Origin of the sequence: Paraburkholderia caffeinitolerans (assembly GCF_902859945.1) — a bacterium.
Classification (GTDB): domain Bacteria; phylum Pseudomonadota; class Gammaproteobacteria; order Burkholderiales; family Burkholderiaceae; genus Paraburkholderia; species Paraburkholderia caffeinitolerans.
The window spans coordinates 284,807-339,271 of the sequence record NZ_CADIKL010000001.1; the positions used below are offsets into that span (position 1 = coordinate 284,807).

At 65.8% G+C, this 54,465-nt stretch carries 57 protein-coding genes, 1 other RNA gene and 1 pseudogene; 28 read left to right on the forward strand and 31 right to left on the reverse strand.

What is annotated here, in order from left to right:
* The first annotated feature begins 110 nt into the window (after nucleotides 1-110).
* From HV773_RS01200 to HV773_RS01220, 5 genes are all read left to right on the forward strand, one after another.
* Nucleotides 111-479 carry a CidA/LrgA family protein gene (locus HV773_RS01200; protein WP_175194133.1) on the forward strand — a complete coding sequence of 123 codons (369 nt, stop codon included), beginning with the start codon at nucleotides 111-113 and terminating at the stop codon, nucleotides 477-479.
* On the forward strand, nucleotides 479-1,222 hold the full coding sequence (locus HV773_RS01205; protein WP_175194167.1) for an LrgB family protein: 744 nt from the start codon (nucleotides 479-481) through the stop codon (nucleotides 1,220-1,222). The genes HV773_RS01200 and HV773_RS01205 overlap by 1 nt, the downstream gene beginning before the upstream one ends.
* A gap of 228 nt (nucleotides 1,223-1,450) precedes the next feature.
* Nucleotides 1,451-2,464, forward strand: coding sequence for a VirK/YbjX family protein (locus HV773_RS01210; RefSeq protein WP_175194134.1), 1,014 nt, complete (start codon nucleotides 1,451-1,453; stop codon nucleotides 2,462-2,464).
* Nucleotides 2,465-3,591: 1,127 nt separating this feature from the next.
* Nucleotides 3,592-4,347 (forward strand): SDR family NAD(P)-dependent oxidoreductase, encoded by a 756-nt coding sequence (locus tag HV773_RS01215; RefSeq protein ID WP_175194136.1) that lies wholly within the window; start codon nucleotides 3,592-3,594, stop codon nucleotides 4,345-4,347.
* Nucleotides 4,348-4,429: 82 nt separating this feature from the next.
* Nucleotides 4,430-5,206, forward strand: coding sequence for a glucose 1-dehydrogenase (locus HV773_RS01220; RefSeq protein ID WP_175194138.1), 777 nt, complete (start codon nucleotides 4,430-4,432; stop codon nucleotides 5,204-5,206).
* Between the two features lie 118 nt (nucleotides 5,207-5,324).
* Here HV773_RS01220 and HV773_RS01225 read toward each other — a convergent pair whose 3' ends face one another.
* A complete protein-coding gene (locus HV773_RS01225) occupies nucleotides 5,325-6,164 on the reverse strand; it encodes a glycosyltransferase (protein ID WP_175194140.1) in 840 nt (279 codons plus the stop codon).
* Entirely contained in the window at nucleotides 6,161-7,423 is a 1,263-nt protein-coding gene (locus tag HV773_RS01230) for an oligosaccharide flippase family protein (protein WP_129561402.1), read from the reverse strand. Before HV773_RS01230 ends, HV773_RS01225 begins: the two co-directional genes overlap by 4 nt.
* 321 nt (nucleotides 7,424-7,744) lie before the next feature.
* Between HV773_RS01230 and HV773_RS01235 the strand changes: the two genes are divergently transcribed.
* The 4 genes from HV773_RS01235 to waaA all read left to right on the forward strand — a co-directional run bounded on the left by HV773_RS01235 (nucleotide 7,745) and on the right by waaA (nucleotide 12,865).
* Entirely contained in the window at nucleotides 7,745-9,139 is a 1,395-nt protein-coding gene (locus HV773_RS01235) for a phosphomannomutase/phosphoglucomutase (RefSeq protein ID WP_129561403.1), read from the forward strand.
* 244 nt (nucleotides 9,140-9,383) lie between these two features.
* A complete protein-coding gene (waaC, locus tag HV773_RS01240; RefSeq protein ID WP_175194142.1) occupies nucleotides 9,384-10,385 on the forward strand; it encodes a lipopolysaccharide heptosyltransferase I in 1,002 nt (333 codons plus the stop codon).
* Between the two features lie 163 nt (nucleotides 10,386-10,548).
* On the forward strand, nucleotides 10,549-11,433 hold the full coding sequence (gene kdoO / locus HV773_RS01245) for a Kdo hydroxylase KdoO (RefSeq protein WP_129561405.1): 885 nt from the start codon (nucleotides 10,549-10,551) through the stop codon (nucleotides 11,431-11,433).
* Between the two features lie 73 nt (nucleotides 11,434-11,506).
* Nucleotides 11,507-12,865 carry a lipid IV(A) 3-deoxy-D-manno-octulosonic acid transferase gene (gene waaA, locus HV773_RS01250; RefSeq protein ID WP_175194143.1) on the forward strand — a complete coding sequence of 453 codons (1,359 nt, stop codon included), beginning with the start codon at nucleotides 11,507-11,509 and terminating at the stop codon, nucleotides 12,863-12,865.
* A gap of 53 nt (nucleotides 12,866-12,918) precedes the next feature.
* Here waaA and ureG read toward each other — a convergent pair whose 3' ends face one another.
* From ureG to HV773_RS01295, 9 genes are all read right to left on the reverse strand, one after another.
* On the reverse strand, nucleotides 12,919-13,554 hold the full coding sequence (gene ureG / locus HV773_RS01255; RefSeq protein ID WP_129561407.1) for an urease accessory protein UreG: 636 nt from the start codon (nucleotides 13,552-13,554) through the stop codon (nucleotides 12,919-12,921).
* Between the two features lie 18 nt (nucleotides 13,555-13,572).
* Nucleotides 13,573-14,253, reverse strand: coding sequence for an urease accessory protein UreF (locus HV773_RS01260; protein ID WP_175194145.1), 681 nt, complete (start codon nucleotides 14,251-14,253; stop codon nucleotides 13,573-13,575).
* A complete protein-coding gene (gene ureE / locus HV773_RS01265; protein ID WP_129561409.1) occupies nucleotides 14,240-14,878 on the reverse strand; it encodes an urease accessory protein UreE in 639 nt (212 codons plus the stop codon). Before ureE ends, HV773_RS01260 begins: the two co-directional genes overlap by 14 nt.
* A gap of 21 nt (nucleotides 14,879-14,899) precedes the next feature.
* Complete coding sequence (ureC, locus tag HV773_RS01270; protein ID WP_129561410.1) at nucleotides 14,900-16,606, reverse strand: urease subunit alpha; 1,707 nt, start codon at nucleotides 16,604-16,606, stop codon at nucleotides 14,900-14,902.
* A gap of 40 nt (nucleotides 16,607-16,646) precedes the next feature.
* A complete protein-coding gene (locus tag HV773_RS01275) occupies nucleotides 16,647-16,952 on the reverse strand; it encodes an urease subunit beta (protein ID WP_129561411.1) in 306 nt (101 codons plus the stop codon).
* 11 nt (nucleotides 16,953-16,963) lie between these two features.
* Entirely contained in the window at nucleotides 16,964-17,266 is a 303-nt protein-coding gene (gene ureA, locus HV773_RS01280) for an urease subunit gamma (protein WP_017773123.1), read from the reverse strand.
* 265 nt (nucleotides 17,267-17,531) lie between these two features.
* Nucleotides 17,532-18,434: an urease accessory protein UreD gene (locus HV773_RS01285; RefSeq protein ID WP_129561412.1), complete on the reverse strand. Its 903-nt coding sequence runs from the start codon at nucleotides 18,432-18,434 to the stop codon at nucleotides 17,532-17,534.
* A gap of 99 nt (nucleotides 18,435-18,533) precedes the next feature.
* Nucleotides 18,534-18,857: a rhodanese-like domain-containing protein gene (locus HV773_RS01290; protein WP_129561413.1), complete on the reverse strand. Its 324-nt coding sequence runs from the start codon at nucleotides 18,855-18,857 to the stop codon at nucleotides 18,534-18,536.
* A gap of 87 nt (nucleotides 18,858-18,944) precedes the next feature.
* Nucleotides 18,945-19,598 carry a protein-L-isoaspartate O-methyltransferase family protein gene (locus HV773_RS01295; protein ID WP_129561414.1) on the reverse strand — a complete coding sequence of 218 codons (654 nt, stop codon included), beginning with the start codon at nucleotides 19,596-19,598 and terminating at the stop codon, nucleotides 18,945-18,947.
* A gap of 334 nt (nucleotides 19,599-19,932) precedes the next feature.
* On the opposite strand from HV773_RS01295, the pseudogene HV773_RS37355 reads away from it, so the two are divergent.
* A pseudogene (locus HV773_RS37355) lies at nucleotides 19,933-20,223 on the forward strand (type II toxin-antitoxin system RelB/DinJ family antitoxin); the annotation flags it as partial.
* Between the two features lie 154 nt (nucleotides 20,224-20,377).
* On the opposite strand, the gene HV773_RS01305 reads toward HV773_RS37355, so the two are convergent.
* Entirely contained in the window at nucleotides 20,378-21,580 is a 1,203-nt protein-coding gene (locus HV773_RS01305) for an ABC transporter substrate-binding protein (RefSeq protein WP_129561416.1), read from the reverse strand.
* A gap of 84 nt (nucleotides 21,581-21,664) precedes the next feature.
* Entirely contained in the window at nucleotides 21,665-22,606 is a 942-nt protein-coding gene (locus tag HV773_RS01310; RefSeq protein WP_035527474.1) for a CysB family HTH-type transcriptional regulator, read from the reverse strand.
* A 225-nt stretch (nucleotides 22,607-22,831) separates the two neighbouring features.
* On the opposite strand from HV773_RS01310, the gene HV773_RS01315 reads away from it, so the two are divergent.
* The 6 genes from HV773_RS01315 (at nucleotide 22,832) to cobA (ending at nucleotide 29,108) form a co-directional block, all read left to right on the forward strand.
* Nucleotides 22,832-24,511 carry a nitrite/sulfite reductase gene (locus tag HV773_RS01315; protein ID WP_129561417.1) on the forward strand — a complete coding sequence of 560 codons (1,680 nt, stop codon included), beginning with the start codon at nucleotides 22,832-22,834 and terminating at the stop codon, nucleotides 24,509-24,511.
* Nucleotides 24,512-24,538: 27 nt separating this feature from the next.
* A complete protein-coding gene (locus HV773_RS01320; protein ID WP_129561418.1) occupies nucleotides 24,539-25,084 on the forward strand; it encodes a DUF934 domain-containing protein in 546 nt (181 codons plus the stop codon).
* On the forward strand, nucleotides 25,081-25,848 hold the full coding sequence (locus HV773_RS01325) for a phosphoadenylyl-sulfate reductase (RefSeq protein WP_129561419.1): 768 nt from the start codon (nucleotides 25,081-25,083) through the stop codon (nucleotides 25,846-25,848). Before HV773_RS01320 ends, HV773_RS01325 begins: the two co-directional genes overlap by 4 nt.
* A gap of 105 nt (nucleotides 25,849-25,953) precedes the next feature.
* Nucleotides 25,954-26,916 (forward strand): sulfate adenylyltransferase subunit CysD, encoded by a 963-nt coding sequence (gene cysD / locus HV773_RS01330; RefSeq protein WP_129561420.1) that lies wholly within the window; start codon nucleotides 25,954-25,956, stop codon nucleotides 26,914-26,916.
* 25 nt (nucleotides 26,917-26,941) lie between these two features.
* A complete protein-coding gene (locus tag HV773_RS01335; protein WP_129561421.1) occupies nucleotides 26,942-28,258 on the forward strand; it encodes a sulfate adenylyltransferase subunit 1 in 1,317 nt (438 codons plus the stop codon).
* Nucleotides 28,259-28,334: 76 nt separating this feature from the next.
* On the forward strand, nucleotides 28,335-29,108 hold the full coding sequence (gene cobA / locus HV773_RS01340) for a uroporphyrinogen-III C-methyltransferase (RefSeq protein ID WP_129561422.1): 774 nt from the start codon (nucleotides 28,335-28,337) through the stop codon (nucleotides 29,106-29,108).
* Between the two features lie 134 nt (nucleotides 29,109-29,242).
* On the opposite strand, the gene HV773_RS01345 is transcribed toward cobA, so the two are convergent.
* The 3 genes from HV773_RS01345 to lptF are packed head-to-tail and all read right to left on the reverse strand — an operon-like array spanning nucleotide 29,243 to nucleotide 31,926.
* On the reverse strand, nucleotides 29,243-29,620 hold the full coding sequence (locus HV773_RS01345) for a sirohydrochlorin chelatase (protein WP_129561423.1): 378 nt from the start codon (nucleotides 29,618-29,620) through the stop codon (nucleotides 29,243-29,245).
* Nucleotides 29,621-29,673: 53 nt separating this feature from the next.
* Nucleotides 29,674-30,822, reverse strand: a complete 1,149-nt coding sequence (gene lptG, locus HV773_RS01350) for an LPS export ABC transporter permease LptG (protein WP_129561424.1) — start codon at nucleotides 30,820-30,822, stop codon at nucleotides 29,674-29,676.
* A gap of 3 nt (nucleotides 30,823-30,825) precedes the next feature.
* On the reverse strand, nucleotides 30,826-31,926 hold the full coding sequence (lptF, locus tag HV773_RS01355) for an LPS export ABC transporter permease LptF (RefSeq protein WP_129561425.1): 1,101 nt from the start codon (nucleotides 31,924-31,926) through the stop codon (nucleotides 30,826-30,828).
* A 134-nt stretch (nucleotides 31,927-32,060) separates the two neighbouring features.
* Here lptF and HV773_RS01360 point away from each other — a divergent pair, with 134 nt between their 5' ends.
* From HV773_RS01360 to HV773_RS01370, 3 genes are all read left to right on the forward strand, one after another.
* The gene (locus tag HV773_RS01360; protein WP_129561426.1) at nucleotides 32,061-33,587 is read left to right on the forward strand and encodes a leucyl aminopeptidase; all 1,527 of its coding nucleotides are present in this window, start codon (nucleotides 32,061-32,063) and stop codon (nucleotides 33,585-33,587) included.
* A complete protein-coding gene (locus HV773_RS01365) occupies nucleotides 33,584-34,000 on the forward strand; it encodes a DNA polymerase III subunit chi (RefSeq protein WP_129561427.1) in 417 nt (138 codons plus the stop codon). The genes HV773_RS01360 and HV773_RS01365 overlap by 4 nt, the downstream gene beginning before the upstream one ends.
* A gap of 62 nt (nucleotides 34,001-34,062) precedes the next feature.
* Nucleotides 34,063-34,485 carry a DUF2486 family protein gene (locus tag HV773_RS01370; protein ID WP_227875363.1) on the forward strand — a complete coding sequence of 141 codons (423 nt, stop codon included), beginning with the start codon at nucleotides 34,063-34,065 and terminating at the stop codon, nucleotides 34,483-34,485.
* Nucleotides 34,486-34,539: 54 nt separating this feature from the next.
* On the opposite strand, the gene HV773_RS01375 is transcribed toward HV773_RS01370, so the two are convergent.
* A complete protein-coding gene (locus HV773_RS01375; RefSeq protein ID WP_377731427.1) occupies nucleotides 34,540-34,893 on the reverse strand; it encodes a c-type cytochrome in 354 nt (117 codons plus the stop codon).
* 147 nt (nucleotides 34,894-35,040) lie between these two features.
* Nucleotides 35,041-36,714, reverse strand: coding sequence for a dihydroxy-acid dehydratase (ilvD, locus tag HV773_RS01380; protein ID WP_129561430.1), 1,674 nt, complete (start codon nucleotides 36,712-36,714; stop codon nucleotides 35,041-35,043).
* A gap of 204 nt (nucleotides 36,715-36,918) precedes the next feature.
* On the opposite strand from ilvD, the gene HV773_RS01385 reads away from it, so the two are divergent.
* On the forward strand, nucleotides 36,919-37,932 hold the full coding sequence (locus HV773_RS01385; protein ID WP_129561431.1) for a LysR family transcriptional regulator: 1,014 nt from the start codon (nucleotides 36,919-36,921) through the stop codon (nucleotides 37,930-37,932).
* A gap of 184 nt (nucleotides 37,933-38,116) precedes the next feature.
* Complete coding sequence (gene lgt / locus HV773_RS01390) at nucleotides 38,117-39,031, forward strand: prolipoprotein diacylglyceryl transferase (RefSeq protein ID WP_129561432.1); 915 nt, start codon at nucleotides 38,117-38,119, stop codon at nucleotides 39,029-39,031.
* Nucleotides 39,032-39,124: 93 nt separating this feature from the next.
* Here lgt and HV773_RS01395 read toward each other — a convergent pair whose 3' ends face one another.
* The 5 genes from HV773_RS01395 to HV773_RS01415 form a co-directional block, all read right to left on the reverse strand.
* Complete coding sequence (locus HV773_RS01395) at nucleotides 39,125-39,850, reverse strand: SIMPL domain-containing protein (protein WP_129561433.1); 726 nt, start codon at nucleotides 39,848-39,850, stop codon at nucleotides 39,125-39,127.
* Nucleotides 39,851-40,007: 157 nt separating this feature from the next.
* Nucleotides 40,008-40,466 carry an EVE domain-containing protein gene (locus tag HV773_RS01400; protein WP_129561434.1) on the reverse strand — a complete coding sequence of 153 codons (459 nt, stop codon included), beginning with the start codon at nucleotides 40,464-40,466 and terminating at the stop codon, nucleotides 40,008-40,010.
* Nucleotides 40,467-40,576: 110 nt separating this feature from the next.
* Nucleotides 40,577-40,757, reverse strand: a non-coding RNA gene (ssrS, locus tag HV773_RS01405) — 6S RNA.
* A 97-nt stretch (nucleotides 40,758-40,854) separates the two neighbouring features.
* Nucleotides 40,855-41,169, reverse strand: a complete 315-nt coding sequence (locus HV773_RS01410) for a cell division protein ZapA (RefSeq protein ID WP_129561435.1) — start codon at nucleotides 41,167-41,169, stop codon at nucleotides 40,855-40,857.
* The gene (locus HV773_RS01415) at nucleotides 41,166-41,519 is read right to left on the reverse strand and encodes an ATPase (protein WP_129561436.1); all 354 of its coding nucleotides are present in this window, start codon (nucleotides 41,517-41,519) and stop codon (nucleotides 41,166-41,168) included. The genes HV773_RS01410 and HV773_RS01415 overlap by 4 nt, the downstream gene beginning before the upstream one ends.
* A gap of 316 nt (nucleotides 41,520-41,835) precedes the next feature.
* Between HV773_RS01415 and HV773_RS01420 the strand changes: the two genes are divergently transcribed.
* Genes HV773_RS01420 through cobC form a run of 5 tightly spaced genes read left to right on the forward strand, consistent with a single transcriptional unit; the run spans nucleotide 41,836 to nucleotide 46,278 of the window.
* Complete coding sequence (locus HV773_RS01420; RefSeq protein WP_129561437.1) at nucleotides 41,836-42,945, forward strand: FecCD family ABC transporter permease; 1,110 nt, start codon at nucleotides 41,836-41,838, stop codon at nucleotides 42,943-42,945.
* Complete coding sequence (locus HV773_RS01425; RefSeq protein ID WP_129561438.1) at nucleotides 42,942-43,775, forward strand: ABC transporter ATP-binding protein; 834 nt, start codon at nucleotides 42,942-42,944, stop codon at nucleotides 43,773-43,775. The genes HV773_RS01420 and HV773_RS01425 overlap by 4 nt, the downstream gene beginning before the upstream one ends.
* Nucleotides 43,776-43,832: 57 nt before the next feature.
* A complete protein-coding gene (gene cobT / locus HV773_RS01430) occupies nucleotides 43,833-44,939 on the forward strand; it encodes a nicotinate-nucleotide--dimethylbenzimidazole phosphoribosyltransferase (protein ID WP_129561439.1) in 1,107 nt (368 codons plus the stop codon).
* On the forward strand, nucleotides 44,936-45,703 hold the full coding sequence (locus HV773_RS01435; RefSeq protein ID WP_129561440.1) for an adenosylcobinamide-GDP ribazoletransferase: 768 nt from the start codon (nucleotides 44,936-44,938) through the stop codon (nucleotides 45,701-45,703). Before cobT ends, HV773_RS01435 begins: the two co-directional genes overlap by 4 nt.
* Nucleotides 45,688-46,278 (forward strand): alpha-ribazole phosphatase, encoded by a 591-nt coding sequence (cobC, locus tag HV773_RS01440; RefSeq protein WP_129561441.1) that lies wholly within the window; start codon nucleotides 45,688-45,690, stop codon nucleotides 46,276-46,278. Before HV773_RS01435 ends, cobC begins: the two co-directional genes overlap by 16 nt.
* Before the next feature lie 30 nt (nucleotides 46,279-46,308).
* Here the strand turns inward: cobC and HV773_RS01445 are convergent, their stop codons facing one another.
* The 4 genes from HV773_RS01445 to cobU are packed head-to-tail and all read right to left on the reverse strand — an operon-like array spanning nucleotide 46,309 to nucleotide 49,826.
* Nucleotides 46,309-47,265 (reverse strand): cobalamin-binding protein, encoded by a 957-nt coding sequence (locus HV773_RS01445; protein WP_227875364.1) that lies wholly within the window; start codon nucleotides 47,263-47,265, stop codon nucleotides 46,309-46,311.
* The gene (gene cobD / locus HV773_RS01450) at nucleotides 47,262-48,323 is read right to left on the reverse strand and encodes a threonine-phosphate decarboxylase CobD (protein ID WP_129561442.1); all 1,062 of its coding nucleotides are present in this window, start codon (nucleotides 48,321-48,323) and stop codon (nucleotides 47,262-47,264) included. The genes HV773_RS01445 and cobD overlap by 4 nt, the downstream gene beginning before the upstream one ends.
* Nucleotides 48,316-49,257, reverse strand: a complete 942-nt coding sequence (locus HV773_RS01455; RefSeq protein WP_129563283.1) for a CobD/CbiB family cobalamin biosynthesis protein — start codon at nucleotides 49,255-49,257, stop codon at nucleotides 48,316-48,318. Before HV773_RS01455 ends, cobD begins: the two co-directional genes overlap by 8 nt.
* On the reverse strand, nucleotides 49,254-49,826 hold the full coding sequence (cobU, locus tag HV773_RS01460) for a bifunctional adenosylcobinamide kinase/adenosylcobinamide-phosphate guanylyltransferase (RefSeq protein WP_129563284.1): 573 nt from the start codon (nucleotides 49,824-49,826) through the stop codon (nucleotides 49,254-49,256). The genes HV773_RS01455 and cobU overlap by 4 nt, the downstream gene beginning before the upstream one ends.
* Nucleotides 49,827-49,996: 170 nt before the next feature.
* On the opposite strand from cobU, the gene HV773_RS01465 reads away from it, so the two are divergent.
* Entirely contained in the window at nucleotides 49,997-51,550 is a 1,554-nt protein-coding gene (locus HV773_RS01465; RefSeq protein ID WP_174220039.1) for a cobyric acid synthase, read from the forward strand.
* Nucleotides 51,551-51,564: 14 nt separating this feature from the next.
* On the opposite strand, the gene HV773_RS01470 is transcribed toward HV773_RS01465, so the two are convergent.
* Both HV773_RS01470 and HV773_RS01475 read right to left on the reverse strand, forming a co-directional pair.
* Nucleotides 51,565-51,984 carry a PaaI family thioesterase gene (locus HV773_RS01470; RefSeq protein ID WP_129561443.1) on the reverse strand — a complete coding sequence of 140 codons (420 nt, stop codon included), beginning with the start codon at nucleotides 51,982-51,984 and terminating at the stop codon, nucleotides 51,565-51,567.
* A complete protein-coding gene (locus tag HV773_RS01475) occupies nucleotides 51,981-52,283 on the reverse strand; it encodes a hypothetical protein (RefSeq protein ID WP_129561444.1) in 303 nt (100 codons plus the stop codon). Before HV773_RS01475 ends, HV773_RS01470 begins: the two co-directional genes overlap by 4 nt.
* Here HV773_RS01475 and HV773_RS01480 point away from each other — a divergent pair.
* On the forward strand, nucleotides 52,282-52,908 hold the full coding sequence (locus HV773_RS01480) for a ParA family protein (RefSeq protein ID WP_129561445.1): 627 nt from the start codon (nucleotides 52,282-52,284) through the stop codon (nucleotides 52,906-52,908). The two genes, HV773_RS01475 and HV773_RS01480, sit on opposite strands and share 2 nt — an antisense overlap.
* 76 nt (nucleotides 52,909-52,984) lie before the next feature.
* On the opposite strand, the gene panD is transcribed toward HV773_RS01480, so the two are convergent.
* Nucleotides 52,985-53,371, reverse strand: a complete 387-nt coding sequence (gene panD / locus HV773_RS01485; protein ID WP_028221186.1) for an aspartate 1-decarboxylase — start codon at nucleotides 53,369-53,371, stop codon at nucleotides 52,985-52,987.
* Between the two features lie 97 nt (nucleotides 53,372-53,468).
* Nucleotides 53,469-54,311, reverse strand: a complete 843-nt coding sequence (gene panC, locus HV773_RS01490) for a pantoate--beta-alanine ligase (RefSeq protein WP_129561446.1) — start codon at nucleotides 54,309-54,311, stop codon at nucleotides 53,469-53,471.
* Nucleotides 54,312-54,465: the final 154 nt, after the last annotated feature.

The following is a 54,465-nucleotide window of genomic DNA, read 5'->3' on the forward strand; positions in this document are numbered from 1 at the left end:
TCTCCACACTGTTAATCCGCTACCCTCAAGGCATTCCGCTCATCGGTTCCTGCCGCGCAGGGTAGGAGCGCAGCCGCAACGTGCCTCGGGTCTTGCGCACCTGTGCGTCCATGCTCCGTTCCCTAGCCGCTCTCCTGATCTTCCAGTGTCTCGGCGAGAGCGTTTCCTACGTCTTCTCGCTGCCCGTTCCCGGTCCTGTGATCGGCATGTTGCTGCTGTTCGCGTTCGCGATGTTCCGGCCTAATGCGGCCGAAGCGATCGAGCCCACTGCGCTTGAATTGCTGCGCCATCTTTCGCTGCTCTTCATTCCCGCGGGTGTGGGCATCATGGTCTCCGCGCAGGCCGTGCGCGGCGAGGCGATTGCCGTGATTGCGAGCCTCGTCGTGAGCACGACGCTTGGCATCGCTGTCACCGCGCTCGTCACGCGTGCGCTGTTGCGGAGTCAGGGTGGCCGCGCAAACGCAGGGGAGGGCGCATGATGAATTCGCACCTGCCGTTCGCGAAGCTCGACGCCATCTGGGTCTATCTCGCCGCCTCGCCGCTGCTCGGCCTCACGGTCACGCTCGTCGCGTACCTGATCGCGCTGAACATCTACGCGCGCGCGAAGCACAACCCGCTCGCCAACCCGGTGCTGATCGCGGTGGCGATCGTTGTCGCCGCGCTGAAGATCACCGATACGCCGTATCGCACCTATTTCGAAGGCGCGCAGTTTGTCCACTTCCTGCTCGGACCCGCAACGGTCGCGCTCGCGCTACCGCTGTACCGGCAATGGGACAAGCTCAAGCGGGGTGCGCTGCCGCTTCTTGGCGGGCTGATGGCCGGTTCGCTTACCGCGATTATTTCGGCGGTCGGCATCGCCAAGCTGTTTGGCGCTTCGCATCAAACGCTTGCGTCGCTTGCGCCGAAGTCGGTCACGACGCCCATCGCCATGGCCGTCGCCGAGAAGGTGGGCGGCATCCCCTCGCTGACCGCGGTGCTCGTGATCTCGACGGGCGTGTTCGGCGCCGTGAGCGCGCGCTGGATCCTCGATGCCGTGCGGGTGCGCGAGCCCGAGGTGCGCGGTTTTGCGATTGGCGTGGCGTCGCACGGCATCGGCACTGCGCGGGCGTTTCAGGTCAGCGAGGAGATGGGCGCGTTCTCGGGTCTCGGCATGGGGCTGAACGGTGTGTTCACGGCGTTCGTCGTGCCTGTTCTGCTGCCGGTAATTCTGCGGTGGTTGTAGGGCATTTGCGATGTTCCGGCAGGTAGGGGGCGTCCAACGGGACGCCTCGTAATATTTGATTACATTGGGAAATATCGTGTAATAATGCGAGGCCAACGCGTTTTCGGACGAGCGTTCGCTTAGCTTTCTAAATGACAGGTGCGTGATGCCAATGTGAAAGGTAATTGTCGAATATTAGCAAGACGTCCTGTGAAATTGATAAGGACTGCATTGCATTTGAGTATGGGGATGGAAAACAGGTCGTGGCTTACGATGTCGATTTCTAAAATTTACCAACTGCTTTCCAGGTCTATTCCTGGGCGAACACCCAATGACCTCTTCCGGCGGGGCCGCGTGCTGATGTATGCACTGCTCAATCCGGCTGCAGCCCGAATCTGGTTGAAGGCTCTAACGACGAACCCGCTGCTTGCCGATATGGCTGTCCGCAACCGGCGCTTTCTCGAACGTCCCTTTCATTGCTTTGCCCAAGCTGATATGCCTGCATATCAGCGTGCCGAGTTGCTGGGCGGTCATTTTCGAGTTGTCCGGGAGCTGTTTGGCGAAGGCATTGTTCGCAGGCTCTATCTGAATTCGGAATACGTGACGTTGGCATCGAGTGGACGGTATGCACTCGTTGTAAGCGAGCCAGTGCGTTGTTGGCGAGAAGGACTGCTTACTGTCGCCTGGCGCGACGCGTTGGAGAATGTCGATCTTGCGTGGGCGACCATCAGCTTCGAAAGGCATGCCGAATCCGGCAAACGAGGTGTGCTGATCGGAGGCCTGCAAGGGCCGGCCGGTGCAGACCGGGAGCGGGTGCGCGAAGCGACACGCGCATGCCATGGCTTGCGACCGAAAGCCGCTGTGATGGAAGCCATTGGCGAATTTTGCAGGTTGGCACGGGTGAACATACTCACCGGAGTGACAAAGCAGACGCATGTTTCCGCCGCAACGGACGTTCAGTTCAGTGCGGACTATGACGGCTTCTGGCGTGAACTCGGCGGGGTTGAAGTCGATGGGCGCTTCGTGCTGCCGCTTTGTCCGTATCACCGCGACGTCAGCGAGGTTCCGTCAAAGCGGCGCGCTGAATTTCGCAGGCGGCAGACACTGATTGCGGATTTGCTGGAGCAGATCGACCGGGCGGTCCACGAGGGTCTGACTGCGGATGTAATGTCGCCTCAACCGAGTCGTGCAAAGGCCGACGACCATCTGCCGGAATTTGCTGTCGCTCTGGCAGCAAATTATGGTGATCCGGAGCCTGCCTGACAGCCGTGTCATGGCGCCACGAACAGCACGATGTTCTGGTAATCAGATCGCAGGCGAGTGGTACGTCCAGGACTTCCACAGCCGATCACTTTCATGAGCCTTCGACCGCAGGTCGAAGGCTGAACTACCGGGAAAACTCGCCCGGAGTTAAATCGCTAAGCGCCACGTAAGGCCGGGTCTCAATGTCGTCCCGCCGCGAGCCTCGCCGATCTGCGGTACATTTCGATGAAGAGCGTCTCAAGCAGGCCACGCTCGCCCTGGACGCGTGTCCTGTGTCGTGCCTCTCCTCACTATCGGGGGGGGGCGATGTGCGCGCAGACAGGCACTCCTTAATCATCTGATGAAACCCCAGTCCGCTGCATTGTTGGCAAGTCGCGCGCCCGCGAATCGAAGTCGGCGGTTGCCCTTGAGAGCGGGATGCGCACCCGTTTAGCTTCCGTGAACCAACGTATCCATCCTCCATTGCCACCCCCATGGCCCTTTCCGCCAAGTCGCGATGTCACGGGGCGCACCTTTGGCGATCTTGTCGCACTTCAATATCGCGGCGCTGGCGTGTGGCTTTGGCGATGTCGCTGTGGCGACCATGTGACTGCCGGGCTGGATGCGGTGGAAGGCGGCCGAACGCGGGATTGCGGCTGTCGTGAGCAGCGTCGTGTATGGCGGTCCCGACCAGGCTCCCCTGCGCTGCGGGGCGGCGAGGTGTTCGGCCAGTTGACGACCGAGCGGTACGCCGGCGATGGTTTGTGGGTTTGCCGGTGCGACTGCGGAGGTGAAGTCGCAGTGAGTGCCGGACGCCTGCGATTAGGCCAGGCGCGTTCGTGCGGCCGCTGTTCTGGCACTTCAATCGACTGAGCGGCCCAGCCCGCGCGATCGGGGCGTGGCATAAGGCAATCTGCCGCCTTCGGTGCAACTCCGGTCCGGTACATCGTCCGATTGGACGATGGGCTTGCGCATCGGCGCCTGTACCGTAGCGCTCAAGCATCCGGAATTGAAAAAGCGAGTACGTACGGCGCGAAGAAAGTGAGCGTCGACAAGTTCGCGAAAGCCATGCCGGTGAATCCGCGCCCACTCGATATCGCGTAAGCACGTCGTTGCCCGGGCCAGCTGTTTTCGAACAGGAAGGATGAATGGGACTGCTTAATAATAAGGTCGCGCTGGTCACCGGCGCGGGGCAGGGCGTCGGTCAAGGCGTGGCGTTCGCGTTGGCCCGCGAAGGCGCGAAGATTGCCGTGGTCGGCCGCACATTGGACAAGCTGCTCGCGTCCTGCGAAACCATTCGTCATCGGGGCGGCGTGGCCGAACCGTTCGTCTGCGACGTGATGGACGGCGCACAGATTTCGCGCTGTGTGGAGGCGGTCGTGGCGCGCCTCGGTGGCGTGCAGATTCTGGTCAATAACGCGCAAGTCGTACCGCTGGGGCGCTTGCTCGACGTGAGCGACGAAGCCTTTGTGGCGGGCTTCGATTCGGGGCCGCTCGCGACCTTGCGCATGATGCGGGCTTGCTATCCCTGGCTAAAGGGCGACGGCGTGATCGTGAATTTCGCGTCGTCCGCGGCGGTGCGTTGGGACGCTTCCGGTTATGGCGCGTATGCGGCGACCAAGGAGGCGATACGTTCGTTGACGCGCGCGGCGGCCTGCGAATGGGGTGTGGACGGGATCCGCGTGAACGCGGTGGCGCCGCATGCCTTGTCGCCGGGCCTGCAGGGATGGGTGGACACGCATCCGCAAGAGGCCGCCGAGTTCTTCAAGACGATTCCGCTCCGACGCATCGGCGACTGCGAGCGCGATATCGGGCGGGCGGTCGTGCTGCTCGCGAGCGCGGACGCCGGCTATCTGACCGGCGCGACGCTGCCGCTCGATGGCGGCCAGGCTTTTTGGGGTTGACGGCGTGCGCTTGCTGGCGGCGTGGCCTGGGTGAACAGCAGGTGGCGGCTTGCGCCACGTTATTGAAGGAGGAATGCGCGAAATGGCTCGACTGGCTGGAAAAATTGCCATTGTGACTGGAGGCGCGCGCGGTATGGGCGCCGCGACTTGCCGGTTGTTCGTGGACGAAGGCGCGCGCGTCGTGATTGCGGACGTGCTTGAAGAGGAAGGGCAGGCATTGGCCCGCGAACTGGGCGACGCGGCGCGCTTCATACGTCTTGACGTGACGGACGAGGCAAATTGGGAGCGTGTAGCGGCGTTCACGGTCGAAGTATTCGGACGTGTCGACGTGCTAGTGAACAACGCCGCAGTGTTGAAGTTCGCTGGTATCACGGAGTGGTCGAAGCAGGATTTCGAGCGCATTCTGTCGATCAATCTGGTGGGCACGTTCGTCGGTATCCGTACGATCGCGCCGCTCATGAAGGCGCAAGGCGCGGGTTCGATCGTGAATATTTCGTCGGTGGACGGGCTGCGCGGCGTCAACGCGCTAGCGGGCTACGTGGCGAGCAAATGGGGCGTGCGCGGGCTCACCAAGGTCGCTGCTCTAGAACTCGGGCATCAAGGCGTGCGTGTCAATTCGGTTCATCCGGGAGGCGTGAATACGGCCATGACTAACCCGACGGGGGCGCCGTTAGACGAGATCAACAAGCATTACACGAACGTGCCGCTACAACGTGTCGGGCTTCCGGAAGAGGTTGCGCGCGCAACGCTATTTCTCGCGAGCGACGAGGCGTCGTACTGCAACGGCACGGAGCTAGCAGTCGACGGCGGCATGGTTGCCGGCGCGTATTACCCGGGCCTGCCTGGCGCTCCGGCCTGATCGACCGCGGGGCATGCGCCGGCGTCACGATTGGGCGCTGGCGTGGTCATGAAATACGTCGCGCGAGCGCTGTGCGTTGGACGAATTCCGGCCACAGACGCATCGCGCGGCGTCCTTCTCACGTTCCCCGCGCGAACAACGCCCGCTTCATCCGCTGCAACGCGCCATACGGCGTCACGAAGTGCAGCAGACTCTTCCCGATCCCCGCCCAGTCACGCCAGTTCAGCACGTTCAGATACCGCGCCTGCAAACGCAGCGTGGAGGTAATCTGCCGCCGCCGCTTCGTCGCGCTGATGCCGCCTTCATTGAGCTCGTAGTAAAGCCCGAGTTCAGGCAGATTCGCGCAGTCATAACGCTCCATCAGACGCAAGAACAGATCGAGATCCTCAGCCGCCGGATACTGCACGCGATAATTTCCCACTGCCAACACCGCGTCAATTCTTAGCATCACTGAAGGATGCACGAGCGGCGAGCGCAGCATGCGCGTGCGGCGCAGCGTGCGCGCGTCGGCGGCGGGGCGCAGCATGAAGAGCGGTGCGCCGGCGCGGTTCACCACTTGCGTCCACGTGCCGAGCGCGGCGAGCCGCGGCTCCGCTTCCATTCGCGCGCGCTGCTTCGCAAGGCGCTGTGGCGCGGCGAGGTCGCCCGAATCGATGCGCGCCGCGTAGCGAAATCCACGTGCCGCAAGCGCTTGCACACCCGCTTCGAGCGCCCGCTCGATCCCGCCGTTTTGCGCCATGCGCAGCATCTCGATCCGCATGCCCGGCACGCTGGGCGTGACGATCGGCGGCGTGCTGCCGTCGTCGACGATGAGCGCGTAGACCGGCGCATCTTCCTCGAACGAGGCGAGCGTGCGCTCGACGTCGGCCTGACCATTGAAGGCGGGCATCAGCACGGCCACGTCGGCGAGTGCGCCGATGCGTGCGTCGGCGGGCGCGGCAGCGGGGAAGTTCGTCATGAGGCCAATTTGAAGCGGATGTAATAGAAGTTCACGCAGGCCGCCGCAAGATAGCCGCACGCGAGCCCTACCAGCGCGCCGTAGGCGCCGAGGCGCGGGATCGCCACGAGGTTCACGGCGAATGCCACCGCGAGCGCGAGCAGCCATTTGGCGAGCAGCACGAACTTCGCCTGATATTTGAGCACGACGAGATTGCCGATCGCCTCGATCCCGGCTGGCAGAGAAAGCCACACGGCCCAGCGGAAAATGCCGATCGCCTCCGCATAATCCGGTCCGAACACATGGCCGATGATGAAGCCCGCGAGCGCGTCGAGCACGATTGCGCCCGCAACCATCAGCGCGGCCGTCATGGCGAAGAGGCGCACGAGGTTGCGGCGCAGTTGCGCGGTCTGCTGCACGCGATAGACGAAGGCGGGCGCGATCGTCTGCGAGAGCATGAGCGCGAGCGTGATCCAGTTTTCGTTGAGCTGCTGCGCGGCCGAGTAGCGGCCGAGGTCGGCGAACGAGATGGTGCGCTCGAGCATGAGCCGGTCGAGCTTCAGGAACAGGTACATGCAGATGAGCCCGAGCCAGAACACGGTGCCCGCGGTCGCGAAATGCTTGAGGAGTGCGCGGTCCACGTGCCAGCCGAGCTTGCCACCGTGCTGGCGCCGGTAGTAGAGCATGAGCGCCGCGCCGATGGCCGCCGATTCGAGCGCCCAGAGCCAGCCGAAGCTGGCGGGCGCGAAGGCCGCGCGCGCGAGCAGGAACACGAGCAGCGCCTTGACCACGGCGGTGCTCATGCTCGCGAGCAACTGCGGCTTGCTGTACGTCATGCTCTGCAGCCACGCGTTGATCACGCCGACGAACGGCTCGCGAAACAGCATGGTGACGGCGAGCCCGGCGAGCATTGCGCCCACGAGCGGATCGGTCACACCCAGCGCGATGCCGCCCCAGGTGACGAGCAGCGCAGCCGCCGAGACGCCGATGCGCAGCGCGAAGGCGCTCCCAAGCACCGTGCCCAGTTCCTCGCGAGGTTTGTTCACGATGGTCGGCACGAGAATTTCGGCGCCGCAGACCCAGGTGATGGGCGCGAGCACGAGCAGCAGCGTGTTGGCGTACTGCCACTTGCCGAACACGTCCGGCCCGAAATAGCGCGCGAGCACGCCGCTGATGACGATGGCCACGGCGATCTGCGTGACGCGCTCGAGGCCGAGCCACACGATGTTGGCGACCGCGCGCATGACGTCGGGGTTCGCGTAGCGTTTGAAGCTCAGCATCGTGGGGAAGCACCTGTGGCGCGGTAGGCGCGCTGCACGCCCGGGCATGGGGCCGGGTCCGCCGGGGCCAGCGTGGCTTTTGTCGTCTGGAGGAAACAGCGAGGCATTAAAATAGGTGCGTAACCAGCGAGTAGCCGCAGCGGGTAGCCGATGCGTAGCGAATAAGTGACCAACGAGTAACCAACGAGTGACCAACGGCCGACGCCGGAAAACCGCAATTATAGTTGTAACGATTCCGACTTTTCGTAACCCTGGTCTCGCCAACTAGGTGAACCGTGTTACGAATACACCCCGACTTTCTATCGCACTGTGAGCCTCACCATGATTTCTCAATCGATTTTCAAGGCCTATGACATTCGCGGCGTTATCGGCAAGACGCTCGACACCGATACCGCACGCGCGATCGGTCAGGCGTTCGGCAGCGAAGTCCGTGCGCAGGGCGGCGACGCGGTCGTGATTGCACGCGATGGCCGTCTTTCGGGGCCTGATCTCTCGGCGGCGCTTGCCGATGGCCTGCGCGCCGCGGGCGTGGACGTCGTCAACGTGGGCATGGTGCCCACCCCGGTCGGCTATTTCGCGGCCAGCGTGCCGCTCAAGCTCGCTTCGGGCGAGCGCAGCATCGACTCGTGCATCGTGGTCACGGGCAGCCACAATCCGCCCGACTACAACGGCTTCAAGATGGTCCTGCGCGGCAAGGCCATCTACGGCGAGCAGATCCAGGCGCTGTATCAGCGCATCGTCGACAAGCGTTTTGAGTCGGGCTCGGGCACCTATGCCGACTACGACATCGCCGATGAATACATCGCGCGCATCGTGGGCGACGTGAAGCTCGCGCGCCCGATGAAGATCGTCGTGGATACCGGCAACGGCGTGGCCGGCGCGCTCGCGCCGCGCCTGTTCAAGGCGCTCGGCTGCGAACTGGTCGAGCTCTTTACGGAAGTCGACGGTACCTTCCCGAATCACCATCCGGACCCGGCGCACCCCGAGAACCTTCAGGACGTGATTCGCGCGCTCAAGGAAACCGATGCCGAAGTGGGCTTCGCGTTCGACGGCGACGGCGACCGCCTCGGCGTAGTCACGAAGGACGGCGAGATCATCTATCCGGATCGCCAGCTCATGCTGTTCGCCGAGGAAGTGCTCTCGCGCAATCCGGGCAAGCAGATCATTTACGACGTGAAGTGCACGCGCAATCTCGCGAAGTGGGTGAAGGCGAAGGGCGGCGAGCCGCTCATGTGGAAGACGGGCCACTCGCTCGTGAAGGCGAAGCTGCGCGAAACCGGCGCGCCGCTGGCGGGCGAAATGAGCGGCCACGTGTTCTTCAAGGACCGCTGGTACGGTTTCGACGACGGCCTGTACACGGGCGCGCGCCTGCTCGAGATCCTGACGCGCGTGGCTGACCCGAGCAAGCTGCTCAATGACCTGCCGAATTCGCACTCGACGCCGGAGCTGCAGCTCAAGCTCGAAGAGGGCGAGAACTTCGCGCTGATCGCGAAGCTCCAGCAAAACGCGAAGTTCACGGGCGCCGACGACGTCATCACGATCGACGGCCTGCGCGTGGAATATCCGGATGGCTTCGGCCTCGCGCGCTCGTCGAATACCACGCCGGTCGTGGTCATGCGTTTCGAAGCCGACAACGATGTGGCGCTCGCACGCATCCAGGCCGATTTCAAGCGCGTGATTCTGGCTGAAAAGCCGGATGCGAAGCTGCCGTTCTAAAGCTTCGGCACTTCGCTGACGTTTGATCTCTTTAACGTCCGCCTGATTCTGCGCTGACGCGCAAATTCAGAGCCCAAGCGGCGCCGCGCGGTACTCCCGCGCGGCGCCGCGTTGTTTTCGGCACGGGCTGTCAGGGTGCGGACTCCCGCGCCCATATCCGCACTTTCTTCGCGCTTTTTCGCTTAACTTCGTGCGGCGCGCTAAAATTGCGGACCTTTTATTAACCTGTCCGTCTATTTCTGCCTTGAGCGTGCAAAAGATCCTCATCGTGCGCGTGTCGTCGCTTGGCGACGTCGTCCACAATATGCCCGCCATCGCCGATATCCGGCGGCGGTATCCCCACGCGCAAATCGACTGGCTCGTCGAAGAAAGCTTCCAGTCGCTCGTCGAGCTCGTGCACGGCGTGCGCCGCGCGATTCCGTTTTCGCTGCGCCGCTGGCGCAAGGGGCTCTTCTCGGCGGCCAACTGGCGCGAGATCGGCGCGTTCCGCCGCGCGCTCGCGGCCGAGAAGTACGACCTCGTGATCGACTGCCAGGGGCTCATCAAGACCGCCTGGGTGGCGAGCTGGGCGCGCGGGCCGCTCGTCGGCCTCGGCAATCGCACCGACGGCGCGGGCTACGAATGGCCGGTGCGCCTGTTCTACAAGCGCTCCATCCGCATCGAGCCGCGCACGCACGTAGTCGAGCGCACGCGCCAACTGGTTGCGGGCGCACTGGAGCTGCCGCCGCCGCAGCCCACCGACGACATCGATTTCGGACTGGACACCTACCGCGCGGCGCAGGCGCTCGCGGCGGTCGGCCTGAATCTGCCGGTGCCCTATGTGGTGTTCGTGCACGCGACCTCGCGCGCCGACAAGCAGTGGCCCGATTCGCACTGGATCGAGCTGGGCCAGGCGCTTGTGCGCCGCGGCGCGTCGATCGTGCTGCCGTGGGGCAGCGAGGCCGAGCGCGCGACGAGCGAGCGCCTCGCGCGCGAGTTCGGCGAGGCGGCCATCGTGCCGCCCAGGCTCTCGCTGCCGGCCGTGGTCGGCTTGATCGACGGCGCGGCGGCCACCGTGGGCGTGGACACCGGCCTCGTGCATATTGCGGCGGCGCTCAAGCGCCCGACGGTCGAGTTGTACAATTTCGCGACCGCCTGGCGCACCGGCGGCTATTGGTCGCCGAAGGTCGTCAATCTCGGCACGGCGGGGCAGCCGCCCACGCTCGCGCAGGTGAAGGGCACGCTGGCGGGCTTCGGTCTGCTCTGATCAGGCCGCGGCGCCTGAAGTCACATTAGGTCACATTAGGTCACGTTAAGTCGCATCAGGTCGCATTAAGGCACGTCAAGGCGCGCCACGCGGCGTGCGCGGTATAAGGGTCGGCGCCCGGCATCCCGCCGGGCAACCCGATCCATCGCTTCCAGGGGCGACCATGAACGAATCCCAGATCATCGAAATCACTTCCGCCGACTGGCACGGCCAATATCTTTCGCAGCCGCGCGAGACGCTGCTCGATGCCGTCGAGCAGGGCAAGGTCCTGTACTTCCCGAAGCTCGAGTTTCCGGTCGAAGGCGGTGAGCGCGCGTTGCTCGATCCGGCGATCGCCGATCCCAAGCGCAAGAACATCAGTCTCGACCCGAACGGCGGCGCGCTGCGCGGCGTGCTGGGCGACATGGTCACGCAGTCGGCGGTGCGCGCGATGGTCGCGCGCTATCAGACCTGCGCGCGCACGCTCGTCGACGGACTCTTTCCCGAGTACACCGGCAAGCTGCGGGTCGCGCCCACGAGCCTGCGCCTGCATCAGGTGGAAACGCGCCAGACCTCGTGGCGCAAGGACGATTCGCGCCTGCACGTGGACGCGTTTCCGTCGCGGCCGAACTATGGCGAGCGCATCCTGCGCGTGTTCACCAACGTGAACCCCAACGGCACGCCGCGCGTGTGGCGCGTGGGCGAGCCGTTCGAGGACATGGCGCGGCGCTTCCTGCCGAACATCAAGCCGCAGATGCCGGGCTCGGCCTGGCTGCAGAACCTGCTGCACATCACCAAGTCGCCGCGCAGCGAGTACGACCATCTGATGCTCAATCTGCACGACAGCATGAAGGCCGATCTCGACTATCAGAAGACGGCTCCGCAGGAGACCATCAACTTTCCGCCGGGCTGCGTGTGGGTGTGCTTCTCCGACCACGCGTCGCATGCGGTCATGTCCGGCCAGTTCATGATGGAGCAGACCTTCTTCCTGCCCGCGAAAGACATGGTGCACCCGGAGTGGGCGCCGCTCGGCATTCTTCAGCGCATCAAGGGCAAGGAGCTCGTTTGAAGCCGGGCTTGAATCTCATCGCGGGTACGATCTATCCGATGGCGCGCATGGCGTCTTGCGTCGCGGAGGCCCGATGCTGAGGGCCGTTTATCGCACGGTCTGGTGGCTGATTGCGCCGCTCGCGGTGCTGCGTCTTTTCATTCGCTCGCGGCGCGAGCGCGGCTATCGCGAGCATATCGGCGAGCGTTTCGGTTTTGGCATCGGGCGCGTGCCCGAGGACGACGCGCCGCTCATCTGGGTGCATGCGGTATCCGTGGGCGAGACGCGCGCGGCGCAGCCGCTTGTCGACGCGCTGCTGGCGGCGCGTCCTGACGCGCGCATCCTGCTCACGCACATGACGCCCGGCGGGCGCGCGGCGGGCGAGCAACTGTTCGGCAATCGCGTGCTGCGCTGCTATGTGCCGTACGACATGCCGCATGCCGTGCGGCGCTTTCTGCGTGCATGGCGTCCGTCGCTCGGTCTCGTGATGGAGACCGAGGTGTGGCCGACGCTCATCGACGAATGCAAGCACGCCGACGTGCCGCTCGTGCTCACGAACGCGCGCATGTCCGCGCGCTCGTTCAAGCGCGCGGCGAAGTTCGGCGCGCATGCGCGCGAGGTGTTTGGCGGCTTTACGCGTGTGCTCGCGCAAAGCCCATCGGATGCCGAGCGCCTGAGCGCGCTGGGCGCACGCAACGTGAGCGTGCTCGGCAATCTGAAGTTCGATATGGCGAGCCCTGCCGCGGTGGTGGCGCGCGGGCGCGACTGGCGCCGCGCGATCGGCGCGCGGCCCGTGTGGGTGGCGGCGAGCACGCGCGAAGGCGAAGAGGAATTGGTGCTGCAGGCGTTCGCGGCGCTTAACGGGGAAAATGCGGTGGAAGACGCATTGCTGATTCTCGTGCCGCGCCATCCGCAGCGCTTCGACGAGGTGGCCGAGCTTGTCGCGCGCAAAAATCTCAAGCTGGAGCGTCGTTCGCGGTGGGCTCCAACCCCGACGCCGACTGCCTCGAACGTGGGCTCCGCCGCGCCGCATGAAGGCGTGCGCGCGTTGCCGCAGGACGTGAACGTGCTGCTCGGCGATTCGATGGGCGAGATGGGCGCGTACTACGCCGCCGCCGATCTCGCGTTCATCGGCGGGAGTCTTTTGCCGCTGGGCGGCCAGAATCTGATCGAGGCGTGCGCGGTGGGCGTGCCCGTGCTGATCGGTCCGCACGTGTTCAACTTCACCCAGGCCACCGCCGATGCCGTGGCGGCCGGCGCTGCGTTGCAGGTCCAGGATCCCGCCGATCTCGCGCGCACGCTGCGCGAGCTCTTCAACGACAAGCCACGCCGCGTGTCCATGGCCGCCGCGGCCGCGGCGTTCGCGGCGCGCCATCGCGGCGCCACTGCGCGCACGGTCGATGTGCTCGCGACGCTGTTGCCCGAGCACGCATCGGCGTCGCTCGATCTCTGAGCTTGCTGCGCGCGGAAGCGGTTAGCGCGTCCGCCCGCGTTTGCTCAAGAGGTTCAACTCGTCAGCAGTCCCTGCTTTTCAATAAACGCGATCACCTGATCGAGGCCTTCGAGCGCTTTCAGGTTGCACATCACGAACGGCCGCTCGCCGCGCATTTTCTTCGCATCCGAGGCCATCACGTCGAGATTCGCGCCCACGAACGGCGCGAGATCGGTCTTGTTGATGACGAGCAGGTCCGACTTCGTGATGCCCGGGCCGCCCTTGCGCGGAATCTTCTCGCCGCCCGCCACATCGATCACGTAGATCGTGAGGTCCGAAAGCTCGGGGCTGAAGGTGGCCGCCAGGTTGTCGCCGCCCGACTCGATAAAGACGATGTCCGCGTCGGGAAAACGCGTGAGCATCTGGTCGACGGCTTCGAGGTTGATCGACGCATCTTCGCGGATCGCCGTGTGCGGGCAGCCGCCCGTCTCCACGCCCATGATGCGCTCGGCGGGCAGGGCGCCCGCTACCGTCAGCAGGCGCTGATCTTCCTTCGTGTAGATGTCGTTGGTGATGGCGACGAGGTCGTAGCGCTCGCGCATCGCCTTGCAGAGCATTTCGAGCAGCGTGGTTTTGCCGGAGCCCACCGGGCCGCCTACGCCGACGCGCAGCGGCGGCAGCTTCTTCGTGCGTTTGGAGTGCGAATTCATGGTTCGTGCGATACAAAACTAGGAACGGAACAGCCGCGAGTACTGCGATTCGTGTCTCGCGGAAAGAATGCCGAGCTGCGGCGCGAAGGTGTTGAGCGAATCAGGCGGTGTGGCGCGCGCGCGCGCGACTGCGCTTTCGATGGCCGGCCGTAGCGCGACCACGATGCGTTGCCCCGCGACTTGCCCGAGCGGCACCGCCTTGAGCGCGGCGGCAACCTGGTTTTCGACCCAGCTGAACGCATAGGCCGCAAGCGTGGCGTCGGCGGAGGCGTCGTGCGCGAAGGCCGCGAATGCAAACGCGGTGGGCTGCGCGATGGGCGTCATGCATTCGAGCGTCTCGCGGCGCGCGGCGTCGCCCCATTCGAGCTGGGCGCAAAGCTGGCGCAGCGACCAGCCCATTTGCGACGTCTCACGGCGCAACTCCGCCGATTCGCGGCTCGCGACGAATTCCTCGTTCGCTTCGATCAGCGCGTGGGCGTCGTGCGTGCGCCAGCGTTCGAGCTGATGCGCGATGAACGGCAGCTCGCCTGGCGCGAGCACGTTCGCGAGGCCGCCCGCGATCCAGTGCGCGGCGTCATCGGCGTTGGCGACGAGCCCGGCGTCGATGGCTGCTTCGAGCCCCTGCGAATAGCTGAACGCGCCGATCGGCAGCGCCGGCGAAGCGAGATGCAGCAGCGCGGTGAGTTCAGCGATGTTCATGGCTGTGGTCGTGCGCGTGGCCGTCGCAATGACCGTGATCGTGGCCGCAGTCCGCGTCGTGCGCGTGGTCGCCATGGTCGTGAGAGCGTGCATGCCCGTGGTTATGCGCATGCCCGTGATGTTCGTCGAACACGCTTTGCGCGAGCGCGTAATCTTCAGCAAAGGTTTCGTCGTGGCCATGACGATGACCGCCGCCATAAGCGCCGGCTTCGGGCTGGAACGGCAACTCTGCGCGCTCGACCTGCGCGCCGAGGCGCTTGAGCATGTCTTCGAGCACCGGGTCGGCCTCGAGCTTGAGTTCGTCGATGCCCACTTCCACGGGCGTATGGCGGTTGCCGAGGTGATACGCGGCGCGCGTGAGCGTGAGGCGCTCGGGCGCGCGCACGAGCAGCACGCTTTGCGGCGCGGCGATCACGCGCACGAGGCCGCCATCGTCGGCAACCAGCATGTCGCCGTCGCGCAGCACGGTGCCGCGCGGCAGCACCACGCCCACTTCCTCGCCCGAATCGAGCGTGGCCGCGAAGCGGCTCTTGCAACGCGCGTCGTACGCCAGGGTGAGCGTGGGCGCGCGCTGGATCAGCACGGGCGCGAGCTTGGCGCTGAGTCGTTTGTCTATCGTGCGCATGTCGGCTTATCGTTTCAGGCTTCAGAACAGGAAATAGCGCTGCGCCATCGGCAGCACCGTGGCAGGCTCGCAGGTCAGCAACTGGCCATCGGCGATCACCTGATAGGTTTCGGGATCGACGCTGATCGAAGGCCGCCACGCGTTGTGGATCATGTCCGCTTTCGTGACGTTGCGGCAATTGCGTACCGCCACTATGCGCTTTTGCAGGCCGTAGCGCTCGGGCATGCCGCGATCGAGCGCAAGCTGCGAGACGAACGTGAGCGAGGTCTGCGTGAGCGCGCGCCCGCGCGTGCCGAACATCTCGCGATAATGCACCGGCTGCGGCGTGGGAATCGACGCGTTCGGGTCGCCCATCTGCGCCATCGCGATCATGCCGCCTTTGAGGATCATCGCCGGTTTGACGCCGAAGAACGCGGGGTCCCAGAACACCAGGTCGGCCCACTTGCCTGGCTCGACCGAGCCGAGTTCGTGCGCGATGCCATGCGTGAGCGCCGGGTTGATCGTGTACTTCGCGACATAGCGCTTTACGCGGAAGTTATCGTTTCGAGCATTGTCTTCAGGTAGCGCGCCGCGCTGCACTTTCATCTTGTGCGCGGTCTGCCACGTGCGGATGATGACCTCGCCCACGCGGCCCATTGCCTGGGAATCCGAAGAAAGCATCGAGAGCGCGCCGAGGTCGTGCAGGATGTCCTCGGCAGCAATGGTCTCGCGGCGGATGCGCGACTCGGCGAACGCGATGTCCTCGGCAATCGACGGGTCGAGGTGATGGCACACCATCAGCATGTCGAGGTGCTCGTCGAGCGTGTTGATCGTGTACGGGCGCGTGGGATTGGTCGACGAGGGCAACACGTTGGCCTCGCCGCACACCTTGATGATGTCGGGCGCGTGGCCGCCGCCCGCGCCTTCGGTGTGGTACGTGTGGATCGTGCGGCCCTTGAACGCGTTCACCGTCGCTTCGACGAAGCCACCCTCGTTGAGCGTGTCGGTGTGAATAGCCACCTGGGTGTCGGTCGCGTCGGCCACGGTCAGGCAGTTGTCGATGGCCGCGGGCGTCGAGCCCCAGTCCTCGTGCAGCTTCAGGCCGATCGCGCCCGCCGCGATCTGTTCTTCGGCGGGCTTGGGCAGGCTTACGTTGCCCTTGCCGAGAAAGCCGAGGTTGATCGGCCAGCCGTCGGCGGCCTGCAGCATGCGCTCCATGTGCCACGGGCCCGGCGTGCAGGTCGTGGCGTTGGTGCCGGTGGCGGGGCCGGTGCCGCCGCCGATCATCGTCGTGACGCCCGAGGCGAGCGCCTCGTCGATCTGTTGCGGGCTGATGAAGTGAATGTGCGTGTCGATGCCGCCCGCCGTCACAATCTGGCCTTCGCCGGCGATCACTTCCGTCGAGGCGCCGATGGGGATCGTCACGCCCGGTTGCACGTCGGGGTTGCCGGCCTTGCCGATGCGCCAGACACGACCGTCCTTGATGCCGATGTCGGCTTTCACGATGCCCCAGTGGTCGACGATCACGGCGTTGGTGACGACCGTGTCGGCCACTTCGGCCGCGAGTCGCTGCGACTGGCCCATGCCGTCGCGAATCACCTTGCCGCCGCCGAACTTCACCTCGTCGCCGTAGACCGTGTAGTCGCGTTCGATTTCGATTAGCAGGGCGGTGTCGGCGAGACGCACGCGGTCGCCGGTCGTGGGGCCGAACATTTCCGCGTAGGCGCGGCGGCCGATCTTCAGTGTCATATCGGAATCCTGATGAATTCGGAGGCGGGCAAGGCGCTGCTCAGAGCGGACCCATCACCTTGCCGTTGAAGCCGTAGACGGCGCGCTCGCCCGCGAACGCGACCAGTTCGACGGTGCGCTCCTGGCCAGGCTCGAAGCGCACGGCGGTGCCCGCCGCAATGTTCAGGCGAAAACCGCGCGCGGCTTCGCGCTCGAACGAGAGCGCTTCGTTGACTTCGTAGAAGTGATAGTGCGAACCGACCTGAACGGGGCGGTCGCCGGTGTTCGCGACGGTCACGGTCACGGTTGTGCGGCCCGCGTTGAGCTCGATTTCGCCGTCGTCGATCAGCATTTCGCCGGGGATCATGGGCGGCACTCTCAGGGAATCGGATGGTGGACGGTCACGAGCTTCGTGCCGTCGGGGAAGGTGGCCTCGACCTGAATGTCGGGGATCATCTCGGGCACGCCTTCCATCACATCGTCGCGCGTGAGCAGCGTGGTGCCGTAGTGCATGACCTCGGCGACGGTCTTGCCGTCGCGGGCGGCTTCCATCAGCGCGGCGCTGATGAAGGCGACCGCTTCCGGATAGTTGAGCTTGAGACCGCGTGCGCGACGCCGTTCGGCGAGCAGCGCAGCGGTGAAGATCAGGAGCTTGTCTTTCTCGCGTGGCGTGAGCTTCATCGTTTTTTGTGAGTTGGCTAACCGTCGGCCAACCATCGGCCGGCACGATCGTGCGGCGTCAGCTTACGGGAGCGAGGTTACGTGCAGCTTGCAGTTGCCGGGAATCGCGCGGACATGGCGACGCAGGCATCACGCAAGGTGCATGCCAATGAAGGGGAGGCCGAATGCACCGTCGCGCGGAACGTGGGCACCTTGCGGAAGCATCGATGCGCTTCGATGGCGCATGTGCGCGCCGATATGGTGCGTGAGAGGGGGTCGGACGGGTTCAGGTCGTCCAGAGGCGCAGCGGTGCGGCCGTTACACCGTGCACGATCGGGCGCAACTGTGTCCAGCATTGCGCGAGGGTTTGCTGCAGCGGCTCCATCGAGCGCGCAATGATGCGCACCAGCAGCACGCCTGGCGCGACGCAGGTTGCGCCGGCGCGCAGGGCGTCGTCGAAGGGGAGTGTCGCCGCGAGGTCTTGCGCGAGCGCCTCATTGCAGGCCGGGCCAACGGCCCACAGCACGCCGAATGCCGGATAGCCCGCGAGACCTTGCGGCGCGTCGCGCAGCGGGTCGGCGGCGTCCATCAGGGCGCGCTCGAACCAGAGGAGTTGTTCGTCCGCGCCGGGTGAGGCGGCGCGCACGACCCGGGTGAGCGAGCGCAGCATGCCTGCCGACCAGCGTTCGCCAGCCGCCTGGCGGCCGAGTTGCACCGCATCCCAGCCGATGGCCGTCGCGCTTTCGGCGAGCGTGAGCGAGAAGTCGAGTTCGGCGTGCGCGTGATCGAAGACGAGATTGTTCTGCGGCAGCCAGTCGAGCCTGGCGTTGTCGCCCACGCGCAGCTTGATGCGCTGGCGCGCCACGCGGCCGTTGGACTTGTACCACTTGGTGGCGCCCGGCGTGGTGAGCACGGCGTGGGCGCCGTCGCCGACCTTCACGTCGATGTCGAGCCGGTCGCCGCCCGCGATGCCCGCCGGCGGATGCACGATCACCGCGTGGCAGATCGCATCGCCTTCGGGATAGAGCGGCCGTTGCACGCGCAACGGTCCCGTGTGCAGCCGGTGCGCGAGCGTCGTGCGCTCGCCGCGAAGCTCGAAGCCGAGTTCGAGTTTCGCGGCCCATTCGTGGTGAGTTGTGTTGCGCGAGGCGGGGCTGGCGGGCGCGGCGAGATCTTCGTGAAGCGACATGCTGACAATGTGGGGCGGGTGCGGGCGATGACGTGACGCCCAAGGCGGCGCAGGGCCACGCATCTCGCGCCGGCCATGCCTTGCGCGATCAGTGGCTGATCAGTAGGTGGGAACCTTCGGGTCGACCTGGCGCGACCATGCGTCGATGCCGCCTTGCAGGTTGAACACCTTCGTGAAGCCGCGCGACTCGAGGAACATCGCGACCTGGGCGCTGCGCGCGCCGTGGTGGCAGACGCAGACGATTTGCGCTTCGTCGTCCAGTTCTTCGCTGCGGGCCGGAATCTGGGCCATCGGGATCGAGACGCTGCCGGCGATGCTGGCGGTCTGGATTTCCCACGGCTCGCGCACGTCGAGAAGCACGGGGGCGCTGCGCGAGGTGTCGGCGAGCCATTCGGCGAGGGCGGGGGCGGTCAGATTCTGCATGTGAGACTCGGTCGTAGAAATAGGACGAGCCGCTTGTGCGGCCCGCCGGGAATACCAGGGACTAAAACCCGCGACTAAAACCGGGGGTTAAAACTTGAAGCGCGAGGGCTGCGCCGCATTTTCGAGCGGCTCGACGTAGGTTTCGAACACGGTTGCGATGCGGTATTGCTTCTCGTCCATGCGCGTGATGATCTGCGCCTCCATGACCGGCGCGTCGCCGACGAAAACAGCCAGACGCCCGCCCACCTTCAGTTGTTCGAGCAATTCCTGCGGCACGACCGGCAGGCCGCCCGAGACGCAGATCACATCGTAGGGCGCATTCGCGGCCCAGCCGCGCGAGCCGTCGCCCTGCGCGACTTCGGCGTTCAGCACGCCGTTCTTCACGAAGTTGGCGCGTGCGAACTCGGCGAGCTCCGTGTCGATCTCCACGGTTAGCACCTTTTGCGCGCGATGCGCGAGCAGCGCCGCCATGTAGCCCGAACCCGCGCCGATCTCCAGCACGCTCTCGTGCTTTTTCAACGCGACCTCCTGCAGCACGCGCGCTTCGACGCGCGGCGCCATCATGTGCTGGCCGTTGGGCAGAGGCAGTTCGAGGTCGGCGAACGCGAGATCGACATAGGCCGCGGGGACGAAATGTTCTCGCTTGACGATCGAAAGCAGGTTCAGGACGTCCTGGTCGAGCACATCCCAGGGGCGAATCTGCTGTTCGATCATGTTGAAACGCGCTTGTTCGATGTTCATGGTGACTCGGCGTTATGGTTCGGGTTCTGTGCAAACAGCCAGGCCTCGGACAACCAGCTCACACGCTGAAAAACGGTGCCAGGCAACCGCGAGATTGTACCAAAGGGCTTTCGCGCCGCGCCTTGCGGGCGGCGCTGGAAATGCGCAAGCGGATCAGTATTTGTCCTGGCTCGAACTCGTGGCGAGGCCCGCTTGGCCATTCGGATGAATTGAGGGCATTGCGCCGGACAGCGAAACTCGAAGCGTGTTTAACCCGCTTCAAAGGAACGGTATGTCTTGTGTAATACAAATGAATTACGATGCGGCTTCGAACATCACGCGAAGGAGTTGGGGGATGAGCGCAAGCGCATTGGTACAGGTCCGCATCGACCCGGCGCTCAAGGAGCGCGCATCGGCGGTGCTCGAAAAAATGGGGCTCACCGTTTCGGACGCGGTGCGCATCCTGCTGACACGCGTCGCGAATGAAGGCGCTTTGCCTTTCGACTTCGCGGTCGATCCGGCCACGCACGATGCATGGTTCCGCGCGAAGGTGCGCGAGGCGCTGGAAGATCCGCAGCCGGACATCGATGCAGACGACGTGGAGGCGCATTTCGCGCGGCGGCGCGCGGCCGCTGTGGGTAAGGCATCCGGGCCGGCGGTAGAAGGCGAGGGTTCGCGAGCGCCTCGCGGCGTGCCACCCCGCCTCACGCACGCCCGCAAGAGCAAGACTTGAAGCTCGAATGGTCGCCGCTCGCGCTGGCCGACTGCTGGCCGGCTAGTGAGCCAGCCAGCAACCCGCATTACTGCGCGAGATACACGAACTTGCCGCCGCGTATCGTGCCCATCACGCTCGCGCGCTGGTCGAGGCCCACGTGGTCCTTCTCGCTGGTGTTGACCACACCGTTGGGCACGACCAGTTCGTGGGCGCCTTCGAGCTCCCGGCGCAGCGCCACGCGAAATGCCTCGGTGCCGGGCTGCGCGGTCTTGAGCGCGCGCGTCACCGCATCCTGGAGGCGCGGGTAGACGCCGGCCGCGTCGCCCGCGAACTGCGTGACCGTGCCCGGGCCGTATTTCGCTTCATAAGCGTCGACGAACGCGAGCGCGGCCTTGTGCGCCGGGTGGTCCGCCGGCAGCGTGCGCGCGACCACCACGGGCTGCGTCGGGAACAGCGTGCCTTCCACGTCCTTGCCGCCAAGCTTGATGAATTCGGGCGTGGCGATGCCGTGGGTCTGATAGATCGCGCCCTTGTAGCCGCGCTCGACCAGCGTGCGCTGCGGCAGCACTGTGGGCGTGCCGGCGCCCGCAATCAGCACGGCGTCGGGCTTCGCGGCCATCAGCTTGAGGATCTGGCCCGTTACGCTCGCGTCGGTGCGGTTAAAGCGCTCGGTCGCCACGATCTGGATGTTGCGGTCCTTCGCGAACTTCGTGAACTCGTTGAGCCAGCTGTCGCCGTAGCTGTCGGCAAAGCCGATGAAGCCCACGGTCTTCACGCCATGCGCGGCCATGTAGCGCGTCATCACGTCGGCCATGGCGGCGTCGGTTTGCGCCATCTTGAAGGCCCACACGCGCGCGCCTTGCTGCGGCTCGACCACCGAGCCCGATCCCACCAGCGTGATCATCGGCGTTTTGGCTTCGGCCACGGGGGCGAGCGCGGCGAGCGCCGCCGGCGTGATGTTCGGCCCGACAATCACGTCCACGTGATCCTCGTTGATGAGCTTGCGGATGTTGCGCACCGCCGCGCCGGGGTCGGAGCCGTCGTCGAGCACAATGTAGTCGGTCTTCTGGCCCGCGATCTCGGGGGGCCACATCAGCATGGCGTTCTTGCTCGTGATGCCGATGGCCGCGGCCGGGCCGGTGCTCGACAGATCGATGCCGACCTTGAGGTCGGCGTGCGCGGCGGGAGCGAACGCGGCCGTGGCAAGCGCGGCGGCTGCCGCGAACGGGCGCAGCGAGACCAGAGGCGACAAACTCAGGAACGAACTCAGGCGCGATTGCAGCTTCATGCGATGGGTCTCCAGGAGGATATGAAGCGAGAGGTGTTGTTGTAGTGTTGTTGCGTCGTTATTTCTTCCGGCGCCCGCGCGCCGTTACAGCTCGTAAGTCTCGTGCTCGCCCTTGAGCGCCTGCTCGATCAGCTTGCGGTTCAGGCTCGGCGAGAGCAGCTCCACCAGCGTGTAGACATAGCTGCGCAGATACGCGCCTTGTTTGAGCGCCACGCGCGTCACGTTGCTGCCGAACAGATGGCCCACCGGCACCGCGCGCAGATGGCGGTCGCGTTCGGCATTGAACGCGATGTCGGCCATGATGCCCACGCCCAGACCCAGTTCCACATAGGTCTTGATCACGTCCGCGTCGATGGCTTCGAGCACGATGTCGGGCGAGAGGCCGCGCAGGCGGAACGCGTCGTTGATCTTGGTGCGGCCCGCGAACGCATTGTCGTAAGTGATCAGCGGAAATTGGGCCAGATCGTCGAGCGAGAGCGGCTTGCGTTCGAGCAGCGGGTGGTCGGGCAACATCATCGCCACGTGGTGCCAGGTGAAGCAGGGCAGCGACACCAGTTCCTTGTAGCCGGAAATGGCTTCGGTCGCGATGCAAAGGTCGGCCTGGTCGTGCAGCACCATCTCCGCCACCTGGGTCGGGCTGCCTTGCAGAATCGAAAGGTGCACCTTCGGGAAGCGCCGCTTGAATTCGGCGATGGCCGCCGGCAGCGAATAGCGCGCCTGAGTGTGGGTGGCGGCGATGGTCAGGTTGCCCTGGTCCTGCGCGGCGTAGTCCTTGCCCACGCGCTTGAGACTCTCCACCTCCTGCAGGATGCGCTCTACAGAGGCGAGGATGATGCGCCCCGGCTCCGTGAGCGAGCGCACGCGCTTGCCATGGCGCGTAAAGATTTCGACCCCGAGTTCATCCTCCAGCTCGATGATGGCCTTCGAGACGCCCGGCTGGCTTGTATACAGGGCCTTGGCCGCTTCCGTGAGGTTGAAATTCTGGCGCACGGCCTCGCGCACGAAGCGGAACTGGTGGAGGTTCATATATAACCCGTTGGCATATCAAGCTGATTTTTAGATCGTTTGAAATATAAGGCGAGTTTATTACCATTCCTCCAAGTTTTCCAATATGGATATCTGTTTTGGTCATTAGCAAAGGAACGGTGCACTGCAAACGCGCTGTCCGGAAGCCAGATCAAGACGGTCGAATCGAATCGGAGCGCGCGGCGTAACCGGAACGCTGCGAATGAACAACCCTGGGGTCCCCGAATGTACCAATACGATCAGTACGACCAGACCATCGTTGACGAACGCGTCGCGCAATACAGCGACCAGGTTCGCCGGCGCCTCTCGGGCGAATTGAGCGAGGAAGAATTCCGCCCGCTGCGCCTGCAGAACGGCCTGTACTACCAGCGCCACGCGTACATGCACCGCATCGCGATTCCTTACGGCAACCTGCGCAGCGACCAGCTGCGCATGCTCGGCCAGATCGCGCGTGAGCACGACCGCGGCTACGGCCACTTTTCGACGCGCTCGAACATCCAGTACAACTGGATCAAGCTCGAAGAAACGCCGGAGATCCTGCGCAAGCTCGCCTCGGTGCAGATGCACGGCATCCAGACCTCGGGCAACTGCATTCGCAACATCACCGCTGACCAGTTCGCGGGCGTCGCGCCCGACGAAGTCGTCGATCCGCGCCCGTGGGCCGAGATCATGCGCCAGTGGTCGACGTTCCACCCCGAGTTCGCATGGCTGCCGCGCAAGTTCAAGATCGCCGTGTCCGGCTCGAAGGAAGACCGCGCCGCTGTGCAGATCCACGACCTGGGCGTCTACCTCGAACGCAACGAGCAGGGCGAAGTGGTCGCGAGCATTCTCGCGGGTGGCGGTCTCGGCCGCACGCCGATCATCGGCGCGATCATCAAGCGCGACCTGCCGTGGCAGCATCTGCTGACCTACTGCGAAGCCGTGCTGCGCGTGTACAACCGCTACGGCCGCCGCGACAACCTCTACAAGGCGCGCATCAAGATTCTCGTGAAGGCGCTCTCGCCGGCGAAGTTCGCCGCGCAGGTGGAAGAGGAGTGGCAGCACCTGAAGGACGGCCCCTCGACGCTCACGCAGGAAGAGCTCGATCGCGTCTCGCAGCACTTTGTGCCGCCGACCTACGAAAAGATCGCCGACACCGATGCGTCGTACGAGAAGCATCTGCTGGACAGCCGTGCGTTCGCGCGCTGGGTCGAGCGCAACGTGCGTCCGCACCGCGTGCCGGGCTATGCATCGGTCACGATCTCGCTCAAGCCGCGCAACATCGCGCCGGGCGACGCCACCGATGCGCAGATGGAAGCCGTGGCCGACTGGGCAGACGAGTACTCGTTCGGCCAGATCCGCGTCTCGCACGAGCAGAACCTGATCCTCGCCGACGTCAAGAAGCGCGACCTCTACGCGCTGTGGGAAAAGGCGAAGGCACAAGGCTTCGCCACGGCGAACATCGGCTTGCTGACCGACATCATCGCGTGCCCGGGCGGCGACTTCTGCTCGCTCGCGAATGCGAAGTCGATCCCCATCGCACTCGCGATCCAGGAGCGCTTCGACAACCTCGATTTCGTCTACGACTTGGGCGACCTGTCGTTCAACATCTCGGGCTGCATGAATTCGTGCGGTCACCACCACGTCGGCAATATCGGCGTGCTGGGCGTGGATAAAGACGGCTCGGAGTGGTACCAGGTGTCGCTCGGCGGCGAGCAGGGCAACGGCGCCAACGGCGCGCGCCTTGGCCGCGTGATCGGCCCGTCGTTCTCGGCTGAAGAGATGCCCGACGTCGTGCAAAAGGTGATCGACACGTTCGTCGAACTGCGCATCGACGGCGAGCGCTTCATCGACACGTACGACCGCATCGGCATCGCGCCCTTCAAGGAGCGCGTGTACGCATCGCGCCAGCCGGCCCACGCCTGAACGCAACGAGACACGAGAGTAAGAGCAATGGCATTGATCATCAAAAATCGCGAGATCGTTGAAGACAACTGGCAAGTCGTGCGCGCTGCCGAAGACGGCGCGCTGCCGGAAGTTGCTGCGCTGCCCGCCGGCAAGGTGCTGGTGCCGCTCGCGCTGTGGCAAGCCGGGCGCGACGCGCTCGTCGCTTCGCGCGGCAAGGACGAACTCGGCGTGTGGCTCGCGCCGGACAGCGAACCGGCCGACATCGCCGGCGACTTCGAGAAGATCGCGCTGATCGGCGTGGACTTCCCGGTGTTCCGCGACGGCCGCGGCTATTCGATCGCGCGTCTGTTGCGCGAGCGTTTTGGCTACAAGGGCGAGCTGCGCGCGATCGGCGACGTGCTGCGCGACCAGCTGCGCTTCTACGAGCGCTGCGGCTTCGATGCGTACGCGCTGCGCGCCGACAAGGACCTCAACGACGCGCTCAACGCGTTCACGGAGTTCACGGTGCAGTACCAGGGCGCGTTCGACGAGCCGTCGCCGCTGTTCCGCCGCCGCCTCGCCCAGCAAGCACAACAGGGCGCCGCAGCATGAGCACCGCAGTCGACACTTCAGCCAACGAAGTCACGACGGAACTGCAGGCGAAGATCGAGCGCCTCGACGCGCTGCTCGATTCGATCGCCGCGCGTCACGCCAACGTGAAGCTCGCGAGCAGCCTCGCAGCCGAAGACATGCTGCTCACCCACGCGATCCTCTCGCGCGGTGTGAAGATCGGCGTCTTCTCGCTGAACACGGGCCGCCTGCACGCGGAAACGCTCGGCATGATCGACAGCGTGCGCGAGCGCTACAGCTACGAGATCGAGCAGTTCCATCCGCAACAGGATGCTGTCGATGAATACGTCGCGCAGCACGGCCTGAATGCGTTTTACGAAAGCGTCGATCTGCGCAAGCGCTGCTGCGAGATCCGCAAGGTCGAGCCGCTGAACCGCGCGCTCTCCGACGTTTCGGCCTGGGTCACGGGCCAGCGTCGCGAGCAGTCGGTCACGCGGACCGAGCTGCACGAGGAAGAGCAGGACGGCTCACGCGGCATCGCCAAGTTCAATCCGCTCGCGGACTGGACCGAAGCCGAAGTGTGGGCGTATCTGCGCGCTTTCGATGTGCCGGTGAACCCGCTGCACGCACGCGGCTACCCGAGCATCGGCTGCGAGCCCTGTACGCGGGCCGTGCGTCCGGGCGAAGACAGCCGGGCGGGCCGCTGGTGGTGGGAGTCGCGCGACACGAAGGAATGCGGGCTGCACATCACGTCGGTTTTCGCGATTCCGGTTGTGCAAGCGCCGGCCGCCGGCCAGGCGAACTAGATTTGAAGGTTGTCGCGCCGCATGCAAACGCATGCCAAGGCGGCGCGAAGTCGAACACAGAGCACCTCGCCCCACCAACGGGGCGCCTAGACGAAGGATCCGAACATGAGCACGACGCTCGATTCCGCAGTGAACGCACCGCTCCAGGTCACGGCGAACCGCATGGACCATCTCGACTGGCTCGAAGCCGAGTCGATCCACATCCTGCGCGAACTCGTTGCCGAGTGCAGCAAGCCCGCGCTGCTGTTCTCGGGCGGCAAGGACTCGGTGGTCGTGCTGGCGCTCGCGCTCAAGGCCTTCGGCCTCGGCGCGAACCGCAAGACCTCGCTGCCGTTCCCGCTCGTGCACATCGACACGGGCCACAACTACGAAGAGGTGATCGACTTCCGCGATCGCCGCGCTGCCGAAATCGGCGCTGAACTCGTGGTGGGCCACGTCGAAGATTCGATCAAGAAGGGCACGGTGCGTCTGCGCCGCGAAACCGATTCGCGCAACGCCGCCCAAGCCGTCACGCTGCTCGAAACCATCGACCAATACGGCTACACGGCGATGATCGGCGGCGCGCGCCGCGACGAAGAGAAGGCCCGCGCGAAGGAGCGCATCTTCTCGTTCCGCGACGAATTCGGCCAGTGGGACCCGAAGGCGCAGCGCCCCGAACTCTGGAGCCTCTACAACGCGCGCCTGCACAAGGGCGAGCACCTGCGCGTGTTCCCGATCTCGAACTGGACCGAGCTGGACGTGTGGCAATACATCGAGCGTGAAAACCTCGAACTGCCGTCGATCTACTACGCGCACCAGCGCGAGATCGTGCGCCGCAACGGCCTGCTCGTGCCGGTCACGCCGCTCACGCCGATGAAGGAAGGCGAAGTCAGCGAGATGGCGCAGGTGCGTTTCCGCACGGTGGGCGACATCAGCTGCACGTGCCCGGTGGAAAGCGATGCCGACAACGTCGAGAAGATCATCGCCGAGACGGCCGTGACCGAAATCACGGAACGCGGCGCGACGCGCATGGACGACCAGGCGTCGGAAGCCGCGATGGAACAGCGCAAGAAGCAAGGTTATTTCTAAAGAGCACGCAGAGGAAGAAACGAAAATGGTTACGACACACCAACCTGAAGACCTCGGCGTGCTGCGCTTCATCACGGCGGGCAGCGTGGACGACGGCAAGAGCACGCTGATCGGCCGCCTGCTGTACGACAGCAAAGCTGTCTTGAGCGACCAGCTCTCGGCGCTCTCGCGCGCGAAGAACAAGCGTACCGTGGGCGACGAGATCGACCTGTCGCTGCTCACCGACGGCCTCGAAGCCGAGCGCGAGCAGGGCATCACGATCGACGTGGCATACCGCTACTTCGCCACGGCCCGTCGCAAGTTCATCATCGCCGACACGCCGGGCCACGAGCAGTACACACGCAACATGGTCACGGGCGCTTCGACGGCGCACGCCGCGATCATCCTGATCGACCCCACGCGCGTGACGGTCGAGAACGGCGTGACGCAACTGCTGCCGCAAACCAAGCGCCACAGCGCGATCGTCAAGCTGCTGGGCCTCCAGCACGTGATCGTCGCGATCAACAAGATGGATCTGGTCGACTACAGCGAAGCCACCTTCGACCTGATCCGCGATGCGTACGTCGCGCTCGCGCGCCAGCTCGGTCTGGAGAACGTGCGCTTTGTGCCGGTTTCGGCGCTCAAGGGCGACAACATCGTCGCCGCGAGCGAGCGCATGCCGTGGTACGCGGGCGAGCCGCTGCTCGACGTGCTCGAGGCGTTGCCGGTCGAGCAGGCCACGGGCGACGCGCTGCGCTTCCCGGTGCAGTGGGTCGCGCGCCAGGACGGTTCGAGCGCCGACGATTTCCGCGGCTACATGGGCCGTGTCGAAGCGGGCGAAGTGAAGGTCGGCGACGCCATCACGGTGCTGCCGGCGGGCCGTGCGGCCACGGTGGCCGAGATCATCGCACCGGTGCCGGGCGGCACGGCGCAAGTCGACCGCGCGTTCGCGGGCCAGACCGTCACGATCCGCCTTGCCGAAGACGTGGACGTTTCGCGCGGCGACACCTTCGTGCCGGCCTCGGACGAAACGCAGCCAGCGAAGAAGCTCGAAGCGGACCTCTGCTGGTTCGACGAAGAGCCGCTCTCGCAGCAGCGCAAGTACCTGCTCAAGCAGACCACCAGCACGGTGTTCGCGAAGATCGGCGCGGTCAAGGAAGTGCTCGACGTGCATACGCTGTCGCACGCCACCGATCGCCACAATCTGGCGATGAACGACATCGGCCGCGTGGCGCTCACGCTGCAAAAGCCGGTCGTTGCGGACCTGTATGATGTGCACCCCGGCACCGGCGCGTTCGTCCTCATCGACGAAGCGACGCACCACACGGTGGCGGCGGGCATGATTCGCGCGGTTTCCGCCTGACGCAGCACGGCGCGAACGTGGCAGCGCGCCGCTGGAATTCCAGGGCGGCGCGCCGACACAGGAGTTAACGAGGCAAATGGGCAAGGTTTATCTGATCGGCGCCGGACCGGGTGCGGCGGACCTCATCACGGTGCGCGGCGCGCGCCTGCTCGCGAAAGCGCAGGTCGTGCTGCACGATGCGCTAGTGGAGCCGGCGATGCTGGATTACGCTCCGCAGGACGCGAAGTTCATCGCGGTCGGCAAGCGTTGCGGCCAGCGCTCGACGGCGCAGCACTTCATCAACAAGCAGATCGTGGATGCGGCGCGCGAGCATGACGTGGTCGTGCGCTTGAAGGGCGGCGACCCGATGCTGTTCGGCCGTGCCGACGAAGAGATGCGCGCGCTCGAAGCGGCGGGCATCGAGTACGAGATCGTGCCGGGCATCACGGCGGCGCTGGCGAGCGCCGCCACGCTGCAACGCTCGCTCACGCTGCGCGGCGTATCGCGCAGCGTCGCGCTTGCGACGTACTCGCGCGCGGCGGGCAGCGAGGCGATTCGCGAGCAGGTCAATGCCGATTCGCTGGTGTTCTACATGGGCCGCGACAGCGCGCCGGAAATCGCCCGGCAGCTGATCGAAGCGGGCCGCGCGGGCGCGACGCCCGTGGCGATCGTCGAGGCATGCAGCACAGCGCGCGAACGCACGCTCACGCTCACGCTGGCGGGGCTTGAAGCGGGCGAGGCGCAAGACTGGCTCGATCCGGCACAGCCTAGCCTGCTCATGATCGGCGAGGCTTTTGCCGAGCGTTCGGCGCAGCAGGTGCTAGCCAAACAGCCGGCACAGGACGAAGCGTCGGGCCGCAGGGCAGCCTGAGAGGCAGCGAAGAAACAACGGGAGTAGTAGAACATGCAACGGGCCGCTTTGAATGAAGCGGCCCGTTTGCTTTGGTGCGTGCGTCAGCGAGTTGGCGCGTTAATCGCGCTCATCCCGCTCATCCCGCTCATCCATTAATCGCGTTCTTGCGCGAGACAGTACTGCACGATCGCGTCGAGCACGCCATCGTCCTCGCCCACGGCAGTCGCACACGAGAGCCGCACGTTCGGGTGCGCGGCCTGGCATTGCGCGATGAGCGCGGGCAAGTCGCGCCGGATATGGCCGCCCTGGCCGAAGAACACCGGCACCACCGTGATGGCGTCGCAGCCCAGCGCCGCTTGTTCGGCGATGGCCTCGGGCAGGCTCGGCGTCATGAGTTCGAGAAAGGCGAGGCTCACGGGCCGCGCCGCGCCGCGCGTGGCGGCGAGCTTGCCCGCGAGCCGCGTGAACGGCTCTTTCCAGCGCGCATCGCGCGCGCCGTGGCCGAAGAGAATCATGCCGTGCGTGCCCATCGTCGTATTTTCCCGAGGAGCGTGGGCTGGCCACTGTCGACGTCAGATCGACGTCAGTGCCGGTCGACCCATTTCAGGCCGATCAGCCCGAGCGCCAGATAGATGAGACCCGGCGTCGCCGCAGTGAGCGGCGCGGGCCACGTGTTCAGTGTACCGATGTGCGAGAACAGCGTGTTCACGAGCTGGAAGCTCATGCCGAGCATGATCCCACCGAACACCTTGATGCCCACCACGCCGGCGCGCGTATGCAGGTACGCGAACGGCAGCGAGAGCACCAGCATCACGAACACCGCGAACGGGTAGATCAGCTTGCGCCAGAACGCGATCTCATAGCGCTGCGTGTCCTGATGGTTTTCCGCAAGGTGCTGGATATAGCGGAACAGGTTGAACATCGACATGCGATCGGGCGAAACCAGCAGCACCGAGAGAATTTGCGGCGTGAGCTCGGAGCGCAGCGAGTATTCGGGCAGCGCGGTCTGCTGCGCGCGATAGACCGGATTGAGCGCATCGGTGGGCTGGCTCGGCGGCGGCGTCACGCTGATGAGTTCGGTGTCCGTCACGTCCTTGAGCAGCCAGTGCCCCGGCGGTTGATACTTGCCGCTCTTCGCAACGCGCACGTTCGTGAGCCTGAACTGCGAATCGAATTCGTAGATGCGCACATTGGTGATGGTCGCGTCGGGCTGCAGTTCGCCCACGTTGACGAAGCGCGTAGCCTGCTCGCCGTCGGCGCGCGCGGTGAGCGTGTCCTTTACCCACACGCCCGACTTGAAGTCGGACGACACGGCGGAGCCGAGCGCTTCGAGGCGCACGCGCTCGGAGAGCTGGTCGGTGTACGGCCCGATCACTTCGCCCATGAGGTAGGTGAGCAGCACCAGCGGAATGCCGATCTTCAGGAGCGAGCGCAGCGCTTGACCAGTCGCCAGACCGGAGACGCGAAAGATCGTGTACTCGGAATTGGCGGCCATCTGCGCGAACACGTAGATCGCGCTGATGAGCGCCGCGACCGGAATGATCTCGTAGAGCCGCGACGGCGCCTGCAGCGAAACGCGCAGCACCGCGTACATGAATTTGTAGTTGCCGTGGCCGACCGAGTTCAGCTCGTTGATCAGGTCGAAGAAGAAGAACAGACCTGAAAACGCAAACAGGATGAACACGAACGCCAGGTAGACCTGGCTCGCGAAGTACTTCTCATAGATGCGCATCGGTCAGCTCCCCTGAGACGCGCGCTGGAACATCGCGCGCGTAAAGAGCGGCCGGTTGCGCACGCGCAGCCAGAAGATGAAGACGACGAGCGCGAGCACCGCGGCGTGCAGCGCCACGAGGCCAACGCCGAACGGCATCTTGGCCTGCTCGACCTGCGATTGCACGACGTTGAGCAGGTTCGAGTAGGTGAGGTAGATCAGCACGGCCATCACGAGATTGATGGTGCGCCCACGGCGCGGGTTCTGATACGCAAGCGGGATCGCCAGCAGCATCAGGTTGATCGCGATGAGCGGCAGGCCCGCGCGCCACGCGAATTCGCCGAGGTTGTCGCCGCTTGGGTGGCGCAGAAGGTCCAGCGTGGAGGTGCTGCTTGCCGTGGGCGTGGCGACCACGGGCTGGCTCTGAACCTTCACGCCGTAGCGCTGGAACTCGGTGATGCGGAAGTCGGGGTGGCCGGGCTCGCCGTCGTAGCGGCGGCCGTTCTCGAGCACGACGAAGCGGTCGCCGTTCTTTGCGGATTCGGTGTGGCCGGTTTTCGAGACGATCACGCTGACCTTGCCGTTTTCCGTGCTCGTGACGAACACGTTGTCCACACGGCCCTTGTCGGGATTCATGCTCTCGATGAAGAACACACGGTGCGTGGTGGGCGATTCGCGGAACTGGCCGGGCGCGAGCAGCGACACTTCATCGCGCTGCTGAAAGCGCGCGCGGATCAGCTTGCTTTGCGCGTTCGACCACGGCCAGCCGACGAAGGCGAAGAACACGATCAGCAGGATGATCGGCGTCGAAAAAACGGCGATCGGCTTGATGAGGCGCGTGAGGCTCACCCCGGAGGCGAGCCAGACGACCATTTCGGAATCCTTGTACCAGCGCGTGAGCACAAACAGGATCGACACGAAGAGCGTGACGATCAGCATCACCGCGAGATAGCCAATCACGGTCAGGCCGATCAGGACCAGCACGTCGCGAGGGTCGATCTGGCCGGAAGCCGCGAAGCCGACGATACGGATCATCATCGTCGTCAGCATGATCGTGAGCAGAACCATGAACACGGCGCCGGCCGTATACGCGAGTTCTCGCTGCAGGGAACGTTCGAAGATCATTGTTGATGAAGAGGGCGGGCGGCCCGCGCCGGGCGGCGCGCGGCTCGCGCAACGGCTCGGGAGCCGCCGCAGGAAAAATAGCGGATAATTGCGGCTTTCATCCTAAGCCCTGATTTTATCCGAGGACAAGCGCGATGGACTTTAGCATAAAAGCCTGTGACTGGAGCAAAGGCGGGGAAGGCCCCTTTCTGACCGGCAAGTCGGATTGCGTCGTGGTGGGCATCTTCGAGGCGCAGACCCTTTCGGGTCCGGCATTCGTGATCGACAGCGCCATCGGCGGCGCGATCGCCCGCCTCGTCAAGTCCGGCGACATCGATGGGAAGGCCGGCTCCACGCTGTTCCTGCCGGAAGTGACTGGCATTGGCGCTTCGCGCGTGCTGCTGGTTGGCCTCGGCAAGCAGGATGCATTTGGCCAGAAGGCCTATGGCGAGGCCGTCAAGGCCGCGTGGCGCGCGATTCTCGGCACCAAGATCGCACAGGTCACGTTCACGCTCGCACAGCAGCCCATCAAGGAACGCACGGGCGACTGGGGCGTGCGTGCCGCGATCCTCGCGCTGCGTAACGAGACCTACCGCTTCACGCAGATGAAGAGCAAGCCCGACGTCGCGCAGCGCGCGCTCAAGCGCGTGGTCTTCAGCATCGACGTCGCCGACGAAAAGGCCGCGAGGCTTGCCGCCAAACAGGCCGTGGCGCTCGCCAACGGCATGGACCTCACGCGCGACCTCGGCAATCTGCCGGGCAACGTCTGCACGCCCACGTACCTCGCGGCCACGGCCAAGAAGCTCGCGCGCGACTGGAAGCTCAAGGTCGAAGTGCTCGGCCAGCGCCAGATCGAAGCGCTCAAGATGGGCTCGTTTCTTTCTGTTACAAAAGGATCGGTCGAGCCGCCGCAATTCATCGTGCTGCACTACCAGGGCGCGAGCGCGAAGGGCGCGCCCGTCGTGCTGGTAGGCAAGGGCATCACGTTCGACACGGGCGGCATCTCGCTCAAGCCCGGCGAGGGCATGGACGAGATGAAGTACGACATGTGCGGCGCGGGCTCGGTGCTAGGCACAGTGCGCGCGGTCGCCGAAATGGGCCTGAAGCTCAACGTGATCGGCATCATCCCGACCTGCGAGAACATGCCCGCGGGCAACGCCACGAAGCCCGGCGACATCGTCACGACGATGGCGGGCCTCACGGTCGAGGTGCTCAACACCGACGCCGAAGGCCGCCTGATCCTGTGCGATGCGCTCACCTACGCCGAGCGCTTCAAGCCGGCCGCCGTGATCGACATCGCCACGCTCACGGGCGCCTGCATCATCGCGCTCGGCCATCACAACAGCGGCCTGTTCTCGACGGACGATGCGCTCGCGGGCGAGCTGCTCGACGCTTCGCGCGAGGCCAGCGATCCGGCGTGGCGCCTGCCGCTCGACGAAGAGTATCAGGACCAGCTCAAGTCGAATTTCGCCGATCTCGCCAATATCGGCGGGCGTCCGGCGGGCAGCGTGACGGCGGCGTGCTTCCTCTCGCGCTTCACGCAAAATTATCCGTGGGCGCACCTCGACATCGCGGGCACCGCATGGAAGAGCGGCGCGGCGAAGGGCGCGACGGGCCGTCCCGTGCCGTTGCTTGCGCAGTTCTTGATCGATCGGGCCGCGGACGGTCGCGCAGGGAAATGACGCGTATCGACTTCCACACGAACGTCGGCAATTCGCTGATGTACGCGTGCCGGCTCGTGCGCAAGGCGTACCAGGCCGGCCAGCAAGCTGTCGTGCTGGCCGAGCCCGCGCGCCTGCGCGCGTTCGACGAGATGCTCTGGACTTTTTCGCCGCTCGATTTCGTGCCGCACTGCATGGCCGGCAGCGCGCAAGCCGCGCAAACGCCCATCGTGCTGACCGCGGATCTCGAGCAGGCGCCGCATCATGGCGTGCTGCTCAATCTCGGCGCGGCCGTGCCGGCGCAGTTCGCGCGCTTCGAGCGCCTGCTCGAAGTGATCGGCGATGCGCCCGAAGAGCTTGCCTCGGGCCGCGAGCGCTACCGCTTCTACCGCGACCGCGGCTACGCGCTGAACAACTACAAGCAGGGCGGTTGAACCCGGCACGCCGGCTGCTTGTCTCTCCTTTATTGTTTGATTGAAATCCAGAGGAGGCGATCGTGTCCGATTTTCATCACGCTGACGAACCTGAGATCCCACTGCTGAACGACGCGCTCGTGCAGGGCAACCTGTTGCGCGGTCGTCATGGGTCGCCGTTCGAGACCGTGTCGGCCCAGGCGTCCACATCTGAGCCGAGTGCTGGCGTGTCCGCTGGAGTCTCCGATAGCCCGCTTCCTCCGGATGCGGAAGCGCTCGTCGAGCGGCTGAGCGGAAGGGCCATGAGCTGGCTCACGGGAGACGGGCGTGGAGTGATCGAGGCGCGCTGCGCCGCGGCGATGCAGGAGCACGCGCACTGGATCGTCGGGCAGGTGTCGCGCGAAATCGGTCTCGCGCTCGAAGCTGAACTGAGGGGCTGGGTGAAGGCTGCGGTGCGCGAGGAGCTGGCCGCGCGCGCGGCGCAATCGACGCCGCCGGAGGCTTGAAGCGGGTTCGAGGTTGGTTTGACGCGGGCGGTGCCGCCCGCACGCCTGTCCGGGTTATTTCAGCGTGAGGATCCAGTTCGCGAGCGAGGTCGCCTGGGCGGAAGTCAATTGGGTGTTCGCAGGCATGGGCACCGAGCCCCACACGCCGTTGCTGCCTTCCAGGATCTTGTGCGCGAGATAGTTCTGCGCGTCGGGCTTGTCCGCGTATTTCGCTGCGACGGCGTGCAACGCGGGGCCCATGAAGGTGCGCGTCACCGAATGGCAGCTCATGCAGTTCTGCTGTTGCGCGAGTGCGAGCCCGCTTGGGCTCGGGCCGTTCTGTGCGTGGGCGCTCGTCGTGGCTAGCGCCAATGCCAGCGCCAGCGCGGCAGCGGGCGTCGCTGTGTCGTTCTTCGTTTGCGACTTCAGTTTCATACTGGTCTCCGCCAGCTTGGTCGCCGGCTGCGTCGTCGCATTATAAGAGCAAAGGGCGCACGGTCTGTGCGCCCTTCTTGTTGCCTCCACGAGGCCTTCACGCTGCCTTGATTTTCCGCCTGCCAGAAGATCTGGAGATTCTCAGCCCGTGACCGCGCCCTTGTTCGCCGGACGCGCCAGAGCCGCGTATTTCGCGAGCACGCCCCGCGTGTAGCGCGGCGCCGGCTGCTTCCAGGCCGCGCGGCGGCGTGCGAGTTCGGCGTCGTCGATATTCAATTGCAGCAGTAGCTGGTGCGCATCGATGGTGATCGAATCGCCCTCCTGCACGAGTGCGATGGCTCCGCCTTCGAACGCTTCGGGCGCAACGTGGCCGACCACCATGCCCCACGTGCCGCCCGAGAAGCGGCCGTCGGTGATGAGGCCCACGGATTCGCCGAGCCCCTTGCCGATGATCGCCGAGGTGGGCGCGAGCATCTCCGGCATGCCCGGACCACCCTTCGGTCCGAGGTAGCGCAGCACGACCACATCGCCGGCCTTGATCTTGTCGGCGAGGATCGCTTCCATTGCGCTTTGTTCGTCGTCGAACACGCGTGCCGGGCCCGTGATCACGGGGTTTTTCAGGCCCGTGATCTTGGCGACAGCGCCCTCGGTCGCGAGGTTGCCCTTGAGGATCGCGAGGTGGCCTTCCTTATACAGCGCCTGGTCGATGGGGAAGATCACCTTTTGATCGGCGCGTGGCTTCGATGGTATGTCCTTCAGTTCTTCGGCGATGGTCTTGCCCGTGATGGTCATGCAGTCGCCGTGCAACAGGCCTGCATCGAGCAGGATCTTGAGCACCTGGGGAATGCCGCCGGCCTTGTGCAGGTCGGTCGCCACATACTGACCCGAAGGCTTCAGATCGCAGATCACCGGCACTTTCTTGCGCATGCGCTCGAAGTCGTCGATGCTCCAGTCGATTTCCGCGGCGTGCGCGATGGCAAGATAGTGCAGCACCGCGTTGGTCGAGCCGCCGGTGGCCATGATCAGCGCCACGGCGTTCTCGATCGACTTCTTCGTGATGATGTCGCGCGGCTTGAGATCCTTCTTGACCGCTTCGACGAGCACGCGCGCCGACTCGGCGGCCGAGTCGACCTTCTCTTCGTCGGGGTTGGCCATCGTCGACGAATACAGCAGCGACATGCCGAGCGCCTCGAACGACGAACTCATCGTGTTGGCCGTGTACATGCCGCCGCACGAACCCGTGGACGGGCACGCGTTTTTCTCGACGCCTTCGAAGTCCTCTTCGGTCATGCGGCCCGCCGTGAACTCGCCCACCGCCTCGAACGCCGACACGATGGTCAGATCCTTACCCTTCCAGTTGCCGGGGCGGATCGTGCCGCCGTACACGTAGATGCCGGGCACATTGATGCGCGCAAGCGCGATCATGCCGCCGGGCATGTTCTTGTCGCAGCCGCCGATCACGACCACGCCGTCCATCCACTGACCCTGCACGCAGGTCTCGATGCAGTCGGCAATCACTTCGCGCGAGACGAGCGAGTACTTCATGCCTTCGGTGCCCATCGACATGCCGTCCGAAATCGTGGGCGTGCCGAAGATCTGCGGGTTGGCGTCCGCGCCCTTGACGGCGGCGATGGCAGCGTCCGCGAGGCGCTGCAGGCCCGCGTTGCACGGCGTGATGGTCGAGTGGCCATTGGCGATGCCGATCATCGGCTTGTCGAAGTCGGCTTTTTCGTAGCCGAGCGCGTAATACATCGACCGGTTCGGCGAGCGGGCGACGCCTTGCGTAATGTGCTTCGAACGACGGTTGTAGGCCATGGGGGCGCTCCGTGAAAGGTGTCTCGATCTTGTTCGGTTGCCGGATTCGAGGGGCTCGAGGAGGAATGCGCCGGCATGTGCGAAAAAGAATGGAGTTTCGCGAGCACAATGTCCAATATATTATTCTTGGTCTACTGAGTCGAAAAAAGAATCACAGCGAGAATCCAGCGAGAATCACAGCCCGCGTTTTTCGCGCTTTTCACCATGAGTTCGACGATTCCCGATCTGCGCCAATTGCGCTACTTCGTGGCCGTGGCCGAGGAGCAGCATTTCGGCCGCGCGGCGGCGCGCCTTTCGATGACGCAACCACCGCTTTCACAGGCCATTCGCGCGTTGGAGGAGACGCTTGGCGTCGAGCTCTTCGCGCGCACGCGCCGCTCGGTGGAATTGACGGCCGTGGGCGCCGACCTGCTGCCCGAGGTCCGGCGCCTGCTCGCCGCGGCGCAGGCGCTGCGCCCGCTCGCGCAGAGTCTCGCGCGCGGCGAGGCGGGTGTACTGGCGCTGGCCTTCGTCTCGACCGCCGATTACGGGCTGTTGCCACTGCTGCTGCACGATTTCGGCGCGCGCCACCCGCGTGTGCGCCTGCAGCTCGCAGAGGCCACGAGCGACGTGCAGATCGACGAACTGGTGGCGGGCCGTATCGACGCGGGCCTCGTGATCGCGCCCTTGCCGCCGCGTCACGCGGCGCAGCTCGCGTATCTGCCGGTCGCGCGCGAGCCGCTCGTGGTGGCCATGCCGGCCGAGCTCGCGGCGCGCACGGGGAGTCCGCGCGGCCTCGATGAGTTGGCCACCGAGTTGGCCACTGAATTGCCCACTGAGCTGGCCGCGCAGGGCTGGTGCGAGACGCCCGTGAGCCTCGCCGATCTCGCCGATATCCCCCTCGTGGTGTTTCCGCGCCATCTGGCCCCGGGCTTTTACGACACCATCATGGATTGTTACGGCGCCGCCGGTCTTGCGCCGCGCGTGGGTCAGGAGGCGATCCAGATGCAGACGATCGTGAGCCTTGTCTCTGCGGGAATGGGCATTGCGCTCGTGCCGCAGTCGCTGCGCCATTTGCGGCGCACGGGCGTGGTCTACCGGCCGCTGGCCGAAGCCGCGCCGACCATCGAAACGGGTCTCGTCTGGCGCGCCGAGGAGGTGAGTCCGGTGCTGGCGGCGTTCATCGAAATCGTTCGCGCGCATGCGGCCACGGCGGGCCGGCCTGCGAAGCCGCAGTGAGCCGCAGTGAGCCGTGCCGGGGGTGCGTTTTGGTTCATGCTGGCCCGTCTCGGCGATAATGTGTCGCCGCAGCACGCGATGCGAACTGTGCCGCTTTGAAAACGTCCAACGCACCGTCGCGCATTTTGTGCCGATTTTTACAACTCGATTTCAAACCTCACCGCCGACAAGCACTGATTCCACGATGCTCATCCATCCGAATTTCGACCCCATTGCCATTCATCTGGGGCCGCTCGCCGTGCGCTGGTACGGCCTCATGTATCTCGTCGGCTTCATCCTCGCGATCGTGATCGGCCGCCTGCGCCTGCGTCTGCCGTACGTGGCCGCGCAGGGCTGGACCGTCAAGGACATCGACGACATGCTGTTTTACGGCGTGCTCGGCACGGTGCTCGGCGGGCGCCTCGGCTATGTCGTGTTCTACAAGGCGAGCTGGTACTTCGCGCATCCGCTCGACATCTTCAAGGTGTGGGAAGGCGGCATGTCGTTTCATGGCGGCTTTCTCGGCGTGACCTTCGCGATGGTCCTGTTCGCGTGGCAGCGCGGGCGCACCTGGCTGCAGGTCACCGACTTCGTCGCGCCGATGGTGCCCACGGGTCTCGCCGCAGGCCGTCTTGGCAACTTCATCAATGGTGAGCTGTGGGGCCGCGTGACCTCGCCGGACGCGCCGTGGGCCATGATGTTCCCGGGCGCGGCCAACGACGACGCCGCGTGGCTTGCCGCGCATCCGCAACAGGCCGCGCAGTGGCATTTGAACGATGTGTTCGCGCAATATCATTTGCTGCCGCGCCATCCGTCCGAGCTCTATGAAATCGCACTCGAAGGCATTGCGCTCTTCATCGTGCTGATCCTGTTCTCGCGCAAGCAGCGTCCCGTGGGCGCGATCTCGGCGATGTTCCTGATCGGCTATGGTCTCGCGCGCTTCACCGTGGAGTTCGCCCGCGAGCCCGACGATTTCCTCGGTTTGCTCGCGTTGGGCTTTTCGATGGGGCAGTGGCTCTCGCTGCCGATGATCGTCGCGGGCGTGCTGATGATGATCTGGGCGTATCGCCGCGCCAAACGCAACAACGGTGCGCAGCAAGCCGTGAGTGCCAGGAGCTGATGCCGCGGTTGATTCGTTTCTCTCTGTACTGAACGCACCATGAAAAAAGCCACGGTTTTGCCGTGGCTTTTTTTTGCATGCGCGATGCGCGCGTTACTTCATCTGCACCGAGCCCGACACATTGACGGTCACCGTGGACGTGCCGCCTTCGAGCGGCATCGGCGGTGCGGCCTTCGCGTCGGCCGACATGGCGCGCGCGCTCATCATCATCATCGGACGCGGCATCACGCCTTGATGGCCCACGTTCACGTCGCGGACCGTGTAGCTGCTATAGCCGAATGCGCGCGCATTCGCGGCGGCCTGATCGCGGAACGAAGCGATCGCCTGGCCCGAGAGCTTCTGCTCGGCGGCGCGCTGGGCTTCGGGCGAGAGCGAGAACTGCACATTGCCCACCTGCATCACCGTAGCGATATCGCCGGCGAGTTTCGAGGCGGCGGCGAAGTCGTGCGATTCGAGCACGACTTCCGTGCGGCCGCGCCATGCCGAAATGCGCCCGTCGCGATCGGTCGACGGATAGATCGAGAATTGGCCCGAGCGTGCGGTCACGCCCGCGACGCCCTTGGCTTTTTGCAGCGCCTGGTCGGCGCGCTGATTGAGCGTGGCCGTGAGCGATGCGGGGTCCTTCGCTTCCTGCTCGTAGAACAACGTGATCGTGACGACGTCCTGCGGGACTTCGGCGCTTGCCTGGGCGGAAAGCGAGAGCACGCCGGCCGGTTGATAGCGCGCATCGCTCTGCGCGAATGCGGCGCCCGGTGCGATGGCAAGCGGCACAGCGGCAACGAGAGCAGCGGCGAGCGTGACGACAGTTTTTCTCTTCATATTTGGACTCCTGGCAGAACAGATTCGCAAACGGCGCGTGCGTGCCGTTTGCGTGTTCATTAGGCGGGGTGGGCCGCGCAGGGTTCCCGCCGGAGCGGGGGAGCTTTGCAATCTTTAAAGATTGGCGGCGCGCGCATGCCAAAGCTTACGCTGCGACTTACATCAGCCGCTTGGTGATGAAGTCCCATTCGGCCTTGGAGACCGGCGTGATGGACAGACGATTGCCCTTGGCGAGCACGCGCATGTCGGCGAGTTCTTCGTGCTCGCGCAGCGCGGCGAGTGCAATAAGTGGGCACTTCTTCTTGAACACGACGTCGACGAGCATCCAGCGCGGCGTTTCCTGCGTGGATTTCGCGTCGTAGTAAGGGCTTTTCGGATCGAATTGCGTGGGATCGGGATACGGCGTGGACGAGACTTGCGCGAGGCCCGCAATGCCAGGCTCGGGGCAGCTCGAATGATAGAAGAGCACGCCGTCGCCAACCTGCATGGTGTCGCGCATGAAATTGCGCGCCTGATAGTTGCGCACGCCGGTCCATGGCAGCGTGTGCTGCGGGGCGTTCGCGAGATCGTCGATGCTTGCTTCGTCGGGTTCGGACTTCATCAGCCAGTAGCGCATGAGTCGAAGTAACGCGTCGAAAGTGGAGGGGGCGGCGCTCAGAAAACAGCACGCCAAGAGGGAAGCACAAAAGGAAAACGGCATCGGACGTGAGTCCGATGCCGTTTGAATAGGTCCCCGCCTTAGCCGCTAGGCCGGCATCCTGAACCGGAGGTTCAGAATTGGTCGCAGTTAGCAGCACTTCGGGTACATCAGACTAGTGACGCGCACACCCGTGCTACAAATTTCCGCAACCGTGCACATGGCATTGGTTCAAGGAATATATGACCTTGGCGAACCAGGCAGGGAAGCTGACTAAACTGTTTGACGCTCTGCTGCTTGAAAACATCTTGTGGACGTTTCCGTGAACATCACTGTAGCGCGATTTTAATCCATTATGTAGCGGGTTTTATTGAACACCGTACTGCTGGATGACTGCGCCAAGCTGCTCATTCATTTGGTGCATTGTACGACGGATTTCTTCCGCTGGGAATGCTTCGCCGTGCCGCACGCTGGTCTGCAAACGCAGCAATTCCGACGCGATCGAGAGCGCGGCCATCACGGCGATGCGGTCCGTGCCGCGCACGTTGCTGTGATTGCGGATCTTCGACATTTCCGCGTCCACGCGCGCCACGGCTTCGAGCAGCGCGCCTTCGGTTTCCGGCGAACAGGCGAGGCGATAGCTCTGGCCGAGAATCGTCGCTTCGATCTGCTTGGTCGTCATGCATTTTCTCCGTGGCGAGCCGCGTTGTCGTCGTCGGCGTTCTGCTGCGACGGCTCGAGCAAGTCGAGCTGGTTGTCGCGCTCCGCGCCCGTGCGGGCACGCGGCAGCTTTTCGAGGATTGCGTTCAGACGGACCTGGGCGTCGTCGATCTTGGCCGAGAGCCCATCGCGCTCGGCCTGCAGCGCGTTGCGCTCTTCGCGCACCTGTTCGAGTTCGGCGCGCGTTGCTTCGCATTGCGCCTGCAATTGCGCGAGTTGCTCTTCGAGTGCCACGCGTGCTTCATGATGGCGCTGATTAATCTCGATCAGCCGCCCGATGTTTTGTGAGAGTGTTTCGAGTTCGTTGAGCATCTGCTGCGTCCTCTAAAGACAGGCATTCTAGCGCGGATTGTCGCGTATTCCGACAACGGTGACGTTTCCAGACGTAACAGCATCGCTTCGTGTTGGCTTCTTGCAGTTTTTGAACCGCCATGTGCCGGCAGGCGACATTCAGGAACGCATTTTGCGCCGAGCGCGAGGCCGGCCCTCATATCGCGGCTGCCACCGCGTTTCGCGCAATAATGACGCATTCTTGACGCTCGCACGGGGCCCTCCTAAACTTGCCGGCCCCTGTTTCGCCCCTTGACGATCGCGCGTGTCAGTGTCCCGAGATCGACCCCTTTCGACGATGCGAACCGTCAACTCCGATAAATCGCGCAGCACGCCGGCGCCGGCCTTGCCGCGCGCTTCTGGCGCCAATGCGCTGCGTCGCACGATGAGTGCGCGCCGCGCGGCAGCGATCTGGTGTGTGCTTGCCGTGGCCGCGCTCGCGGTTTTCGTGGCGTCGCTCGCGATCGGCAGCGTGCCAGTGACGCTCGCACAGGCGCTGCATGCGCTCCTGCCCGCCACGCCGACACCCTCAACCACGCAGAACGCCAACGACATGGCGAGCGAAATCGTGCGCACGCTGCGCATGCCGCGCGCGCTAGGCGGCTTCGCGTGCGGCGCGCTGCTTGCGCTGGCCGGCGCGCTGCTTCAGGTGCTGTTGCGCAATCCGCTCGCCGAACCCTATGTGCTGGGCGTTTCGGGCGGCGCCGCCGCGTTCGCGCTGGTGGCGATGATCGCGGGCGCGGCGTGGTGGGTTGTGCAGACGAGCGCCTGTGCGGGGGCTTTCGTTTCGATCCTGCTCGTGCTCGGCCTCGCGCGCCGCGAGCTTTGGCGCGGCGAACCGCAGGACAGTTCTCCGCGTCTGCTGCTCACGGGCGCGGTGACGGCGGCGGGGTGGGGCGCGCTCATCACACTGCTGCTGACGCTCGCACCCGAAGCGAGCTTGCGCGGCATGCTGTTCTGGCTCACCGGCGACCTCAATGGCGCGGGCATGCCTTGGCCCGCGTTGATCGCGCTCGCGCTGGTGCTTGCATTCGGCGTGAGCGCCGCGCCGCGCTTGAACGTGCTGCTGCGCGGCGACGCGGCCGCCCAGGCGCTCGGCGTGCCGGTGCTGCGTTTGCGCGTGGGCGTGTATCTCGCAGCCTCGCTCGCGGCGGCGGCGGCCGTCACCACGGGAGGCACGATCGGCTTCGTCGGGCTCGTCGTGCCGCACATGTTGCGGCTCGCGTTCGGCAACGACCAGCGCATGCTCGTGCCCGCGGCCGCACTCGCGGGCGGCCTCGCGGTGATGGGTGCAGATCTCGTCGCGCGCACGATTGCCGCGCCCACGCAGCTGCCCGTGGGCGTCGTGACCGCGCTCGCGGGCGTGCCCGTGTTTCTGTGGATGCTGCTCAAAAGGCGTACGCCATGAGTTCCGCTACGAGTCACGACACTGTCCACGGCGCCCGCGAGAAGCCGCTGCTCGCCGCGCATGCGCTCACGCTGCGCACCGGCGCTCGCACGCTGGTCGAAGGCCTCACGCAGTGTTTCGACGCGGGCGAGATCTGGTGCGTGGCCGGTGCGAACGGCGCGGGCAAGACCACCTTGATCGCGACGCTCGCGGGCCTGCGCGAGAGCGCGGCGGGCCATGTCGAAGTCGATGGCATGGCGTTGCGCGACTGGCAGCCGGTGCGCCTCGCGCAACGCCGCGCATTGATGCCACAAGACGTGCGCGACGCATTCAGCGCGAGCGTGCTCGACACGGTGTTGCTCAACCGCTACCCGCATCTCGCGGGCTGGGGATGGGAAAGCGAGGACGATCGCGCGGCCGCGCACGCCGCGCTCGCGATGCTCGGTCTCGAGACCTTCGCTGCGCGCGACGTGCTTTCGCTCTCGGGCGGCGAGCGCCAGCGCGTCGCGCTGGCGGCGGTGCTCTGCCAGGACGCGCCGCTCCTGCTGCTCGACGAGCCGCTCTCGCATCTGGATCTGCATCATCAGATCGCCTGTCTGGAAGCGCTTTCGCACTGGGTGAATACCGGGTCGCGCACAGTCGTGTTTTCCTGTCACGATCTCAATCTTGCACGGCGCTACGCGACGCACGCCTTGCTACTCGACGGCCGTGGCGGCTGCTTCGCGGGCCCGGTGCGCGAGGTGCTCACGGCGGAGCGCGCGAGCGCGGCCTTTGGCCATCCGCTCAGGCTGATTCGCGAGGGCGAACACGAGGCGCTCGTGGCTGCTTTCGAACTTCCACGTGAGCGCTGACGCCTGTTACGCGCGCGAGCGGTATTGAACCGCGTATTGAACCAAACTGAAACCAACATGACTTCAACGCTTTCCGAATTACTGGCTGTCGAGCCGCTCGGCTCGTCGCTGCGCGACGCGCTTCAGCACCTCATCGACACGAAGACCAAGCCGCCGGGCAGCCTCGGCCGTCTCGAAGCGCTCGCGCGCCAGCTCGGCTTGATCCAGCGCACCACGCGTCCGCGCGTCGAGCGTCCCGTGATGATCGTGTTCGCGGGCGACCACGGCATCGCCAACGAAGGCGTGAGCCCGTATCCGCAGGCCGTGACGGCGCAGATGGTCGCGAACTTCATCGCGGGCGGCGCGGCCATCAACGCGTTTAGCGGCGTGGCCGGGCTCGAACTGGAGATCGTCGATGCCGGTGTTGCAACACCGCTGCCGCCGCTGCCGCCGTTAACTGAGGTTTCGAAACTCGTCTCGCTGCCGATGGCGCGCGGCACGCGCAACTTTGCGCACGAGCCGGCCATGACACGCGACGAGGCCATCGCCGCGCTCGCGGCGGGCGCGGCGCGCGTGCGTCATCACGCGGCGCTCGGCACCAACGTGATCGGTTTCGGCGAGATGGGTATCGCGAATACGTCGTCGGCTGCATGCCTGATGAGCCGCCTGTGCAGCGTGCCCATCGACGAATGCGTGGGGCGCGGCACGGGGCTCGACAACGCGGGCCTCGCGCGCAAGCGCAATGTGCTGGCGGCAGCACTCGCGCGTCACCCGAATGCGCGTGAACCGATCGATGTGCTCGCAACTTTCGGCGGCTTCGAGATCGCGATGATGGCGGGGGCGTTTCTGGAAGCGGCGCGCCAGCGCATGGCGATTCTCGTCGATGGTTTCATCGCGACTGCGGCGCTGCTGGTGGCGGACGCGCTCGCGCCGCACGTGCGGGAGTACTGTGTGTTCGCGCATGCGTCGAACGAGGCGGGACATCGGCGCATGCTCGATCATTTCGGCGCGCGCGAATTGCTCGCGCTCGATCTGCGTCTGGGCGAGGGCACGGGCGCGGCGCTGGCCGTGCCGCTCCTGCGCGCGGCGGTGGCGTTTCTCAATGAAATGGCGAGCTTCGAATCCGCCGGCGTGGATGAGCGCAACGAGCGGCCCAGCAGCGAACGTCCCGAGCGTGGGCATTGAATCCGCTCGCGGAACTGCGTTATTTCTTCACGGCGCTCGGCTATTTCACGCGCGTGCCGGTGCCGCGCTGGGTCGGCTTCGAGCCGCAGTGGCTGAACTCGGCGGCGCGCTATTTTCCGCTAGTAGGCGCGTTGATCGGCGCGCTGGCGGCGCTGGTGTACCTCGCGGCGCTCCACGTGTTTCCCGCGAGCGTGGCAGTGCTGCTCTCGATGGCCGTGACGCTCCTCGCGACCGGCGCATTCCATGAAGACGGTCTCGCCGATTGCATCGATGCATTCGGCGGCGCGTATCAGCGCGAGGACGTGCTGCGCATCATGCACGATTCGCGCATCGGCGCGTTCGGCGCCATCGGTCTCGTGATCTCGCTCGCGCTGAAGTGGCAGACGCTGGCCGCGTTGCCGCCGTTGCGCGCCGCCACGCTCATGATCGCCGGCCATGCCGCGAGCCGCGCGCTCGCGATCAGCTACCTCGTCTCGCTCGACTACGTGCGGCCCGAGGGCAAGGCCAAGCCGGTCGCGCAGCGCATGAGCGCGCTTGCGCTCGGCTGCGCGTTCGTATTCGGCCTGCCGTGGCTCTTCTGGCCGGCGTGGCCGGACTGGCGCGCGGGCGTGGCGACACTCGCGGCGCTCGGTCTGCTGCGCTATGGGCTCGGGCGGTATTTCGTGCGGCGCATCGGCGGCTATACGGGCGATTGCCTTGGCTTCGCGCAGCAGGTGTTCGAACTCGCGATCTATCTGATGGGGCTCGCATGGATTTCGTCCTGATTCGTCATCCCGCCGTGGCGGTGGAGGCGGGCGTGTGCTACGGCAAGTCCGACGTGGCGCTGGCCGGGACCGCCGATGCCGGCGCGGCGTCGATTGCCGCGCGTTTGGCCGCGCTCGGCGTGCGTGCGCCGCAACGTATCGAAACGAGTCCGCTTACGCGTTGCGCGAGCGTGGCCCGCGTGCTCGGGCAGATGCACGATGGCATTGCTGCGCATGAAGATGCGCGTCTCGCGGAGATGGACTTCGGTGCGTGGGAGATGCAGCGCTGGGACACTATCGAGCGCGCGCAGATCGATGCCTGGGCCGCCGACTTCGAGCATGCGCGCACGCATGGCGGCGAGAGCGTCGCGCAGTTCTACGCGCGGGTGTCGGCGTGGTTCGATGCGTACGATGCCGGAGCGCACGAGCGCGTCTGGGCCGTCGCGCATGCGGGCGTGATTCGCGCGGTTGCCGCGCGCGCATTGGACGTGCCGTTCGCGCGTTGCGCACGCTGGCCGCTCGAGATGGCGGCGATCGTCACGCTGCGCCGCGAGGCGTCGAGCGGCGAATGGCTGCTCGCGCGCTGGAATGCGTGACATGCGTTTCCGGTTTATTCGGATTCCATATTAATTAGCCGCACTCGTATCGCGCGAGCGGGCGCGATCGAGATCCTCGCATAGCTGCGCTGCGCCTTGCGCGATGCGCGGCCCGGGCCGCGTGAGCAGATCGCCGTCGATGGCGAAGAGATTGCCGCGCGCCACTGCATGCAACTGGGGCCACGCGCGCCAGTGCGTGAGCGCGGGCAGTGGTTGGTCCGGTGCCGTCGCGCCTTGCGAGGCGGTGACGATCGCATCGGGATTGGCGGCCAGCACGGCTTCGGTGGAGAGCGTGGGCACCAGCGGATGCAGCGCGGCAAAGACGTTGCGTCCGCCGCATAGCGCGATCACGTCGCTAATCATGTGCTCGCCGTTGATCGTCATGAGCGGGTGGTCCCAGACTTCGTAAAACACTTTCACCGGCGCGCGCTGCGCGTAACGCGCGCGCAGTTGCTCGATGGTGCGGCGATACCCGAGCGCCGCATCATCGGCGGTTTTTTGCGTGCCCAGCAGCGCGCCGAGCCGGGTGAGCGAGGTCGCCACGTCGTCGAGCCGGCGCGGCTCGCTAAAGAAGAGCGGGATGTGCAGTTCGCGCAGACGGTCGATCTGCTGCTGCGCATTGCCATGCCGCCACACGACGATCAGATCGGGCCTGAGCGCGGCGATGCGTTCGAGGTCGAGCGCGCGGTTATCGCCCACGCGCGGCACGCTTTGCGCCTGCGGCGGGTAATCGCTGTAGGCAACCGCGCCCACCAGCTTCGTGCCGCCGCCCGCTGCGTAGATCAGCTCGGTTGCGTGCGGCGAGAGGCTGATGACGCGTTGTGCGGGTGCGGTTAGCGTGACGGTTTCGCCGGCATCGTCGACGGCGCTGACTGTGGCCGCGCGGGTGGTTGCAGGTGCGAACGCGGTGGCAGCCACGACCAAGAGCGCGCCGGCGAGCAAGCGGGCGATGACGTCACGGCGGCGATCCATCATGCGGGCCATCATTCGAGCTCCTGCATGGCTTGCCCGAGCGCCGTTTTGAAGCGCCGCCACTCGTCTTCCGATGCGGGTAGGCCGAAACGCAGGCTTGCCGGCGACTCGAAGCGGCGCGTCCACACCGCGCGCGATGCAAGCGCATCCTGCAACCGCGCGGCGCGCGCGTGGACAACCCATGCGAAGAGCGGTGTAGTGCGAGGCGCGAGGCCGTGCGAATCGAGCAATGCGCCCAGGCGCGCGCTTTCGCCGTCGAGCCGCGTGCGCATCGCGCGTTGCCTCTCGGTATCCGCGAACGCGTGCGTTACTGCGTGGCGAGCGGGGCCGCTCACGGTCCACGCACCGAGACGCGCGCGCAGCGTGGCAAGCAGCGGGGGGGCGGCGAGCGCGAAGCCGCAGCGCGCCCCCGCGAGGCCGAAGAATTTGCCGGGCGAGCGCAGCACCACCAGGCCAGAGCGCCCGGTTGTGTCCGCTAGCGAGTTTGCCTGGGGATCGTCGAAGGCGTCGGCGAAAGCTTCGTCGACGATCAGCGTGCCGCCGCGAGCGGCGAGCTGCGCGTGCCAGTGCAACAGCGTCTCGCGGCCCACGAGGCTCGCCGTGGGATTGTCGGGATTCACGACGACCGCGTGCATTGCGTCCTCGGGCAGCGTGCCGGATGCGATGTCCAGCGGTACGACGACGTGGCCTGCCTGCGCGAACGCGGGTGCGTATTCGCCGTAGGTGAGCGGCGCGATCGCCACGCGCGCCGCTGATGCTTGCGCGGGCAACAATACCGGCAACAGCGCGGGCAGTGCGCGGATTGCCGCCTGGCTGCCCGCCACGGGCAACACGTGCTGCGCATCGGGTGCGCCGTAGTAGCGTGCCGCGCAGGCCGCGAAGCCGTCGTCGTCTTCGGGCAGGCGGCGCCACGCGCCGGCGGGCACAGGCGGAACCGGAAAGCCGTGCGGATTGATGCCGGTAGAAAGATCGATCCACGCGTCCCAGGGGATGCCGTAGCGCTGCGCGGCTTCGTGCAGATTGCCGCCGTGCGCGATCATGTGCGCGGCGGTGTCGAGATGCGCTTCAGACATCGGTTGCCACGCTCAGGAAGGCCAGCGCAAGGAGCACGGCGAGCCACAGGAACGTCGTGCGCTCGACCAGACGCAATGCGGCGTCCACGTCCTGGGCGCGCGGCGGTGCGCCCGTGCCGAGCGCGGGACGATCCTCCACGGTGCCGTGGTAGACCGCTGCGCCGCCCAGCAGCACGTTCAGGCTGCCCGCGCCGGCGGCCATCACCGGGCCCGCGTTCGGGCTCTCCCAGTGCGGCGCCTGCTCGCGCCAGCAGCGCAGGGCGGCGCGCGTGTCGCCGAGCAGCGCATAGCTTGCGGCCGTGAGGCGCGCGGGAAACCAGTTGAGTCCATCGTCGATGCGCGCGGCCGCCCAGCCGAAGCGCAAAAAGCGCGGCGTGCGATATCCCCACATGGCGTCGAGCGTGTTGGCGAGGCGAAACGCGAGTGCGCCGGGCCCGCCCGCAATCGCGAACCAGAACAGCGCGCCGAAGATCGCGTCGTTGCCGTTTTCGAGCGCGGATTCGCAGGCCGCGCGCGCGAGCGCGGTAGCGTCGGCGTTCGCGGTATCGCGCGAGACGATGCGCGCAGTCAGCGCGCGTGCGGCGGTGAGGTCGTGTTCCGCGAGTGCGTGCGCAATCGGCGCGATGTGCTCTTCCAAGCTGCGCGCGCCGAGCGCGAACCACAGCAGCGCGATGTGCAACGCCCATGCGAGCGGCCAGGGCAGCGCGGCGCACATCAGTGCCGCGAGCCCAACGGGCGGCGCGAGCGCCAGGAGCCAGGCCGCGAGGCCGAGCGGGCGCCCGCGCCGGCCGGTGTTCAGCCGTTTTTCGATGTGGTTCGCGAGCGTGCCGAACGCGACCAGCGGATGCGCGTGACGCGGCTCGCCAAACTGGCGGTCGACGGCTACGCCCGCAACGGCGAGGGCGGCGGTGGCGGGCAGGCTCAGCATCGTCAGCATGAAGGCGGCGCCTTGAGCACGAGCGGCAAGCCGGCGGCCACGAGCGTCGCGCGGTCGGCGAGTGCGGCGATGCGCTGGTTCAGGCGGCCGAGTTCATCGACGTAAAGGCGCGTGGCGGCGCCCAGCGGCACCACGCCCATGCCGATTTCGTTGCTCACCACGAGCACGACGCAGTCGGCGCGCCTGGCGCGCTCGCAGGCGGCGGCGAAGGCGTCGAGGCGCGCGCGCCAGTCGGGCAGCGGCGTCTCGGATTCGGGCGGGCACAGCAGGTTGGCGAGCCAGAGCGTGAGGCAGTCGATCAGCACGCACTGGCCAGGTGTGGCCGCCGCATCGAGCGCGCCCGCGAGATCGAGCGGCGCGACGACCAGCCCCCAATGCGCGGGCCGCCGCGCGCGGTGATGCGCGATGCGCGCGGCGAATTCGGCATCGGCGTGCGCGCCTTCGGGCACGCTCGCGGTGGCGATATAGGTGACCGGCAGGCCGCTTTCGGAGGCGAGGCGTTCGGCGTGGGCGCTCTTGCCCGAGCGCGCGCCGCCGACGATGAAGGTGAAGTCGCGCGAAATCATCGCGTGATTGTAGCGGCTAGCGTCCGGCAGATTGACGGCGAGCGCGGCGGCAGCACATGGCCGGACGTAGGGCGGAACGCGGCGCAGCCCGCCCGCGCCGGACGCACGCACGATGGGATAATGCGTGTCGCTTGACCGACCCAGCGCTTTCCCCGCTATTTATCACCATCATGTCCGCAACCCGACCCGCTGTGCCGCGTGGCACGCTGATGATCCAGGGCACCACGTCCGACGCGGGCAAGAGCACGCTCGTGGCCGGCCTGTGCCGCCTTGCGCGCCGCGCGGGCGTGCGCGTGGCGCCCTTCAAGCCGCAGAACATGGCGCTGAACAGCGCCGTGACGGTCGATGGCGGCGAGATTGGCCGCGCCCAGGCGCTGCAGGCGCTTGCCGCGGGCATCGCGCCGCATACCGATTTCAACCCCGTGCTGCTCAAGCCCAATAGCGATGTGGGTGCGCAGGTGATCGTCCATGGCAAGGCGCGCATGACTCTCGACGCGCGTGCCTACCACGACTACAAGCCGATCGCGCGCGAGGCCGTGCTCGAGTCGTACGCGCGCCTGCGCGAGCGCTATGAGACGCTGTTCGTCGAAGGCGCGGGCAGCCCCGCCGAAATCAATCTGCGCGCCGGCGACATCGCCAACATGGGCTTTGCCGAAGCCGTCGACTGTCCGGTCGTGCTGGTCGCCGACATCGACCGTGGCGGTGTGTTCGCGCACCTGATCGGCACGCTCGCGTGCCTCTCGGAAAGCGAGCGAGCGCGGGTGAAGGGCTTCATCATCAACCGCTTTCGTGGCGACCCGGCGCTGCTCCAGCCTGGCCTCGACTGGCTCGAAGCGCAGACGGGCAAGCCGGTGCTCGGCGTGGTGCCGTATCTGCATGGGCTGATGCTCGATGCCGAGGACATGCTGCCCGAATCCGCACATGCCCATGCGCAGGCCGGCGGCGCGACGCTGCGCGTAGTGGTGCCGGTGCTGCCGCATATCAGCAACCATACGGACTTCGACGCGTTGCGCGCGCATCCGCAAGTCGAATTCAGCTATGTGCGCACGGGCAGCGCGCCGCCGTGCGCCGATCTCGTGATCGTGCCAGGCTCGAAGAACGTGCGCGACGACCTGGCGTGGCTGCGCGCGCAGGGCTGGGAGACAGCGCTCGCGCGGCATCTGCGCTACGGCGGGCGCGTGATCGGCATTTGCGGCGGCATGCAGATGCTCGGGCGCGCGATTGCCGATCCGCACGGCGTGGAAGGGACGCCCGGCGAGGTGGCTGGCCTCGGCTGGCTCGATTACGAAACCGAACTTACGCGTGAGAAGACGCTGAAGAATGTCGAGGGGTGGCTTGCGTTGCCCAGCGACGCACAAGCGGCCGGAGCGGCGGCGCGGGTGCGGGGCTACGAGATCCACATGGGTGTGACGCGTGGCCCGGCGCTCGCTGAACCGGCATTGCGGATCGCCTCGGTGGACAGCGCGATGCAGGAGGCGAGCGACGGCACGGCAGGGACGCTGCGCGCCGACGGCGCGCAGTCGGCGGACGGGCAGATTCTCGCGACCTATGTGCACGGTCTCTTCGACACTCCGGAGGCGTGCGCCGTGCTGCTGCGCTGGGCGGGACTCGAAGCGCCGCAACGCGTCGATTACCCCGCGCTGCGCGAGGCGTCGGTCGAGCGGCTTGCCGACGCGCTCGAAGCCAATCTCGATCTGGCGCGCCTCTACGGCGCGATGGGCTGAAACGGGCGCCCGCTTCAGTACAGCACCATCTGCGTGCAACGGAACAGCGCGGTGGTCTTGCCGTCCGGGCCCGTTACCGTGGCGTCCCAGACCTGCGTGCTGCGCCCGAGATGCACGCCGGTCGCGACCACGCTCAGCGTGCCTTCGCGCGCCGTGCCCATAAAGTTGCTCTTGAGTTCGATGGTGGTGAAGTTTTTCGCGCCCGGCGGCAGGTGCGCGAGGCAGCCGTAGCCGCAGGCCGTATCGGCGAGGCAGATGACCGTGGCGGCGTGCAGGAAGCCATTGGGCGCGAGCAGTTCGCTGCGGATCTCAAGTTCGCCGCGCAGCAGGCCCTGGTCGAGCGCGACCGCGCGAAAGCCGATCAGCTCGGGCAGCCGGCCGCGCTGGCGTTGGTGCAGGGAATCGATGGTGATATCGGTGCGCAAGATGCTCATGGCAGGAGGGTTTCCTTGATGGTCGGAAAATAGGGGATCGAAGTTCGATGCAGGACGGCGTGCGATGCGCCATGCGGGCTCGCATCCGGCGCGCTCACGGGCCGGAACTTCGGCGCCGCCGCATTTGCCGATATTATCGGACGGTTGCGTCGGCGCATCGGTGTGCCGCGCGGCTTCCCGGCGACTGGCGCGCGGCGTTTCGTGGCAGCGGCGGCATCGACGGAAGCGAAATCGGCAGAATCAGCAGAATCGGCAAACCGGCTGGCCCGCGCGCCAGCCATCCTGACGGGAGCATTCATGACGGTGATCGTGGTGGCGAACCCCAAGGGCGGCGTTGGCAAGAGCACGCTGTCCACCAATCTGGCCGGCTATTTTGCGGCGCAAGGCGAGTGGGTTGCGCTCGCGGACCTCGACCGGCAGCAGTCGGCGCACGCATGGCTCGACCTGCGGCCCGAGACGCTGCCCGCCATCGAGAGCTGGAACGTCGACCTCGATAACCCGGCGAAGCCGCCCAAGGGGCTCGAGCACGCCATCATCGACACGCCGGCGGGCCTGCACGGCAACCGGCTGGCCGCGATCGTCGCGCTCGCGGATAAAGTGATCGTGCCGCTGCAGCCCTCGATGTTCGACATTCTCGCGACCAAGGACTTTCTCGATCGGCTGGCCAAGGAAAAGGCGGTGAGAAAGGGCGCCATCAAGGTGGGCGTGGTGGGCATGCGGGTGGACGCGCGCACGCGCTCGGCCGAGCAGTTGCAGCGCTTCGTGGAGGGGCTGGAGTTGCCCGTGCTGGGCTATGTGCGCGACACGCAGAACTACGTGCAGATGGCCGCCCACGGGCTCACGCTGTGGGACGTCGCGAAAAGCCGCGTGGAGAAGGATCTCGAGCAGTGGCGCTCGATCATCGAGTGGGTGAACAGCAAATAAGCGGCAACCCCGGCGGCGCCTGGATTCCTTCCGGGCGGCGCCGACACTCGAGGCCGCCCGGGTTTTGCGCGCTTTATCAGGTCCAGCTTTGCGTCGGCACGTGGTCGCGGCTGCCCTTGATGCGGTTGTTCTCGTCGACGAACACGAGATCCGGCTTCCAGCCCGCTTTCAATTCTTCTTCTTCCACGTTCGCGAAAGCCGCGATGATCACGAGGTCGCCTAGTTGCGCGCGGCGCGCGGCCGAGCCGTTCAGCGAGATCATGCCGCTGCCGCGCTCGCCCTTGATCGCGTAGGTCGTGAAGCGCTCGCCGTTGTTGATGTTCCAGATGTCGATGCGCTCGTTTTCGACGATGTTCGCCGCTTCGAGCAGGTTTTCGTCGATCGCGCACGAGCCTTCGTAGTGCAGCTCGCAGTGCGTGACGGCGACGCGGTGGATCTTCGACTTGAGCATATGGCGTTGCATGGTGAGTCTCCTCAGGCGAGCGGGCGCGCGGCCCGCCGCGGGTGATGCGGGAAAAATCGGCTGAAAAATCGGCAAAACGGCGCGAAAAACGCGACGCTCAGATCTCGAGGTTGTCGATCAGGCGCGTGGGTCCGAGCTTGGCCGCGGCCAGCACGACGAGCGGCGCATCCGCATCGGCGGCAACGCCGGCTGCGGGAGGCAGCAGATTCGCCTGCTTGCGGATTGCGATGTAGTCGGGCTGCCAGCCGCGCGTGGCGAGCGCGGCCATCGCTTCGTGTTCGAGTTGCTGGAAGTCGCGGCGGCCCGCGAGGACCGCTTCGCGAATCCCGCGCAGCGCGAGCGCCAGTTGCGGCGCTTCCGCGCGTTCGGTGGGCGAGAGATAGCGGTTGCGCGAGCTGAGCGCGAGGCCGTCGGTGTCGCGCACGGTTTCGGCGGCGATGATCTCGGTCGGCAGCGCGAACTGCTGGCACATCGCGCGCACGATCATCAGCTGCTGGTAATCCTTCTTGCCGAACACCGCGACGCGCGGCTGCACGCACGACATCAGCTTCATGACGACCGTGCACACGCCCTCGAAAAATCCGGGCCGGAACTCGCCTTCGAGAATGTCGCCCAGATTGTGCGGCGGATGCACGCGGTATTCCTGCGGCTGCGGGTACATGTCGGACTCGGTGGGCGCGAACAGCACGTAGACGTTGTCCTTCTGCAGCTTCTCGATGTCGTCTTGGAGCGTGCGGGGATATTTGTCGAAGTCTTCGTTCGGGCCGAACTGCAGGCGGTTCACGAAGATGCTGGCCACCACCGGGTCGCCGTGCTGGCGCGCGAGGCGCATCAGCGAGAGGTGGCCTTCGTGCAGGTTGCCCATGGTCGGCACGAACGCGGTGCGGTTTTGGCCGCGCAACTGGTCGCGCAGTTCCTGAATCGAGCTGATGACTTTCATGATCGGATGCGTTATGCCTCGCACGGGGCAAGACGGGTTGCGGCAAGCGGCGATGCACGCGGCGCACTCGGGCGCGCGGCTGGCCGGATGGCGTGTGCCCGGCCCGTCGGGGGCAGGCGCGGGCGATTGTAGAGGATTTAGGCGTGCTGCGCAG

Bases quoted from the DNA above. Each gene is read 5' to 3' on its own strand.
- HV773_RS01200 (WP_175194133.1), top strand. From the start codon at position 111: ATGCTCCGTTCCCTAGCCGCTCTCCTGATCTTCCAGTGTCTCGGCGAG.
- HV773_RS01205 (WP_175194167.1), top strand. From the start codon at position 479: ATGAATTCGCACCTGCCGTTCGCGAAGCTCGACGCCATCTGGGTCTAT.
- HV773_RS01210 (WP_175194134.1), top strand. From the start codon at position 1,451: ATGGAAAACAGGTCGTGGCTTACGATGTCGATTTCTAAAATTTACCAA.
- HV773_RS01215 (WP_175194136.1), top strand. From the start codon at position 3,592: ATGGGACTGCTTAATAATAAGGTCGCGCTGGTCACCGGCGCGGGGCAG.
- HV773_RS01220 (WP_175194138.1), top strand. From the start codon at position 4,430: ATGGCTCGACTGGCTGGAAAAATTGCCATTGTGACTGGAGGCGCGCGC.
- HV773_RS01225 (WP_175194140.1), bottom strand. From the start codon at position 6,164: ATGACGAACTTCCCCGCTGCCGCGCCCGCCGACGCACGCATCGGCGCA.
- HV773_RS01230 (WP_129561402.1), bottom strand. From the start codon at position 7,423: ATGCTGAGCTTCAAACGCTACGCGAACCCCGACGTCATGCGCGCGGTC.
- HV773_RS01235 (WP_129561403.1), top strand. From the start codon at position 7,745: ATGATTTCTCAATCGATTTTCAAGGCCTATGACATTCGCGGCGTTATC.
- kdoO (WP_129561405.1), top strand. From the start codon at position 10,549: ATGAACGAATCCCAGATCATCGAAATCACTTCCGCCGACTGGCACGGC.
- waaA (WP_175194143.1), top strand. From the start codon at position 11,507: ATGCTGAGGGCCGTTTATCGCACGGTCTGGTGGCTGATTGCGCCGCTC.
- ureG (WP_129561407.1), bottom strand. From the start codon at position 13,554: ATGAATTCGCACTCCAAACGCACGAAGAAGCTGCCGCCGCTGCGCGTC.
- HV773_RS01260 (WP_175194145.1), bottom strand. From the start codon at position 14,253: ATGAACATCGCTGAACTCACCGCGCTGCTGCATCTCGCTTCGCCGGCG.
- ureE (WP_129561409.1), bottom strand. From the start codon at position 14,878: ATGCGCACGATAGACAAACGACTCAGCGCCAAGCTCGCGCCCGTGCTG.
- ureC (WP_129561410.1), bottom strand. From the start codon at position 16,606: ATGACACTGAAGATCGGCCGCCGCGCCTACGCGGAAATGTTCGGCCCC.
- HV773_RS01275 (WP_129561411.1), bottom strand. From the start codon at position 16,952: ATGATCCCCGGCGAAATGCTGATCGACGACGGCGAAATCGAGCTCAAC.
- ureA (WP_017773123.1), bottom strand. From the start codon at position 17,266: ATGAAGCTCACGCCACGCGAGAAAGACAAGCTCCTGATCTTCACCGCT.
- HV773_RS01285 (WP_129561412.1), bottom strand. From the start codon at position 18,434: ATGTCGCTTCACGAAGATCTCGCCGCGCCCGCCAGCCCCGCCTCGCGC.
- HV773_RS01290 (WP_129561413.1), bottom strand. From the start codon at position 18,857: ATGCAGAATCTGACCGCCCCCGCCCTCGCCGAATGGCTCGCCGACACC.
- HV773_RS01295 (WP_129561414.1), bottom strand. From the start codon at position 19,598: ATGAACATCGAACAAGCGCGTTTCAACATGATCGAACAGCAGATTCGC.
- HV773_RS01305 (WP_129561416.1), bottom strand. From the start codon at position 21,580: ATGAAGCTGCAATCGCGCCTGAGTTCGTTCCTGAGTTTGTCGCCTCTG.
- HV773_RS01310 (WP_035527474.1), bottom strand. From the start codon at position 22,606: ATGAACCTCCACCAGTTCCGCTTCGTGCGCGAGGCCGTGCGCCAGAAT.
- HV773_RS01315 (WP_129561417.1), top strand. From the start codon at position 22,832: ATGTACCAATACGATCAGTACGACCAGACCATCGTTGACGAACGCGTC.
- HV773_RS01320 (WP_129561418.1), top strand. From the start codon at position 24,539: ATGGCATTGATCATCAAAAATCGCGAGATCGTTGAAGACAACTGGCAA.
- HV773_RS01325 (WP_129561419.1), top strand. From the start codon at position 25,081: ATGAGCACCGCAGTCGACACTTCAGCCAACGAAGTCACGACGGAACTG.
- cysD (WP_129561420.1), top strand. From the start codon at position 25,954: ATGAGCACGACGCTCGATTCCGCAGTGAACGCACCGCTCCAGGTCACG.
- HV773_RS01335 (WP_129561421.1), top strand. From the start codon at position 26,942: ATGGTTACGACACACCAACCTGAAGACCTCGGCGTGCTGCGCTTCATC.
- cobA (WP_129561422.1), top strand. From the start codon at position 28,335: ATGGGCAAGGTTTATCTGATCGGCGCCGGACCGGGTGCGGCGGACCTC.
- HV773_RS01345 (WP_129561423.1), bottom strand. From the start codon at position 29,620: ATGGGCACGCACGGCATGATTCTCTTCGGCCACGGCGCGCGCGATGCG.
- lptG (WP_129561424.1), bottom strand. From the start codon at position 30,822: ATGCGCATCTATGAGAAGTACTTCGCGAGCCAGGTCTACCTGGCGTTC.
- lptF (WP_129561425.1), bottom strand. From the start codon at position 31,926: ATGATCTTCGAACGTTCCCTGCAGCGAGAACTCGCGTATACGGCCGGC.
- HV773_RS01360 (WP_129561426.1), top strand. From the start codon at position 32,061: ATGGACTTTAGCATAAAAGCCTGTGACTGGAGCAAAGGCGGGGAAGGC.
- HV773_RS01365 (WP_129561427.1), top strand. From the start codon at position 33,584: ATGACGCGTATCGACTTCCACACGAACGTCGGCAATTCGCTGATGTAC.
- ilvD (WP_129561430.1), bottom strand. From the start codon at position 36,714: ATGGCCTACAACCGTCGTTCGAAGCACATTACGCAAGGCGTCGCCCGC.
- HV773_RS01385 (WP_129561431.1), top strand. From the start codon at position 36,919: ATGAGTTCGACGATTCCCGATCTGCGCCAATTGCGCTACTTCGTGGCC.
- lgt (WP_129561432.1), top strand. From the start codon at position 38,117: ATGCTCATCCATCCGAATTTCGACCCCATTGCCATTCATCTGGGGCCG.
- HV773_RS01395 (WP_129561433.1), bottom strand. From the start codon at position 39,850: ATGAAGAGAAAAACTGTCGTCACGCTCGCCGCTGCTCTCGTTGCCGCT.
- HV773_RS01400 (WP_129561434.1), bottom strand. From the start codon at position 40,466: ATGCGCTACTGGCTGATGAAGTCCGAACCCGACGAAGCAAGCATCGAC.
- HV773_RS01410 (WP_129561435.1), bottom strand. From the start codon at position 41,169: ATGACGACCAAGCAGATCGAAGCGACGATTCTCGGCCAGAGCTATCGC.
- HV773_RS01415 (WP_129561436.1), bottom strand. From the start codon at position 41,519: ATGCTCAACGAACTCGAAACACTCTCACAAAACATCGGGCGGCTGATC.
- HV773_RS01420 (WP_129561437.1), top strand. From the start codon at position 41,836: ATGCGAACCGTCAACTCCGATAAATCGCGCAGCACGCCGGCGCCGGCC.
- HV773_RS01425 (WP_129561438.1), top strand. From the start codon at position 42,942: ATGAGTTCCGCTACGAGTCACGACACTGTCCACGGCGCCCGCGAGAAG.
- cobT (WP_129561439.1), top strand. From the start codon at position 43,833: ATGACTTCAACGCTTTCCGAATTACTGGCTGTCGAGCCGCTCGGCTCG.
- cobC (WP_129561441.1), top strand. From the start codon at position 45,688: ATGGATTTCGTCCTGATTCGTCATCCCGCCGTGGCGGTGGAGGCGGGC.
- HV773_RS01445 (WP_227875364.1), bottom strand. From the start codon at position 47,265: ATGATGGCCCGCATGATGGATCGCCGCCGTGACGTCATCGCCCGCTTG.
- cobD (WP_129561442.1), bottom strand. From the start codon at position 48,323: ATGTCTGAAGCGCATCTCGACACCGCCGCGCACATGATCGCGCACGGC.
- cobU (WP_129563284.1), bottom strand. From the start codon at position 49,826: ATGATTTCGCGCGACTTCACCTTCATCGTCGGCGGCGCGCGCTCGGGC.
- HV773_RS01465 (WP_174220039.1), top strand. From the start codon at position 49,997: ATGTCCGCAACCCGACCCGCTGTGCCGCGTGGCACGCTGATGATCCAG.
- HV773_RS01470 (WP_129561443.1), bottom strand. From the start codon at position 51,984: ATGAGCATCTTGCGCACCGATATCACCATCGATTCCCTGCACCAACGC.
- HV773_RS01480 (WP_129561445.1), top strand. From the start codon at position 52,282: ATGACGGTGATCGTGGTGGCGAACCCCAAGGGCGGCGTTGGCAAGAGC.
- HV773_RS01475 (WP_129561444.1), bottom strand. From the start codon at position 52,283: ATGAATGCTCCCGTCAGGATGGCTGGCGCGCGGGCCAGCCGGTTTGCC.
- panD (WP_028221186.1), bottom strand. From the start codon at position 53,371: ATGCAACGCCATATGCTCAAGTCGAAGATCCACCGCGTCGCCGTCACG.
- panC (WP_129561446.1), bottom strand. From the start codon at position 54,311: ATGAAAGTCATCAGCTCGATTCAGGAACTGCGCGACCAGTTGCGCGGC.